At 66.1% G+C, this 55,685-nt stretch carries 53 protein-coding genes (2 of these 53 cut by a window edge); 32 read left to right on the top strand and 21 right to left on the bottom strand.

Going from position 1 to position 55,685, the window contains the following annotated elements; genetic code table 11:
* The 3 genes in view from coaBC to RXV90_RS09940 are tightly spaced (at most 53 nt apart) and all read right to left on the bottom strand, a layout consistent with a single transcriptional unit that may run on beyond the window.
* Nucleotides 1-1,146 carry the 5' portion of a bifunctional phosphopantothenoylcysteine decarboxylase/phosphopantothenate--cysteine ligase CoaBC gene (gene coaBC, locus RXV90_RS09950; protein ID WP_316648474.1) on the bottom strand. Its footprint begins 54 nt before the window's first position, so the window shows 1,146 of its 1,200 coding nt (coding positions 1-1,146); its start codon is at nt 1,144-1,146; its stop codon lies off the left edge, out of view.
* Nucleotides 1,147-1,194: 48 nt separating this feature from the next.
* On the bottom strand, nt 1,195-1,959 hold the full coding sequence (locus tag RXV90_RS09945; protein ID WP_316648488.1) for a ChaN family lipoprotein: 765 nt from the start codon (nt 1,957-1,959) through the stop codon (nt 1,195-1,197).
* Nucleotides 1,960-2,012: 53 nt separating this feature from the next.
* On the bottom strand, nt 2,013-2,891 hold the full coding sequence (locus RXV90_RS09940; RefSeq protein ID WP_316648473.1) for an RNA polymerase factor sigma-32: 879 nt from the start codon (nt 2,889-2,891) through the stop codon (nt 2,013-2,015).
* A gap of 161 nt (nt 2,892-3,052) precedes the next feature.
* Between RXV90_RS09940 and RXV90_RS09935 the strand changes: the two genes are divergently transcribed.
* Genes RXV90_RS09935 through RXV90_RS09925 form a run of 3 tightly spaced genes read left to right on the top strand, consistent with a single transcriptional unit; the run spans nt 3,053 to nt 6,131 of the window.
* Nucleotides 3,053-3,694, top strand: a complete 642-nt coding sequence (locus RXV90_RS09935) for a histidine phosphatase family protein (protein WP_410482355.1) — start codon at nt 3,053-3,055, stop codon at nt 3,692-3,694.
* Nucleotides 3,691-4,572: a glutathione S-transferase gene (locus RXV90_RS09930; RefSeq protein ID WP_316648470.1), complete on the top strand. Its 882-nt coding sequence runs from the start codon at nt 3,691-3,693 to the stop codon at nt 4,570-4,572. Before RXV90_RS09935 ends, RXV90_RS09930 begins: the two co-directional genes overlap by 4 nt.
* 50 nt (nt 4,573-4,622) lie before the next feature.
* Entirely contained in the window at nt 4,623-6,131 is a 1,509-nt protein-coding gene (locus tag RXV90_RS09925; RefSeq protein WP_316648468.1) for a YifB family Mg chelatase-like AAA ATPase, read from the top strand.
* 17 nt (nt 6,132-6,148) lie between these two features.
* On the opposite strand, the gene RXV90_RS09920 is transcribed toward RXV90_RS09925, so the two are convergent.
* The 4 genes from RXV90_RS09920 to rsmI form a co-directional block, all read right to left on the bottom strand.
* Nucleotides 6,149-7,033 carry an alpha/beta hydrolase gene (locus RXV90_RS09920; protein ID WP_316648466.1) on the bottom strand — a complete coding sequence of 295 codons (885 nt, stop codon included), beginning with the start codon at nt 7,031-7,033 and terminating at the stop codon, nt 6,149-6,151.
* Between the two features lie 4 nt (nt 7,034-7,037).
* Nucleotides 7,038-7,976, bottom strand: coding sequence for a glutathione synthase (gene gshB, locus RXV90_RS09915; protein ID WP_316648487.1), 939 nt, complete (start codon nt 7,974-7,976; stop codon nt 7,038-7,040).
* A 71-nt stretch (nt 7,977-8,047) separates the two neighbouring features.
* Nucleotides 8,048-8,401, bottom strand: a complete 354-nt coding sequence (locus RXV90_RS09910) for a YraN family protein (protein WP_316648465.1) — start codon at nt 8,399-8,401, stop codon at nt 8,048-8,050.
* Nucleotides 8,398-9,255, bottom strand: coding sequence for a 16S rRNA (cytidine(1402)-2'-O)-methyltransferase (gene rsmI, locus RXV90_RS09905; RefSeq protein ID WP_316648464.1), 858 nt, complete (start codon nt 9,253-9,255; stop codon nt 8,398-8,400). Before rsmI ends, RXV90_RS09910 begins: the two co-directional genes overlap by 4 nt.
* A gap of 87 nt (nt 9,256-9,342) precedes the next feature.
* Here rsmI and RXV90_RS09900 point away from each other — a divergent pair, with 87 nt between their 5' ends.
* The 3 genes from RXV90_RS09900 to murJ are packed head-to-tail and all read left to right on the top strand — an operon-like array spanning nt 9,343 to nt 14,912.
* Entirely contained in the window at nt 9,343-10,512 is a 1,170-nt protein-coding gene (locus RXV90_RS09900) for a penicillin-binding protein activator (protein WP_316648463.1), read from the top strand.
* Nucleotides 10,472-13,288 (top strand): [protein-PII] uridylyltransferase, encoded by a 2,817-nt coding sequence (locus RXV90_RS09895; RefSeq protein ID WP_316648461.1) that lies wholly within the window; start codon nt 10,472-10,474, stop codon nt 13,286-13,288. The genes RXV90_RS09900 and RXV90_RS09895 overlap by 41 nt, the downstream gene beginning before the upstream one ends.
* Nucleotides 13,289-13,316: 28 nt before the next feature.
* Nucleotides 13,317-14,912, top strand: coding sequence for a murein biosynthesis integral membrane protein MurJ (gene murJ / locus RXV90_RS09890; protein ID WP_316648460.1), 1,596 nt, complete (start codon nt 13,317-13,319; stop codon nt 14,910-14,912).
* On the opposite strand, the gene RXV90_RS09885 is transcribed toward murJ, so the two are convergent.
* Nucleotides 14,913-15,608: a rhomboid family intramembrane serine protease gene (locus RXV90_RS09885; protein WP_316648459.1), complete on the bottom strand. Its 696-nt coding sequence runs from the start codon at nt 15,606-15,608 to the stop codon at nt 14,913-14,915. It lies immediately after the preceding gene.
* An 85-nt stretch (nt 15,609-15,693) separates the two neighbouring features.
* On the opposite strand from RXV90_RS09885, the gene trpS reads away from it, so the two are divergent.
* Nucleotides 15,694-16,719 (top strand): tryptophan--tRNA ligase, encoded by a 1,026-nt coding sequence (gene trpS / locus RXV90_RS09880; RefSeq protein ID WP_316648457.1) that lies wholly within the window; start codon nt 15,694-15,696, stop codon nt 16,717-16,719.
* Between the two features lie 65 nt (nt 16,720-16,784).
* Nucleotides 16,785-17,201, top strand: coding sequence for a hypothetical protein (locus tag RXV90_RS09875; protein ID WP_316648456.1), 417 nt, complete (start codon nt 16,785-16,787; stop codon nt 17,199-17,201).
* Here RXV90_RS09875 and RXV90_RS09870 read toward each other — a convergent pair.
* Nucleotides 17,198-17,695, bottom strand: a complete 498-nt coding sequence (locus tag RXV90_RS09870; protein ID WP_316648454.1) for a GNAT family N-acetyltransferase — start codon at nt 17,693-17,695, stop codon at nt 17,198-17,200. The two genes, RXV90_RS09875 and RXV90_RS09870, sit on opposite strands and share 4 nt — an antisense overlap.
* Nucleotides 17,696-17,778: 83 nt before the next feature.
* Here RXV90_RS09870 and RXV90_RS09865 point away from each other — a divergent pair, with 83 nt between their 5' ends.
* Both RXV90_RS09865 and RXV90_RS09860 read left to right on the top strand, forming a co-directional pair.
* Entirely contained in the window at nt 17,779-18,384 is a 606-nt protein-coding gene (locus tag RXV90_RS09865; protein WP_316648452.1) for a flavin reductase family protein, read from the top strand.
* Between the two features lie 48 nt (nt 18,385-18,432).
* Nucleotides 18,433-19,410, top strand: coding sequence for a hypothetical protein (locus RXV90_RS09860; protein ID WP_316648451.1), 978 nt, complete (start codon nt 18,433-18,435; stop codon nt 19,408-19,410).
* A 321-nt stretch (nt 19,411-19,731) separates the two neighbouring features.
* Here RXV90_RS09860 and RXV90_RS09855 read toward each other — a convergent pair whose 3' ends face one another.
* The gene (locus RXV90_RS09855) at nt 19,732-19,941 is read right to left on the bottom strand and encodes a hypothetical protein (protein ID WP_316648449.1); all 210 of its coding nucleotides are present in this window, start codon (nt 19,939-19,941) and stop codon (nt 19,732-19,734) included.
* Between the two features lie 355 nt (nt 19,942-20,296).
* On the opposite strand from RXV90_RS09855, the gene RXV90_RS09850 reads away from it, so the two are divergent.
* The gene (locus RXV90_RS09850; protein ID WP_316648448.1) at nt 20,297-21,181 is read left to right on the top strand and encodes an S-methyl-5'-thioadenosine phosphorylase; all 885 of its coding nucleotides are present in this window, start codon (nt 20,297-20,299) and stop codon (nt 21,179-21,181) included.
* Here the strand turns inward: RXV90_RS09850 and RXV90_RS09845 are convergent.
* Both RXV90_RS09845 and RXV90_RS09840 read right to left on the bottom strand, forming a co-directional pair.
* Nucleotides 21,140-21,424 carry a DUF2798 domain-containing protein gene (locus tag RXV90_RS09845; protein WP_316648447.1) on the bottom strand — a complete coding sequence of 95 codons (285 nt, stop codon included), beginning with the start codon at nt 21,422-21,424 and terminating at the stop codon, nt 21,140-21,142. The two genes, RXV90_RS09850 and RXV90_RS09845, sit on opposite strands and share 42 nt — an antisense overlap.
* 77 nt (nt 21,425-21,501) lie before the next feature.
* Nucleotides 21,502-22,092 (bottom strand): DUF1285 domain-containing protein, encoded by a 591-nt coding sequence (locus RXV90_RS09840; protein ID WP_316648446.1) that lies wholly within the window; start codon nt 22,090-22,092, stop codon nt 21,502-21,504.
* Nucleotides 22,093-22,175: 83 nt separating this feature from the next.
* On the opposite strand from RXV90_RS09840, the gene RXV90_RS09835 reads away from it, so the two are divergent.
* From RXV90_RS09835 to RXV90_RS09815, 5 genes are all read left to right on the top strand, one after another.
* Nucleotides 22,176-23,183 carry an AAA family ATPase gene (locus tag RXV90_RS09835; RefSeq protein ID WP_316648445.1) on the top strand — a complete coding sequence of 336 codons (1,008 nt, stop codon included), beginning with the start codon at nt 22,176-22,178 and terminating at the stop codon, nt 23,181-23,183.
* Entirely contained in the window at nt 23,180-24,055 is an 876-nt protein-coding gene (locus RXV90_RS09830; protein ID WP_316648444.1) for a DUF58 domain-containing protein, read from the top strand. Before RXV90_RS09835 ends, RXV90_RS09830 begins: the two co-directional genes overlap by 4 nt.
* Entirely contained in the window at nt 24,055-26,859 is a 2,805-nt protein-coding gene (locus RXV90_RS09825) for a DUF4159 domain-containing protein (RefSeq protein WP_316648443.1), read from the top strand. Before RXV90_RS09830 ends, RXV90_RS09825 begins: the two co-directional genes overlap by 1 nt.
* Nucleotides 26,860-28,956, top strand: coding sequence for a hypothetical protein (locus tag RXV90_RS09820; protein ID WP_316648442.1), 2,097 nt, complete (start codon nt 26,860-26,862; stop codon nt 28,954-28,956).
* 68 nt (nt 28,957-29,024) lie between these two features.
* Nucleotides 29,025-29,633: a hypothetical protein gene (locus tag RXV90_RS09815; protein ID WP_316648440.1), complete on the top strand. Its 609-nt coding sequence runs from the start codon at nt 29,025-29,027 to the stop codon at nt 29,631-29,633.
* Between the two features lie 13 nt (nt 29,634-29,646).
* On the opposite strand, the gene RXV90_RS09810 is transcribed toward RXV90_RS09815, so the two are convergent.
* The gene (locus tag RXV90_RS09810; protein ID WP_316648439.1) at nt 29,647-30,009 is read right to left on the bottom strand and encodes a hypothetical protein; all 363 of its coding nucleotides are present in this window, start codon (nt 30,007-30,009) and stop codon (nt 29,647-29,649) included.
* A gap of 195 nt (nt 30,010-30,204) precedes the next feature.
* Here RXV90_RS09810 and RXV90_RS09805 point away from each other — a divergent pair, with 195 nt between their 5' ends.
* The 7 genes from RXV90_RS09805 to RXV90_RS09775 all read left to right on the top strand — a co-directional run bounded on the left by RXV90_RS09805 (nt 30,205) and on the right by RXV90_RS09775 (nt 37,262).
* On the top strand, nt 30,205-31,653 hold the full coding sequence (locus RXV90_RS09805; protein ID WP_316648438.1) for an FAD-linked oxidase C-terminal domain-containing protein: 1,449 nt from the start codon (nt 30,205-30,207) through the stop codon (nt 31,651-31,653).
* Nucleotides 31,654-31,679: 26 nt separating this feature from the next.
* Nucleotides 31,680-32,813: an FAD-binding protein gene (locus RXV90_RS09800; RefSeq protein WP_316648437.1), complete on the top strand. Its 1,134-nt coding sequence runs from the start codon at nt 31,680-31,682 to the stop codon at nt 32,811-32,813.
* A gap of 4 nt (nt 32,814-32,817) precedes the next feature.
* Nucleotides 32,818-34,209, top strand: coding sequence for a glycolate oxidase subunit GlcF (glcF, locus tag RXV90_RS09795; protein WP_316648435.1), 1,392 nt, complete (start codon nt 32,818-32,820; stop codon nt 34,207-34,209).
* Between the two features lie 92 nt (nt 34,210-34,301).
* Complete coding sequence (locus tag RXV90_RS09790; protein ID WP_316648434.1) at nt 34,302-35,108, top strand: trypsin-like serine peptidase; 807 nt, start codon at nt 34,302-34,304, stop codon at nt 35,106-35,108.
* Nucleotides 35,108-35,914 (top strand): trypsin-like serine peptidase, encoded by an 807-nt coding sequence (locus tag RXV90_RS09785; protein ID WP_316648433.1) that lies wholly within the window; start codon nt 35,108-35,110, stop codon nt 35,912-35,914. Before RXV90_RS09790 ends, RXV90_RS09785 begins: the two co-directional genes overlap by 1 nt.
* Before the next feature lie 47 nt (nt 35,915-35,961).
* On the top strand, nt 35,962-36,654 hold the full coding sequence (locus RXV90_RS09780; protein WP_316648432.1) for a trypsin-like serine peptidase: 693 nt from the start codon (nt 35,962-35,964) through the stop codon (nt 36,652-36,654).
* Nucleotides 36,655-36,794: 140 nt separating this feature from the next.
* Entirely contained in the window at nt 36,795-37,262 is a 468-nt protein-coding gene (locus RXV90_RS09775; protein WP_316648431.1) for an Hsp20 family protein, read from the top strand.
* Nucleotides 37,263-37,335: 73 nt separating this feature from the next.
* Here RXV90_RS09775 and RXV90_RS09770 read toward each other — a convergent pair whose 3' ends face one another.
* From RXV90_RS09770 to RXV90_RS09760, 3 genes are all read right to left on the bottom strand, one after another.
* Complete coding sequence (locus tag RXV90_RS09770; protein ID WP_316648430.1) at nt 37,336-39,345, bottom strand: vWA domain-containing protein; 2,010 nt, start codon at nt 39,343-39,345, stop codon at nt 37,336-37,338.
* The gene (locus tag RXV90_RS09765) at nt 39,342-39,878 is read right to left on the bottom strand and encodes an RNA polymerase sigma factor (RefSeq protein WP_316648486.1); all 537 of its coding nucleotides are present in this window, start codon (nt 39,876-39,878) and stop codon (nt 39,342-39,344) included. The genes RXV90_RS09770 and RXV90_RS09765 overlap by 4 nt, the downstream gene beginning before the upstream one ends.
* Nucleotides 39,879-39,987: 109 nt before the next feature.
* Nucleotides 39,988-41,457, bottom strand: coding sequence for an NAD-dependent succinate-semialdehyde dehydrogenase (locus RXV90_RS09760; RefSeq protein WP_316648429.1), 1,470 nt, complete (start codon nt 41,455-41,457; stop codon nt 39,988-39,990).
* A 78-nt stretch (nt 41,458-41,535) separates the two neighbouring features.
* Here RXV90_RS09760 and RXV90_RS09755 point away from each other — a divergent pair, with 78 nt between their 5' ends.
* Nucleotides 41,536-42,333 (top strand): alpha/beta hydrolase, encoded by a 798-nt coding sequence (locus RXV90_RS09755; RefSeq protein WP_316648428.1) that lies wholly within the window; start codon nt 41,536-41,538, stop codon nt 42,331-42,333.
* A gap of 21 nt (nt 42,334-42,354) precedes the next feature.
* On the opposite strand, the gene RXV90_RS09750 is transcribed toward RXV90_RS09755, so the two are convergent.
* On the bottom strand, nt 42,355-43,389 hold the full coding sequence (locus RXV90_RS09750; protein WP_316648427.1) for a hypothetical protein: 1,035 nt from the start codon (nt 43,387-43,389) through the stop codon (nt 42,355-42,357).
* A gap of 27 nt (nt 43,390-43,416) precedes the next feature.
* Nucleotides 43,417-43,887: a transcription elongation factor GreA gene (gene greA / locus RXV90_RS09745; RefSeq protein ID WP_316648426.1), complete on the bottom strand. Its 471-nt coding sequence runs from the start codon at nt 43,885-43,887 to the stop codon at nt 43,417-43,419.
* Nucleotides 43,888-44,199: 312 nt separating this feature from the next.
* On the opposite strand from greA, the gene RXV90_RS09740 reads away from it, so the two are divergent.
* The 3 genes from RXV90_RS09740 to RXV90_RS09730 all read left to right on the top strand — a co-directional run bounded on the left by RXV90_RS09740 (nt 44,200) and on the right by RXV90_RS09730 (nt 48,562).
* Nucleotides 44,200-45,849 (top strand): electron transfer flavoprotein-ubiquinone oxidoreductase, encoded by a 1,650-nt coding sequence (locus tag RXV90_RS09740; RefSeq protein WP_316648425.1) that lies wholly within the window; start codon nt 44,200-44,202, stop codon nt 45,847-45,849.
* A 120-nt stretch (nt 45,850-45,969) separates the two neighbouring features.
* On the top strand, nt 45,970-47,667 hold the full coding sequence (locus RXV90_RS09735) for a tetratricopeptide repeat protein (protein WP_316648424.1): 1,698 nt from the start codon (nt 45,970-45,972) through the stop codon (nt 47,665-47,667).
* Nucleotides 47,654-48,562 carry a 4-(cytidine 5'-diphospho)-2-C-methyl-D-erythritol kinase gene (locus RXV90_RS09730; protein ID WP_316648423.1) on the top strand — a complete coding sequence of 303 codons (909 nt, stop codon included), beginning with the start codon at nt 47,654-47,656 and terminating at the stop codon, nt 48,560-48,562. The genes RXV90_RS09735 and RXV90_RS09730 overlap by 14 nt, the downstream gene beginning before the upstream one ends.
* A gap of 78 nt (nt 48,563-48,640) precedes the next feature.
* Here RXV90_RS09730 and RXV90_RS09725 read toward each other — a convergent pair whose 3' ends face one another.
* A complete protein-coding gene (locus tag RXV90_RS09725; RefSeq protein WP_316648422.1) occupies nt 48,641-49,645 on the bottom strand; it encodes a polyprenyl synthetase family protein in 1,005 nt (334 codons plus the stop codon).
* Between the two features lie 58 nt (nt 49,646-49,703).
* Here RXV90_RS09725 and RXV90_RS09720 point away from each other — a divergent pair, with 58 nt between their 5' ends.
* Both RXV90_RS09720 and RXV90_RS09715 read left to right on the top strand, forming a co-directional pair.
* A complete protein-coding gene (locus RXV90_RS09720; protein WP_316648421.1) occupies nt 49,704-49,919 on the top strand; it encodes a putative signal transducing protein in 216 nt (71 codons plus the stop codon).
* Entirely contained in the window at nt 49,897-50,694 is a 798-nt protein-coding gene (locus RXV90_RS09715; protein WP_316648420.1) for a tRNA1(Val) (adenine(37)-N6)-methyltransferase, read from the top strand. Before RXV90_RS09720 ends, RXV90_RS09715 begins: the two co-directional genes overlap by 23 nt.
* A gap of 32 nt (nt 50,695-50,726) precedes the next feature.
* Here the strand turns inward: RXV90_RS09715 and RXV90_RS09710 are convergent, their stop codons facing one another.
* The gene (locus RXV90_RS09710; protein ID WP_316648419.1) at nt 50,727-52,124 is read right to left on the bottom strand and encodes an aspartate aminotransferase family protein; all 1,398 of its coding nucleotides are present in this window, start codon (nt 52,122-52,124) and stop codon (nt 50,727-50,729) included.
* The gene (locus RXV90_RS09705; RefSeq protein WP_316648418.1) at nt 52,121-52,819 is read right to left on the bottom strand and encodes a GntR family transcriptional regulator; all 699 of its coding nucleotides are present in this window, start codon (nt 52,817-52,819) and stop codon (nt 52,121-52,123) included. Before RXV90_RS09705 ends, RXV90_RS09710 begins: the two co-directional genes overlap by 4 nt.
* A 180-nt stretch (nt 52,820-52,999) precedes the next feature.
* On the opposite strand from RXV90_RS09705, the gene RXV90_RS09700 reads away from it, so the two are divergent.
* The 3 genes from RXV90_RS09700 to RXV90_RS09690 form a co-directional block, all read left to right on the top strand.
* The gene (locus tag RXV90_RS09700) at nt 53,000-54,070 is read left to right on the top strand and encodes an ABC transporter substrate-binding protein (RefSeq protein ID WP_316648417.1); all 1,071 of its coding nucleotides are present in this window, start codon (nt 53,000-53,002) and stop codon (nt 54,068-54,070) included.
* Between the two features lie 75 nt (nt 54,071-54,145).
* Nucleotides 54,146-55,036, top strand: coding sequence for an ABC transporter permease (locus tag RXV90_RS09695; protein WP_316648416.1), 891 nt, complete (start codon nt 54,146-54,148; stop codon nt 55,034-55,036).
* Nucleotides 55,029-55,685, top strand: the 5' portion of a protein-coding gene (locus RXV90_RS09690; protein ID WP_316648414.1) for an ABC transporter permease. The gene runs 192 nt beyond the window's last position; only the first 657 of its 849 coding nucleotides appear in the window; the start codon lies at nt 55,029-55,031; the stop codon falls past the right edge of the window. Before RXV90_RS09695 ends, RXV90_RS09690 begins: the two co-directional genes overlap by 8 nt.

The raw sequence follows: 55,685 nt of genomic DNA, 5'->3' as shown, positions 1-55,685 counted from the left end.
CTTCGCCATGCGGGGCCAGTCTTCAGCCCCGTCGGCGGTGATCAGCGTCACCGCGTTTTCGCCGCCGCCCATGATCCCGGTTTCCGGGCGCACATCGTTGGCGAGGATCCAGTCGCAGCCCTTGCGCGCGCGCTTTGCCGTGGCATGGGCCACCACATCGTCGGTTTCGGCGGCGAAGCCCACGACGAGGGCGGGGCGGTTTCCCCCAAGGCCCGAGACATGGGCAAGGATATCGGGGTTCTCGGCGAAGGCGAGGGACGGGGGCCGCCCGCTTCCGTCCTTCTTCATCTTCGAGGTGGCGGCCTCGGCCATCCGCCAGTCGGCCACTGCGGCGGCGAAGATGCCTGCATCGGCAGGCAGGGCCGCGGTCACGGCATTGAGCATCTCCTGCGCTGTTTCCACCCGAACCACACGCACGCCACCCGGCGGCGGCACGCTCGCCGGGCCGGTGACGAAGGTGACATCGGCGCCAAGTGCGGCAAGCGCCCGCGCGATCGCGGTGCCCTGTGCGCCGGAGGAGCGGTTGGCGATATATCGCACCGGGTCGATTGGCTCATGGGTGGGGCCGGATGTGACGATCACGTGCCTGCCCCGAAGCGGCCCACCCGCCAGCGCGCGTTCGATATCCCCGAGGATCTCATGGGGTTCCGACATCCGGCCGGGGCCGAATTCGCCGCAGGCCATCGCACCTTCGACCGGCCCGGCGAAGAGAACACCATCGTCCTTCAGCGTCGCCGCATTGCGCTGCGTTGCCGGATGTTCCCACATCCGGACGTTCATCGCAGGCGCGATCAGAACGCGCTTGTCGGTGGCCATCAGAAGGGTCGAGGCCAGATCGTCGGCATGCCCACCCGCCATCTTGGCCATCAGGTCGGCGGTGGCGGGGGCCACGACCACCAGATCGGCCGCGCGGCTGAGTTCGATATGCCCCATCTCGGCCTCGTCGGTCAGGTCGAAGAGATCGAGGTAGACCTTGCTTGCCGCGAGTGCCGAAACCGAAAGAGGCGTCACGAATTCCTGCCCGGCCTTGGTCAGAACCGGCGTCACCTCTGCCCCCTGTTCGCGCAGCCGGCGGATCAGGTCTAGCGCCTTGAAGGCGGCGATTCCGCCGCCGATGATCAGGAGTATGCGCTTACCGTTCAGCATCCGCGCGAGCCTAGGATCAAGTGGCCGGGGCGGCAAGGGCGCGGCGCGCTATTGCTGGCCGAAGGCCGCACAGGGATCGGGTCGTTCGACGGGGTCGGTCACGATCCAGAGGTCGTAGGGTGCCGGGCCATTGGGCGCGCTTTCAAGCTGGCCGAGGGACAGAACGCTCGCGTCGGGCAAGGCGCCCGCCAGCATCGGCGGGATGCCCCAGTCGGTGCGGGCGTGCCCGTTCCCGGTGATCACCGCGACCGGCCCGCCGGTTTCCAGCATCGCGGCGACGATGGCGCGTGACAGGGCGGCGTCGCGCAAACGCTGGGCCTCGACCATTCCGGGCAGTACGTGCTCGGGCAGCGCGTCGCAATGGGCGGCCATCTGGAGCGCCTCGCGCCGGGTCTGCTGATCCTCGGGCAGGGCCGCGTCGAGGCCGAAAAGCGGGCTCGCGGCCCCGAAGACGGCCGCCGCGCCCTCTTCCACGGCGCGTCGCACCTCGCCCCTGGGCAGTGCGCCGCCGTAAAGCGCAGCGTCGGGGGCAGCGAGGAAGATCGGATGGTAGAGTGCGAAATCCGGCCATCCCGACTCCGTCCAGCCGAGCGCGGCGGCGAGCGCTCCCGCGTCATGGCGCGGAAGGCTCATGGCCGCATTCGCCTCGTCCGGCCCGAACATCTCGAACACAATCGCCCCGGGTCGCAGCGCTGCGATCGCCGTGGCCTGGTTGATGTGGTGCGCGGGATTGTCGTGCACCTCGCCCAGGATCACCACATCGGCCTCGATCCGCGCCAGATCGGGCAGGTCGATTTCCTCCGCCAGTGCCAGGGTGGAGAAAAAAAGGCCCGCCAGAAGCGGGCCCAAGCTCAGAGGGAAATGGTTCACGCGAAGAATTCGTGTACTTCTTTCGATTGCGCTTCGAGGTTCTTGCGCATCTTGCCGAAAGCGGCCGCTTCAAGCTGGCGCACGCGTTCTTTCGAGAGCCCCAGTTCGTTGCCGAGGCTTTCAAGCGTGCGGGGTTCGTCGCGCAGCTTGCGCTCGCGGACGATGAACCGTTCGCGTTCGTTCAATGCGCCCATGGCCGTCACCAGCCAGTCCCGCAGCGTATCGATATCCTTGTCATGCTCGACCTGCTCCGAGGCCACCGCATTTTCGTCTTCAAGCGCGTCAATCCACTCGCGCCCGTCTTCGTCGGCCGATTGTGTGGCATTCAGCGAGTAATCCGATCCCGCCAGTCTCCCTTCCATCATTTCCACGTCATGCAGCGGCACGCCCACTTCCGACGCGATCATATGGCGCATCTGATGGGCGTCGAGCCGCTCGCCGCGCGACGCCGCCTCACGCTCAAGCCGGGCCTGCACGCGGCGCATGTTGAAGAACAGCGATTTCTGGCTGGAGGTGGAGCCTGTGCGAACCATCGACCAGTTACGCATCACGTAATCCTGGATCGACGCCTTGATCCACCACACCGCGTAGGTCGAGAAGCGCACGCCGCGATCGGGGTCGAACTTGTCGGCGGCCTTCATCAAGCCAAGCGAGGCTTCCTGGATCAGGTCGTTCATCGGTGCGCCGTAGCGGCGGAACTTGGCCGCCATCGAGATCGCGAGACGCATATAGGCTGTGATCAGTCGGTGGAGGGCTTCCTCGTCCCGCTCATCGCGCCAGGCATAGGCAAGTTTCAGCTCTGTCTCAGCGTCCAGAAGCTCCGCCTGCATCGCGCGGCGCGACAGGGTTTGATCGGAAAAACCGTCCAGTGCCATTTGTAACCCCCGATGTTTAAACTCTGTTTGTTTGAACGGTGTACGGAGCCCGGATCTGAATGGATCAAATTTTTCTTCCGAATTTCTTGCCGGTTGCGGATTTCTTGCTATGTCGCAGCTGTCAATCTTCGGGGCATTTCGATTAAATCTTTGGAATCATGGTGAAGGATCGGACAATCTGGTGGGTACGGCATGGCCCGACCCATGCGAAAACCATGGTGGGCTGGTCGGATCTTCCCGCCGACCTTTCCGACCGCGACGGCCTCGCCCGGCTTTCCGATGCGCTGCCGGTTAATGTGCCGGTGATGTCCTCCGATCTCATCCGCACGCGGGCGACGGCAGAGGCGGTGCGGGGCGCACGCGCCCTTCTGCCGCCTGACCCGGCGCTTCGCGAAATGCATTTCGGGGCGTGGGAGTTGAAGGCCCATGCCGAAATCGAGGCTGAGGATCCCGAGCGCATTCGCGCCTTCTGGGAAACACCGGGTGAGGTGCGCCCGCCAGGGGGCGAAAGCTGGAACGATCTCGGGGCCCGGGTGTCCGAGGCGGTGGAGGCGCTTTTGGAAACTCACGGGCGGCTGATCGTCGTGGCCCATTTCGGCGTGATCCTGTCAGAGCTTCAGCGCATCCTCGGCTGGTCCGGCGACCAGACGTTTGCCCAGCGGATCGACCCGCTGTCACTGACCCAAATCGACTATGCGCCCCGGCCCCCCCGCGGCCCCGCTGATCAATCACCGTCCGTGATGGCCGAGGCCACGAAACGTCGTTTTGGGCTTTCCCAGTTCCGGCCTAGGCTGTGGCCATGATCTATGACCTTTTCATCGGCGACGAAAGCTTTTCAAGCTGGTCCCTGCGCGGCTGGCTGATGTTCGAACAATTCGGGCTGCCCGTCCGCGTGCATCTCGTGGGCCTCTATTCCGGCACTCTGGCGGAAGATCTTGCGCCGCTGGCGCCCGCCCGGCTCGTTCCCGTGATGTGCACACCCGATGGTATCGTGATCGGCGATACGCTGGCGATGGCCGAAACGCTGGCCGAGCGGCATCCCGCTGCGGACCTTTGGCCGGCGGATGCGGCAGCGTGCGGGCTGGCTCGCTGGATCGTGGCGGAGATGCATTCGGGCTTCGGCGCGCTCAGAAGCGCCTGCCCGATGACCCTGCGAAATGCCTGGGTGGGGTTCGAGCCATCGGATGCCGTGCGTGCAGATGTCGCGCGGATCGAAGAGCTTTGGTTGCTGGCCCGCGCGCGTCATGGCACCGAAGACAGCCCTTGGCTTTTCGGCCGCTACTGCCTGGCGGATGTCTTCTATGCCCCCGTGGCCGCACGGATCGCGGCCTATGATCTGCCGGTGGGCCCGGCGGCCCGCGCCTATGTCGATGCGCATCTTTCCGATCCCGCGTTCCGCCGCTGGCGGGCGCGCGGACAGGCCAGACAGTACGATCCGCTGCCATACGCGATGGATTTGCCGAAGGCGCCCTGGCCCGGTCCCGCTCCCCGCCAAGCGCATGCCGTGGAAGCCGGGCCGTCCGAGAATGCCGCCTGCCCCTATTCGGGCAAGCCGGTGACCCATTTTCTCGGGATCGAAGGCCGGATCTTCGGCTTCTGCAACCCGGTCTGCCGCGATAAGACCGTGGCGGATCCCGAGGTCTGGCCCGCCTTCCGCGATCTTCTGGAAAGATCCTGTTAACCAAGTTGTAACGCTGTCCCGACTAGCCTTCGGCGTGAAAGGGGGCCGGGATGGTAGTGCGGGCCTATTCAGTGGCGTTCGAGGGCGTTGAAGCGCGACTGGTCGAGGTGCAATGCGCGATTTCGCCCGGGCTTCCCTCCTTCTCGATCGTGGGGCTGCCCGACAAGGCGGTGTCGGAGGCGCGCGACCGCGTGCGCGCGGCGCTGACAGCGATGTCGATCGCCCTGCCGTCCAAGCGGATCACCATCAACCTTTCTCCGGCTGATCTGCCCAAGGAGGGGTCGCATTTCGATCTGCCGATCGCCGTGGCGATCCTCGCAGGGCTATCGGTCATCCCTGCCGAAGAGGTGGAGGGGATCGTGGCGCTGGGCGAGTTGTCGCTCGACGGATCGCTCGTGCCCGTCTCGGGCGCCCTTCCCGCGGCGGCGGCGGAGGCCGGCCGCACGCTTCTCTGCCCAGACGGCAGCGGGCCCGAGGCCGCCTGGGTCTCGACCGTCAGGGTGATCGCGCCACCCACACTCGCCGCGGTCGTGCGGCACTATTCCGGGCAAGCGCCGCTTGCCCCGGCAGAGCCGGGTGCGGTGACGGGTGCGCCCGACACCCGCGATCTCCTCGACGTGAAGGGGCAGGAACGCGCCAAGCGCGCCCTCGAAATCGCGGCTGCCGGGCGGCATCACCTTCTGTTCGTCGGCCCGCCGGGATCAGGCAAGTCGATGCTGGCCGCCCGGCTTCCGGGCCTCCTGCCGCCGTTGTCACCCGAGGAGGCACTTGAAACCTCGATGATCCATTCGTTGGCCGGGCTTCTCGACGAAGGCGGGATCTCGCGGCTGCGCCCGTTTCGCGAGCCGCATCACACCGCCTCGATGGCCGCGATCGTGGGCGGCGGAAAGGGGGCGAAACCCGGGGAGATCTCGCTGGCTCACAATGGCGTGCTGTTCATGGACGAGTTCCCCGAGTTTGCCCGGCCCGTGCTCGAAACCCTGCGCCAGCCCGTCGAGACGGGCGATGTCGTGGTGGCCCGCGCCAATGCCCATGTGCGCTATCCCTGCCGGTTCATGCTGGTTGCGGCCGCAAACCCGTGCCGCTGTGGGCACATGACCGACCCGTCGCGCGCCTGCGCACGGGTGCCGCAATGCGGCGAGGATTACCTCGGCCGGATCTCGGGGCCGCTGATGGACAGGTTCGATCTGCGGGTCGATGTGCCGCCGGTTGCCTTCACCGATCTCGATCTGCCCGTCTCCGGGGATGGGTCGGCCACCGTGCGCGGCCGGGTTGAAGCGGCGCGGGCACGGCAGGCGGCGCGCTATGCAAACGTGCCTCACGCACGGCTCAATGCCGATGCCGAAGGGCCGGTGCTGACGGAGGTCGCCACGCCCGATGCGGCGGGCCGCGCGCTCCTCACCCGGGTGGCGGAGCGGTTCGGCCTGTCGGCGCGCGGCTATCACAGGGTTCTGCGCGTCTCGCGGACGATCGCCGATCTCGATCAATCCGACGACGTGCGCGAAACGCATGTGGCGGAAGCCGTGAGTTACCGGCTGGCGGGCGCGGGCATGGGCTGATCCCTACCGGGGGCCGGTCAGGCCGGCAGCGTATCGAGGAAGGCCGCCACATCCTCGAAACTCCGCCGTCCTTCCGGAAGCCGGTTTCCCAGAAGCGGCCAGACATGGATGGCATCCTCGACTTCCGTAACAGTCACGTCGCCGCCTGCTGCCCGAAGCTTTTCGGCCATGCGCCGCGTGTCGTCGTAAAGAATCTCGGTGCGTGCGACCTGCATCATGACCGGTGGCGGCGCGTCGAAGCTGGCGAAATGCGGCGAAACGCGCGGGTCGTCACGCGGCCCGTCGCCGGTGACGAAAGACACCAGATCCTCCAGCCGGTCAGCGGGCAGGATGCGGTCGCGCGCGGCATTCGCAGTGATGCTGTCGCCCGAGGCCGTCAGATCCGTCCAGGGGGAGAAGGCGAAAAGGGCGCGGGGGCGGCGCCCGTCCGCGCAAAGCCGCGCGAGCAGGGCCAGCGCCAGCCCGCCGCCCGCGCTGTCGCCGCCGAGGATGATCTCGGTCGGATCGGTCCCCATCTCCTCCATTGCGTCGAAGGCGCAGAGCGCATCGTCGAAGGCCGCCGGTGCGGGGTGTTCGGGGGCAAGACGGTAGCGCGCCGTGATCACTTGCCGCCCCGTGGCGCGCGCAAGGCAGCCCGCGAGCGCGCGATGCGTTTGTGGCGCTCCGCAGATATAACCGCCGCCGTGGAAATAGAGGATCGTCCCTGATGCGCGGGGCTCCGGGGGTGCGAAGGAGAGGCCGAGGGGATGGGGCCGCATCTCGACGCCTGAGGGGCAGGGCAGAAGCCGGGTGAAGAGGTTGAAGTCGCGCCGCGCTTCGGCGGGCCCGGGCGTTCGGGCCAACTGCGCGCGCAGCACGTGACGCGCAACGAGGTTGACGACCGTACAGCGCAGGCTCGGCACCGCGCTAGCCCGCCACCCGGGCTTCGATTGCATCCCAGATCCGGCCCGCGACGTTCATGCCCTCGAAGCGTTCGAGTTCCTGGATGCCCGTGGGCGAGGTCACGTTGATCTCTGTCAGCCAGTCGCCGATCACGTCGATCCCCACGAAGACTTGGCCCTTCTCGCGCAGAAGCGGGCCGATCGCGGCGCAGATCTCGCGATCGCGGTCGGTCAGCCCGATCTGCTCGGGTCGCCCGCCCACATGCATGTTGGAACGGGTTTCACCTTCCGCCGGAACACGGTTGATAGCGCCTGCCGGTTCGCCGTCGACCAGGATTATGCGCTTGTCGCCCTTTGATACGGCGGGGAGGAACTTCTGCACGATCAGCGGCTCGCGGTTGATGCCGGTGAACATCTCGTGAAGGCTCGCGAGGTTGCCGTCGCCTGGGGCAAGGCGGAAAACGCCTGCGCCGCCGTTGCCGTAAAGCGGTTTGACGATGATATCGCCGTGGTCGCGGCGGAAGTCGCGGATCGTGTCGAGGTCGCGTGCGATCAGGGTGGGGGGCGTAAGCTCGGGGAAGGTGAGGACAAGAAGCTTTTCGGGAAAGTTCCGAACCCAGAACGGATCGTTCACCACAAGCGTCTGGCCGGCCAGGAAATCAAGCAGGTGTGTCGTTGTGATATAGCTCATGTCGAAGGGCGGATCCTGGCGCAGCCAGACCACGTCCAATTCTGCGAGGTCGACCTCGCGTTCCCCGCCCAGCGCCACGTGATCGCCCCGCACCCGGCGCAACGTCATGTCGTGCCCGCGGGCCAGAACGCGGCCGCTTCTGTAGGCCAGCTTTTCCGGCGTGTAGAAGAAAAGGCTGTGCCCCCGGGCCTGCGCCTCTTCAGCAAGCCGGAACGAGCTGTCCGCGTCGATGTTGACCCCGGTGATCGGGTCCATCTGGAAGGCCACTTTCAGCACGTTTTCGCTCCGCCTCTGCGTCGTTCTGCGCTCTAAATGGCAGTGCGGTGCGTAAGAAACAATGCCGCTCAGGCGGCAAGCGCGTTCTCGATGATCTCGAACCGCCCCATGGCATCGACAAGCGCGACGTCGAAACAGGCCGGCGTGTCGGTGCCCCGGGGCTCGTCGCCAAGAAAGGTTTCCGCGGCACGCAACAGGCGCTTCACCTGCCCGGGCCGCAGCCGTTCCGCCGCTGCGGCGGTATCCTTGGCGCGCTTCACCTCGATGAAGATCACCATGTCCTTGTCACGGGCGATCAGGTCGATTTCGCCCGCCGCGCAGCGCCAGCGTTCTGCGGCGATGGCGTGGCCCGCCATCCGATAGGCGGCGCAAATGCTTTCTTCGGCGGCCAGCCCGGCCCGGTAGGAGACGTATCCGCTCATGACTTTCCCTTCCGCTCCAGCGCCATCTGGTAAACATCGCGCCGGGGCAATCCCGTTTCTTCGGCCACCTGGCGCGCGGCGTCCTTCACCGTCATTTCCTTCAGCGCCTCGTCCAGCATTTCGCCCACATCTTCCGACGCGGGGCCGCCGCGCCTGCGGTCGACAAGCAGCACGATTTCGCCCCGGGCCTCCCGTTCGCCGAATGCCTCAACCAGATCATCGAGCGTGCCCCGCACGGTTTCCTCGAACTTCTTGGTTAGCTCCCGGCAGACCGCCGCCTCTCTCTCGCCCCCGAGTTCTGACACAAGACATCTAAGGCTAGGTAAAAGCCTCCGCCCCGTTTCAAAGAAAACCAGAGTCGCCGGAACCTCGCCGAGTTCGCGCAGGACCTTCCGGCGCGCACTGTCCGTCGGCGGCAGAAATCCGGCAAACAGAAACCGGTCACTCGGCAGGCCCGCCACCGCAAGCGCCGCCAGAACCGCCGAAGCGCCCGGGGCACTGTAGACCGGGTGGCCCGCATCGATCGCGGCACGCACCAGGGCATATCCCGGATCGGCCACAAGCGGCGTGCCCGCATCGGAAACCTGCGCCACGCGCTTCCCTTCGCCCAGGGCCGTCAGGATGCGGGGCCTTTGCTGCGCGCCGTTGTGGTCGTGATAGGGCAAAAGCGGGCGCCCGCCCAGGGGAATGCCGTGAATTTCAAGGAGTTTCCGCGCCCGCCGCGTATCTTCGGCCAGAAGCATATCCGCGTCTCGCAGGATATCGAGGGCCCGGAGCGTGATGTCGCGGGCTGCGCCGATCGGCGTTGCAACCACGTAAAGGCCGGGCGCCAGATCAGCCGGATCCCGCGACATGAACATAACTCCCCCTGCGGCATGATTTACACGGGTTTCTCCAGCGCATAGGGTGCCGCCAACCCAGGAAGCCGCGCGAGGTTCATCATGGTCGCCCTTTTCCGTTCCCGCCGCAAGTTCATGCGTGCGGTTCTAGCCGGTGCCGCCGCTCTCGGGCTCGCGGCCTGCGAGCCGATGTCCGTCGGCGGTTTCGATGGCGGCCGGATGGGCGCGTCCGATCCGGTCGAGGTGGCGCTTCTTGTGCCGCAGACGGGTTCGGCGGCGGGACTGGCGGGCAGTCTCGAAAATGCCGCGCGCCTTGCGATCTCGGATCTGAGCGGCGTCGAGATCCAGCTTGCGGTCTACGACACGGGCGGCACCGCCGACGGTGCAGCGGCCGCTGCACGCGCCGCTGCCTCGGATGGGGCAAAGGTGATTCTCGGCCCCGTCTTCGCCGATGCCGCCGCGGCTGCGGGCGCGGCCGTGCGCGGGCGCGGGCTGAACGTGCTGTCATTCTCGAACAACCCCGCCGTGGCGGGCGGAAACGTCTATATCCTCGGCTCCACCTTCCAGAATACGGCCGACCGGCTTGCCTCCTACGCCGCACGCCAGGGGATCACGAGCGTTGCGATCGTGCAGGGCGAAAGCACGGCGGAATCGATCGGGGCCGCCGCGATCTCTCGCGCGCTGGCGACGAACGGGGTGCGGCTTGCCACCACCGCGAGCTTCCCGCTCAGCCAGAACGGGATCGTCAGCGCGGTTCCGGGCATTGCCGACCAGATCAACGCCTCGGGTGCCACGGGCGTCTTCCTGACCTCGGGCAATGACGGCGCGCTGCCGTTTCTGGTGGAGCTTCTGCCGAACGAGGGCGTGTCGAACGCCACCCATCAGCTGATCGGGCTTCAGCGGCTCGATATCCCGTCGACGGCGGTGGATCTGTCGGGGCTTCAGGGCGCCTGGTTTGCAACGCCAGATCCGGGGCTCCAGGCGCAATTCTCGTCGCGCTACCAGGGCGCGTTTGGCTTCGCGCCGCACCCGCTTGCGGGCCTGGCCTATGACGGGATCGCCGCGATCGGGGCGCTCGCCACCACCGGAAGCAGCACACCCTTCGATACGGCGTCGCTCACCCGGCCTACGGGCTTTGCCGGCGTGAACGGAGTGTTCCGGCTCAACCAGAACGGCACCAATACGCGCGGCCTTGCGGTTGCGCAGATCCAGAATCGACAGGTCGTGATCCTTGACCCCGCCCAAAGAAGCTTTGGCGGCGCCGGTTTCTGAACCGCGGCTGCCCGACAGCGCCGCGCCGGTCGACGACGGCCTGATCTGCCCCGCGGATCAGGTCTTCGATCCGGTCGTTGTGGCCGCCGCGCTGAAGGACGCGACGCAGAACCTCTCCCAGCAGGCCGAGATCCGGAATGCCGCGGTCAAGGTGCTGAAGCCGGTGATCGCGGCGGGCCGGGAGAAGATCGCGGAGGCCTTCACAGCCAACCCGCAGGATGCCCGCGGTGCCTCGCAGGCCTACCGCTTCCTGACCGACAGCGTTGTCGGCACCGTCTATGATCTGGCGATCCGGCGGCTCTACCCCCGCGCCAACCCAAGCGAGGGCGAACGGATCGCCCTCGTCGCAGTTGGGGGTTACGGGCGGGGCGAGATGGCCCCCTTCTCGGATGTCGATCTTCTGTTCCTCGTGCCGCACAAGGCGACAGGCTGGGTCGAGAGCGTGATCGAAAGCATGCTCTATATATTCTGGGATCTGCACCTCAAGGTCGGCCATGCGACCCGGTCGATCCGCGATTGCGTGCGGCTGGGGCGCGAGGATTACACGATCCGCACGGCGCTTCTCGAACATCGGCACCTGTTTGGAAATGCCGACCTGACCCGCGAACTCGAAGCGCGGCTGTGGAAAGAGCTTTTTCGGAATTCGAGCGCCGATTACATCGAGGCGAAGCTGGCCGAACGCAGCGAGCGGCACCAGAAACAGGGCGGCCAGCGCTACATGGTCGAGCCCAACGTCAAGGAAGGGAAGGGCGGGCTTCGGGATCTTCAGACGCTCTACTGGATCGCGAAATACGTCACCCGCGCGCAAAGCGCGGCCGATCTGGTGGCGGAAGATGCGTTCAGCGCCGAGGAATACGAAAACTTCCGCGCGGCCGAGACGTTCCTGATGGCGGTCCGCTGCCATCTTCACCTGATCGCGGGCCGTGCGATGGATCAGCTGACCTTCGACATGCAGGTCGAAGTGGCCGAGCGCATGGGATACAAAGACCACGGCGGGCGCCGCGCGGTGGAACACTTCATGCAGGATTACTTCCGCCAGGCGACGATGGTGGGGGAAGTCACCCGCATCCTTCTGACGAACCTGGAAGCGCGGCACGCAAAGCCCGCGCCGGCGCTGGTGCGTCTCCTGACCCGGCGGAAGAAGGTGAAGGACGGCTACAGGATCGTCCACAACCGGATCACCTATGAAAAGGAAGCGGTCTTCCTGAAGAGCAAGCTGAACCTGCTCAGGATCTTCGAAGAGGCGCTGCGGACGGGCTATCTCCTGCATCCCGACGCGATGCGCACGATTTCCTCGAACCTCCACATGATCGATGACGAGGTGCGCGGCGACGCGGAAGCCCAGCGCATCTTCATCGATCTGCTTCTGAAGCATGGCAATCCGGAACGCGCGCTCAGGCGTATGAACGAGCTTGGCGTGCTGTCTGCCTTCATCCCCGAATTCGCACCGATCGTGGCGATGATGCAGTTCAACATGTACCATCACTTCACGGTGGACGAGCACACGATCCAGTGCATCGCGACGCTTGCGAAGATCGAGCGCGAGGAATTGGTGGAAGAGCTTCCCGTGGCAAGCCGGATCCTGAAGGAGGGCGTGAACCGCCGGGTCCTCTACATCGCGCTTCTTCTGCACGATATCGGGAAGGGGCGGGACGAGGATCATTCGGTTCTGGGCGCGAAGATCGCGCGCAAGGTGGCGCCGCGGCTCGGCTTCAAGAAGGACGATGCGGAAACGGTGGAATGGCTCGTCCGCTACCACCTCCTGATGTCCGATATCGCCCAGAAGCGCGACCTGGCCGATCCGCGCACGATCCGGGATTTCGCGAAGGCGGTGAAAACGAAGAAGCGGCTTGATCTTCTGACGGTTCTCACGGTCTGCGACATCCGGGGCGTTGGCCCGGGGACATGGAACAACTGGAAGGCGCAGCTTCTTCGCACGCTCTATCGCGAAACGGCAGTGGCGCTGGAAACCGGGCTCGAGGATCTCAACCGCGAGGCGCTGGAGGCCGAGGGAAAGCGCGCGCTGCGCGAGGCGCTGTCCGACTGGGACACCAAGGATCTCAGGGCCGAGACGGCGCGGCATTACGGGCCGTACTGGCAGGGCCTGCCCACATCCGCCCACGTGGTCTTCGCCAATCTGTTGCGCGAGATCGGCGACGACGAAGTGCGGATCGATCTCTACCCCGATACCGACCGCGACGCGACGCGCGCCTGTTTTGCGCTGCACGATCATCCCGGCATCTTTTCGCGTCTCGCCGGGGCGCTGGCGCTGGTCGGTGCCAACGTCGTCGACGCGCGCACCTATACTTCGAAAGACGGCTTCGCCACGGCGGTGTTCTGGGTGCAGGATATCGATGGGCGGCCCTTCGACGAACACCGCCTGCCGCGGCTTCGCGCGATGATCGAAAAGACGCTGAAGGGCGAGGTCGTGGTGCGCGATGCGGTGAAGGACCGCGACAAGATCAAGAAGCGCGAGCGCGCGTTCCGGGTTCCGACTTCGATCACCTTCGACAACGAAGGGTCGGAGATCTACACGATCATCGAGGTCGATACGCGCGACAGGCCTGGCCTTCTCTACGACCTGACCCGCAGCCTTGCGGCGGCGCATGTCTACATCGCGAGCGCAGTGATTGCGACCTATGGCGAACAGGTGGTGGATACCTTCTATGTGAAGGACATGTTTGGGCTGAAATACCATTCCGAAAACAAGCAGCGCTCGCTCGAGAAACGCCTGCGCGAGGCGATCGAACGCGGCGCCGAGCGGGCGCGGCAATGATCCGCCCCTTCGCCGGCGGGGGGCGCTGATGCCGGCGATCCGCATGGCGCGAAGCTTCTTCACGGTTGGCGTCTGGACGCTGGCAAGCCGCATCCTGGGCTTCGTGCGCGATATCCTGATCGCGGCGACCATGGGGGCGGGGCCGGTGGCCGAAGCCTTCCTCATCGCCTTCAGCCTGCCCAACATGTTCCGCCGCTTCTTCGCCGAGGGCGCGTTCAACATGGCCTTCGTGCCGATGTTTTCGAAGAAGGTGGAAAGCGGCGAGGATCCCGGCGGTTTTGCACAGGATGCGTTTTCCGGGCTCGGGTTCCTGCTTTTGGTCTTCAGCGTCCTGGCCATCGTCTTCATGCCCGTTCTCGTGCTGGCGATGGCCTCGGGCTTTGCAGACGATGCGCGGTTCGACCTTGCCGTGCTCTACGGTCGGGTCGTCTTCGGGTATATCTTTTTCATCTCGCTCGCGGCGCTTCTGTCGGGCGTATTGAACGCCACGGGGCGGTTTGCGGCGGCGGCGGCAGCGCCGGTTCTTCTGAACGTCATCCTGATCGTGGCGCTTCTTCTGGCGGATACCGGGTGGTTTGCAGAGGCCATAAGCTTCGGGCCCGAAGTTATGGGTGACGTTCCGGGCGTTCATCATGGCGATCTTGTCACCATCGGTGTCGTGGTCGCCGGGATCGGGCAGCTTGCTCTGCTTCTCTGGGCCGCGAAGCGGGCGGGCTACGGCTTCCGCATCACGCGCCCGCGGCTGACGCCGGAACTGAAGCGGCTCGCGATCATCGCCGCGCCTGCGGCCCTTGCGGGCGGGGTTGTGCAGGTCAACCTTCTGGTCGGGCGCCAGGTCGCGTCGTTCTTCGACGGGGCGGTCGCGTGGCTCAGCTATGCCGACCGGCTTTACCAGTTGCCGCTGGGTGTGGTGGGAATCGCCATCGGCATCGTTCTTCTGCCCGAACTCTCGCGGCGGCTTCAGGCCGAAGATACGGTCGGGGGGCGCGAGGCGTTCAACCGGGCGGGCGAGATCGCGCTTGCGCTGACGGTGCCCGCGGCAGTGGCGCTGATCGTGATGCCGGGGCCGCTCGTCTCGGTTCTGTTCCAGCGCGGCGCCTTCGATGCCGAAGACACCACGGCCACCGCGCTTGCCGTCGCGGTCTATGGCGCGGGGCTTCCCGCCTTCGTCCTTCAGAAGGTCCTTCAACCCCTTTACTTCGCCCGCGAGGATACGAAGCGGCCCTTCTACTTCGCCCTTGTCGCACTGATCGTGAATGCCGCGATTGCGATCGGGCTCGCCCCTGTCATCGGCTATATCGCGGCGGCGGTCGGAACGACCGTGGCGGGCTGGGCGATGACCTGGCTACTCTGGCGCGGCGCGCGCGGCATGGGGCCGGCCTCGGAATTCGACGATCGCTTCTGCAATCGTGCCCCGCGTATCCTGATCGCTGCCGTCGGGATGGGGGCCGCGCTCTACGTCGTCCTCATGCTTGCCGGCCCGGTCTTCGCCGTACCGACGCTGCGTTACGGGGCGCTGGCGCTTCTCGTGCTGTTCGGGATCTTCGCTTACGCGCTCTTCGGCCGGATCGCCCGGGCCTTCACGGTGTCGGAAATGACGCGATCCCTGCGCCGGCGCGGATGATCAGCGCTGTCGAAGCCGGTTGATCAGCCGCGCCCAGCCTCCCGGCACCACGACGAAGGACAGAACGAAGCCTGCGACGAAACCCGCCACATCGGCGATCCAGTCGGGCCCCTTGCCGAACAGAAGCCCGAAGACAAGCTGGATGAACAAGAGCGCCGCGATCAGTGTGAACGCCCGCGCCTGCGGCCCACCGGTGACGCTGTAATGCGTCCAGAGGATGAAGGAATAGGCCCCGATCAGCCCGTAAACGCCGGGGTAACCGCCGATCAGCGGGTTCTGCGCTTCCGTCAGAAGCGCATAGATCCCGGCCCCGAAAACGGCCGATCCGAAAAAGACGATGAAGACGGCGAGCGACCCCATCACCTCGCCCACCATCTTGCCAAGGGCGAGAAGGAAGACGAGCACCATCAGCATATGGGTAAAGCCCCAGTGCAGGAACGGATAGGTCACGAAGCGCGCGAGATCGGGGGCATTCCAGCGTCCGGTCGAGGCCATCCATTCAACCACGGGCGAAAAGAAACCGAAGCGCTCGATCGCGGCAAGCCGCCAGCCCACGGCCTCGGGCCCGCCCGCAAGCCCGGTGGTGCCCGCGATGAAGGCGATTTCCGCAAGGATCATCGGCAAGGCCAGCAACACGACGGCGACCGGCAGCGGATTGACCGGCGAGGCGTCGGGGTCGCTCGGCTGATATGACATGGCTCTGCTCGTGGCCTTTCTTGACGGGCTCTCCGCCCATCGTTAAGCGACAGCGGTCCAAAAATCCAGAAACTGGAGCATCGACATGGGCGACACCGCCTTCACACCGCGCGTCTTTTCCGGGATCCAGCCTTCGGGCGGCCTGACGCTTGGCAACTATCTCGGCGCTATGCGGCGCTTCGTCGAGATGCAGGATGCCGGCACCTACGAGACGATCTATTGCATGGTTGACCTGCACGCGATCACGGTGTGGCAGGAGCCGGACGCGTTGCGAAAGAACACGCGCGAGCTTGCCGCCTTCTTCATCGCCGCCGGTATCGACCCGGAACGCTCCATCCTCTTCAACCAGAGCCAGGTGCCCGAGCACGCGCAGCTTGCGTGGATCTTCAACTGCGTTGCGCGCATGGGCTGGATGGGCCGGATGACCCAATGGAAGGACAAGGCCGGGAAGAACTCGGAAAACGCCTCGCTGGGGCTGTTCGCCTATCCGGCGCTGATGGCCGCCGACATCCTGATCTACCACGCGACGCACGTGCCAGTGGGCGAGGATCAGAAGCAGCACCTGGAACTGACACGCGACATTGCGCAGAAGTTCAACAACGACTTCAAGGTGGATTTCTTTCCCATCACCGAACCGGTGATCGAAGGCGCCGCGACGCGGGTGATGAGCCTGCGCGACGGGTCGAAGAAGATGTCGAAATCCGACCCTTCGGATATGAGCCGGATCAACATGTCCGACGATGCCGATACGATCGCGAAGAAGATCCGCAAGGCGAAGACGGATCCCGAGCCTTTGCCGGATACGCTCGACGGCCTGAAGGACCGGCCCGAGGCGCGCAATCTCGTCGATATCTACGCGGCTCTTTCAGGGATGACCGCCGAACAGGTGATCGCCGATGCCGCCGGTCAGCAGTTCGGGCAATTCAAGCCCGCGCTTGCCGAACTCGCGGTGGAGAAGATCGCCCCGATCTCGGCCGAGATGCGGCGGCTCATGGCTGACGAGGCGGAAATCGACCGCATCCTGGCCCGGGGCGCGGAACGGGCGCGCGAGATCGCAATCCCGATCCTTGCGAAGACCTACGACATCGTCGGCCTGCTGGGCGCGCGCTGACGGCAGGCTGGTTCTGACGCCCGGACGCTGCTAGGTGTTCGGGCGTCGGTTACGGGGCGAATGGCATGGCGGGCGAGCTTCCGGAGTATTACTTCAGGGTGCGCGAGCAGGGCGCGGCGGTCTATCGCGTCGAGACCGACAATCCCGAACGCCGGCTCGAACTGAACCAGATCGCTGTCGTGAACACCAAGCGTGGCGACTGGAAACCGCAAGGCGCGACCGAACTGACAGCGGCCGACGAGGCGGCCATCGCCGATTGGCTGGCCCACCGCCAGGCGGTTCTGGCGGAACGGCGGCTCGACGATATCCACCGCGCGGTCGATCACCTCAATCTCACCGCGGCCTGGGCGCAGTCGCAGGCCACGGATGCAGAGCTCGAGGGGGTGACCGACACCCTTCTCCTCGCGATGCACGATCTCAGAACAGTTCTGATCCGGCGGAAGGCCGACCGTATCGACCGGGCCGATGGCGCAGACGGTTAGGCGGGATCGCCGGTTTCGGCGACGCTCCTGACGGTTCCTTCGATGCCGTCCCATGCCGCTGGCTTAAGCGCGCGGCCCAGCACCCGATCCGGGTTCGTCGGCGGCGGCATGACGACTCCGCTGAGCTTCCGGAACCCGAAGCGCCCGTAATAGGGGGCATCTCCCACCAGCATCACGCGCGTCCAGTCGGCCGCCCGCGACAGGCTTTCCTCGATCAGAACCGCCCCCAGCCCCTCGCCCTGATGCGTCGGGTGCACCGCAATGGGGCCCAGAAGAAGGCACGGCGCCCCGCCCACCGAAACCGGCCAGTACCGGATCGCGCCCACGAGAATGCCAAGTTCGTCCCGCGCGGTCAGGCAAAGATGGCCAACCGGCTCCACGCCGTCACGCAGCCGGTAGGACGACAGCGCCTCGCGCCCCGGCGCAAAGCAGAGGTCGTAAAGGGCCTCGACCTCCCACCAGTCTTCCGGCGTTTCCTGCGCGAGGGTGATCACCCGCCGCCTCCGTCACAGTTTTCGGCTGGAATCGCCCGTAGCACGCCGGTAGGTGAGGGACAAACCGACAGGGAAGACCGCGCATGTTTTATCGCCCCGAGGACGGCCACGGCCTGCCGCACAACCCGTTCAACGCGATTGTCACGCCCCGGCCGATCGGCTGGATCTCGACGCGCGGCGCGGACGGCTCGGAAAACCTGGCGCCGTATTCCTTCTTCAACGCGGTCGCCTATGTGCCGCCGCAGGTGATGTTCGCCTCGACCAGCGCGAAGCCCGACCGCGACGGCACGAAAGACACGATGGCGAACATCCGCGAAACGGGCGTCTTCTGCGTCAACATCGTCGAATACGCGATGAAAGACGTGATGAACCGCACATCCGGCCCCTGGCCGAAGGAGGTGGACGAGTTCGAGGATGCGGGGATCGCGCGGGTGGAGTGTGAAACCATTCCCTGTTCCCGCGTCGCCGCCGCGCCCGCGAACCTCGAATGCCGCCTGTCCCAGATCGTGAAGCTCGAAGGCGAGGCGAACTTCCTTGCCGTGGGCGAGGTCACGGGGGTGCACATGCGAGACGATTGCCTGAAGGACGGAATCTTCGACGTGCTCGCTTTCAACCCGCTGACGCGGATGGGCTATCGCGATTACAGCGTGATCCGCGAAAAGTTCAGCCTCTCGCGTCCGGGCGAGTAGCACGCCGATCCACGCACAAAAGCGTGATGCGCCCGATCCGTCACTCTCATGCCAGATTCGTTGCCGACACTGGTTGCAATCTTCGGGATGGGCGAGGCGATGTCTTCAAACCTCAAACAGATCAGGCGCGCTTTCGATTGGTTACCCTCCTGGGTGCCAACCGCCTTCGGTGTCGCGGTCTTTTATGCCCTCATCACCTATGACAATCTGGCGGCCGACTGGGTCCATGCCCATCCGTCCGCCTTCGTCGCGCTGATCGGCGTCGCATCCTACCTCCTGTTTTTCGGTACGTTCGCCTGGGATCTGCGCTACGGTCAGGATGCTTTTGCGGAGGTGCGCGCAAGGATCCGATCCAACATCTCCGAACCGAACGAACCGACGGTGGGCCTCTGGATCATTCTGGGCCTGCTGATTCTTACCATCGTGGCGGTAATCGTGGCGGCCCTGTTCTATGCCCAACCTCGGGGCGAGACCCGGCCCATGCTGATCATCATCCTGGGCGGGCTGACCGCCGGTGCCGGCGCACCGTTCCTGATCCCGCCGACCGTGTTCGTTGCCGGGCTTCTCAGCCCTGCCTCCTGCTTTACCGTGACCTTCACCACCCGCCTCGCCACGCCCTGCCCAGACGCGCTGACACGGCGTGCGGCGCTTGAGAAGCGGCCGCAGCCGCAGGGGCTCACCGCGCTCCGGCCCATGGGCGATGGCCGCTTCCGGGCGGATGCGGTCTATCTGGGCGCGATGCTGATGCGGCACGGAACGGACTATACCCTGACACGCGGGAGCGACGGGTCGCTCGCGATCGCAAGCCAGACGGACGCCGGGGATCGGGAAGTCGCTCAGCTCACGCAAACCGGACCGCAGGAGATCGAAACCGAGGTCGAGGTGTCCTGCAACGGCGCCTGGACACGGGGCTTCCTTCGCCTCGCAGGCATATCCGGTTACGCCCGCCTCGTCGCCGAGGTCGAGGAGGCCGTGCTGGCCACGATGCTTGGAACCGATGCGGTGCGTGGCAATCTTCACGTCTGAGAGCCCGGCCAACCAGACGCCTGACGTCCCCTCATGTGATTGGAAAAAAGCGCGGGCCTTCGCGCACCTGCCTGCCCGGGACTTCACGCTTTCCGATGCCGTGGGTTTTCGTGGTTTCTGCCACTCCTGCAGTGGGGCGTTACGGTTCTGATCGGGGCGGGGGTCGTTCTCATTCTTGTTTCCAGGCAGCGCGCGGTGGCATCAGCATCGCATTTCCGGTGCATCTTCACCGACATTGGCACGGAAACAACGAAAGCCGCGCTTCACAAGCGCGGCTTTTTCGCAGAAAGCGGGCAAACACACACCCGCTTGTACAGGGCTTTACGCGGCGGCGGGAACTTCGGCGCCGGCGTTCAGCAGGTCTTCAAGCGCGGTCGGAACCAGGCCGGTGCGCGAGAAGGTGCCAAGCTCTTCCTCGATCTGGGCAAGCTGCTCGTCCGTGAAGGACGCCAGAAGGCCGCGGTAGATGGCCTGGGCGGGATCGGTGGCCCGGAAGGTGGCGGCTTGGATCATGTTCGTTGCGTCCAGCATTTTGGTTACTCCGTTACTCGTTGTCGTTTCGTTAAGGATGTTTTCGCCTTTGAAACGGTCCGCATTGGGGCGGATGAGAGGAGTTGTAAGGACTTTTTGTGTCACTGAATGTGAGCGAGATTACTTAAGCGGATCTTATTTGGCCCGTTCTGTGTGCTGCATCACCCACGCATGCCCAATTGTGGCGGGATCGCCACAATTCAGGGGGTTAACCTTAAAGATGAAGGGCTCAGGGCGCGGGGCCGCCAGAATCACCCGGCCCCGCGTTGCCGGATTCTCTCTCTGACGTTCTTTCGATTTGCATTCGGCTCAGCGCCCGACAGTATGCCCGCTGACAGGCACAGCGGAGGTCGGGATGACGGAAACCATGATCGCGATTGTTGGCGGATCGGGCCTTTACGAAATCGACGGGCTGGAAGACGCCCGGTGGCAGATGGTCGAAACGCCCTGGGGCGCGCCGTCGGACCAGATCCTGACGGGGGTGCTTCAGGGCGTGCGGATGGCCTTTCTGCCGCGCCACGGACGCGGCCATGTGCATTCCCCCACCACCGTGCCCTACCGCGCCAATATCGACGCGCTGAAGCGGCTTGGCGTGACGGATGTGTTCAGCGTCTCTGCCTGCGGCAGTTTCCGCGAAGAGATGGCGCCGGGCGATTTCGTGATCGTCGATCAGTTCATCGACCGCACCTTCGCGCGCGAGAAATCCTTTTTCGGCACCGGCTGCGTCGCCCATGTCAGCGTGGCGCACCCGACCTGCGCGCGTCTCGGCACGGCGGCGAAGACAGCGGCGGAATCCGAGGGGATCACCGTCCACGATGGCGGCACCTATCTCGCGATGGAGGGGCCGCAATTCTCCAGCCTCGCCGAATCGAAGCTCTACCGCGAGGTGTGGGGTTGCGACGTGATCGGCATGACGAACATGCCTGAGGCCAAGCTCGCACGCGAGGCAGAGCTTTGCTACGCCTCCGTCGCCATGATCACCGATTACGACAGCTGGCATCCCGATCACGGCGAGGTCGACGTGAACGAGATCATCCGCACCCTTCTGGGCAATGCCGACAAGGCCAAGGGCATGGTCGCGCGGCTTCCGGGGCTGTTGGGGGCCGAACGCGCCCCATGCCCGCACGGCTGCGACCGGGCGCTCGACTACGCGATTCTGACGGCACCCGACAGGCGCGATCCAGAGGTTGTGGCGAAGCTAGACGCGGTTGCCGGTCGGGTTCTCGCGTCCGCCGGTTAGGTCGCGCGCATCGGTGATGTCTTCGCGCGTCAGCCGATCCACGATGCGCCGCACCACAGGGGCGAAGAAATAGGCGGCCGGGAAGGCGACGCACCAGCTCGTCAGCCAGGCCGACAACCAAAGCCGGACGAATTCCGCCGGCATCCCGATCGATTTCACCGTCGCGACGAAGCACACCATGCAGGACATGCCTCCTGACAGAAGCAGTGCAAACAGGATCGGTGCATATTTCTTCGGCAGCATGGATATTCCCTGTGCGATCTCCGCTGGATACCGCCATTCCCAGGCAGAGTCATCCCGCAGATTTGCACAGACCGGTCTCAGCCGGCGCCATCCCCGGCCGGGGCGATCGGGAAGAACCGGCCCGAAGACCAGACGCCGAACCAAGTTTCGCCCGCGTGCACACGGGGCTCTGCGATGTCGACTAGACGGTAAAAGCTTTTTCGGTCGATCAGCGCCTCAAGCCTGTCCCGCACAAGCACATAGGGCGATGGCTCCTCGGTTTCGGGATCGCGTGTGATGCGGATCGGCGTGGCGTCTCCGGCGGTAACAAGATCGCCCACATTCGTCTCGAAGATGATCTTCTGATCCGTTCCGCTGCCCGAAACCTCGAAATCCACTGCAACGAAGGGCGCGTCGTCGACGCGGATACCCACCTTCTCGACGGGGGTGACCAGAACGTAACGATCCCCTTCCTTGCGCAGGATCGTCGAAAACAGCCGCACAAGGCCGGGGCGCCGGATCTCAGATCCTTCGTGATACCACGTGCCATCGCGGGCAATGTGGATATCGATCTCCCCGCAATCCGGCGGATTCCACAGGTGAATCGGTGGCAAACCGCCCTTTGATGCGGCACGCGCGCTCGTCTCGAGGCTTTTTGCGTCGGGGGGCGGAGGGGATTCGGCGCTCATCTGGTCACTACACGACTTTGCCATTTGTCCTTGGAAAGATAGTTCCAGATAATACGTCCTACATGAGAGGCAGGAGCGACACCATGGACGACAGTCAGGATCTTGTGGCCGAGATCGAGGCGCTTGGCGGCAAACTGGCCGAGGCGAAGGCCAGCATCGAGAAACGCTTCATCGGTCAGCCGCGGGTGGTCGACCTTGTTCTGTCGGCGATTCTCTGCGGCGGCCACGGTCTTCTGATCGGGCTTCCGGGGCTCGGCAAGACCAGACTCGTCGATACGCTGTCGACGGTTCTTGGCCTCGACGGCGCGCGCGTGCAGTTCACACCCGATCTGATGCCCGCCGATATCCTCGGCTCCGAAGTGCTCGAAACCGGGGCCGACGGCTCTCGCGCGTTCAAGTTCATCGAAGGCCCTGTGTTCTGCCAGCTTCTGATGGCCGACGAAATCAACCGCGCCTCGCCGCGCACGCAATCGGCGCTTCTGCAGGCGATGCAGGAGAAATCGGTGACGATCGCGGGCCAGCCCCATGCGCTTCCCGTGCCCTTCCACGTGCTCGCCACCCAGAATCCGATCGAGCAGGAAGGCACCTATCCCCTGCCCGAAGCGCAGCTTGACCGATTCCTCGTGCAGATCGACGTTCCCTATCCCAGCCGGGAAACCGAGCGCGATATCCTGATCGCGACAACCGGCGTCAGCGAGGAAGAATCGACCAACGTCTTCTCCCCCGAGGAACTGATCGCCGCGCAGGCCCTCATCCGCCGGATGCCCGTGGGCGAAACGGTCATGGAAACGATCCTCGATCTGGTGCGCGCCTGCCGCCCCGATGACGAAAGCGCGCCCGAAACCGTGCGCGATAACGTGGGCTGGGGCCCGGGCCCCCGCGCGGCGCAATCGCTCATGCTGACGGTGCGGGCGCGGGCACTTCTCGACGGGCGCCTCGCGCCCTCGGCCGAGGATGTCGCGGCAATGGCGGCCCCGGTCCTGTCGCACCGCATGGCGCTAACCTTCGCGTCCCGCGCTCGTGGACTGCACCTCGCTGACATCATCGAAGAGGTTGCCGCACGGATCACGCAGGTCGAGGCGGCCGCGTGATAACACCCGCCGATCTCCGCGCGCGGGCCGAGGCGCTTGCCGGGCCGCTGCCGCCGCTTCTCGCAGCGGCGGAACATCTGGCGACGACCGTTCTTCTGGGCGAACACGGCCGCCGCCGCCCGGGGATGGGCGACGAGTTCTGGCAATATCGCCCGGCCCAGGCCGGGGACGAGATGCGCATGGTCGACTGGCGCCGTTCGGCCCGGTCCGACATCCATTTCGTGCGCGAAAAGGAATGGCAGGCGGCGCAAAGCGTCGTGATCTGGGTGGATCGGGGGCAATCGATGCAATTCGCCTCCTCCGATACCCTTCAGACGAAATCGCTGGTGGCGCGCACGATCGCCCTTGCCACCGCCGTCCTTCTGACGCGCGGTGGGGAACGCGTGGGCCTCGCCGACAACTCGCTGCCGCCCCGTTCGGGCGAATTGCAACTGCTGAGGCTTGCCGAGGCCCTGTCGCAGGATGACGAGACGACGGAATACGGCGCGCCCGAGACGCGCGGCATGATCGCCCATTCCCGCGCCGTTTTCCTGTCGGACTTCCTGGGCGATATCTCGCCCGCCCGCGCCGCGCTGACCAAGGCCGCGGACAAGGGCGTGAAAGGTGCGCTTGTCCAGGTTCTCGACCCGGCGGAAGAGGCGTTTCCCTACGACGGACGTACGATCTTCGAAAGCGTTGGTGGAACGATCAGATTCGAAACCCAGAAGGCGCGCGACCTGCGCGACCGCTACCTGGATCGTCTGGCGGAGCGGAAAGAAGAACTCCGGTCGCTCGCCCGCCTCACAGGCTGGCAATACGAGGTGCACCACACCGATCACTCCGCCACGGCGGCGCTTCTGTGGCTCTACCAGGCGATGGATAGGGTGCACTGATGCTGGTTCTCGGGCCCATAGGCTTCACAGCCCCCTGGCTTCTCCTCGGGCTCGTGCTGCTGCCGATCCTGTGGTTCCTCCTGCGCGCCGTGCCGCCTGCGCCGATCCGGCGGCGGTTTCCGGGCGTTGCGCTGCTGCTTGGCCTCGAGGACGAGGATAACGAAACCGACAAGACGCCCTGGTGGCTGCTCCTGCTGCGGGTTCTGGCGATCGCGGCGGTGATCACCGGCTTCGCCGGGCCGGTTCTGAACCCCGATGTCGAGGAAGAGGCCGGGTCAGGCCCGCTTCTCGTTCTCGTCGACGGCACCTGGGCCGACGCGCGCGACTGGACGCGGCGGATGGAGCGGCTTGACGGCCTTCTGTCCGAAGCCTCGCGCTCCGGGCGGCCTGTCGCGATGGTGGTGCTGACGGATCTGCCGCAGGGCACGCTGCAATTCCAGCCCGCCGAGGCCGCTCTCGCACGGCTGCCAAGCCTCGCCCCCGCGCCATGGGTGCCGGAGGCAGAGACGATCCTGTCCTGGTGGGACGAGCTCGACCTCAGCGGGGTGGAAACGTTCTGGATGTCCGACGGCCTCGCCCATGACTGGCGCGCGCCCCTGCTTGAGCGTGTGGAAGACGCGGGCGCGCTGACCGTCTTCGAAAGCCCCCGCCAGATCCTTGCCCTGCGCCCCGCGCGCTTCGAGGACGGCACGCTGATCGTCAGTGGCACCCGCGCCGCCGCCGGGGACGCGACAGAGGCGGCTGTGATCGGCCACGGGCTCGACCCCGCGGGCACGCCGCGCGCGCTCGTCCGCGGCACGCTGTCGTTTGCAGAGGGCGAACGCGAAGCCGAAATCGCGCTTTCCCTGCCGCCCGAACTCAGAAACCGGATCACCCGGTTCGAGATCGACGGCGTGCGTTCGGCAGGCGCGGTGTCGCTTGCCGACGATACGCTCCGGCGGCGCGAGGTCGCGCTGGTCGCCGGTCGCGAGGATCGCGAGGGGCTGGAGCTTCTGTCACCCACCCACTACCTCGAACAGGCGCTTGAGCCGACCGCCGACCTCATCGAAGGCGCAATCGACGAAATCGTTTTGGCGAACCCCGATGCGATCATCCTGGCCGACGTGGCGCGGCTGTCCTCCAACGAATCCGAAGCGCTGCTGACCTGGGTCAAGGAAGGCGGGCTTCTGGTGCGCTTCGCGGGCCCGCGCCTCGCCGCCAGCGATATCTCTCGGGATGTGGAAGACGCGCTGATGCCCGTCCGTTTGCGCGCAGGCGGCCGGTCCATCGGCGGGCGGATGAGCTGGGGGGAACCCAAGGCCCTTCGGGTCTTCCCCGAAGAGTCGCCCTTCTTCGGCCTTCCGGTGAATGACGAGGTGCGAATCACCGCCCAGGTCATGGCGCAACCCGATCCTTCGCTGGCCGACCGCACCATCGCCTCGCTGGCCGACGGCACGCCGCTTGTCACCAGGAAGCGCGTCGTCTCCGGGCAGGTCGTCCTGTTCCACACCACGGCCAACGCGGAATGGTCCAGCCTGCCGCTCTCGGGCCTCTTCGTTCAGATGCTCGAACGCCTCGCGGTGTCGACCCGCCCGGCGACACCGACCGAAGAAGAGATGGCGGGCACGACCTGGGTGCCCTCCGAGGTGCTGACAGGCTTCGGTGAAGTCGTGGATGCGGGCACCCTGCCTGGCGTTCCGGGCGAGCGTCTCGTTTCCGCACGGCCCGGGCCCGATCTTCAGCCGGGGCTTTACGCGGGCGAGGATCGGCGCCTTGCCCTCAACGTCATTGATCAGGAGGCACAGATCGAGGCAGCGACCTGGCCCGCCGATACCCGGATCGAGGGGCTCGATGGCCCGCGCGAGACGCCGCTCAAGGGGCTCTTCCTGTCCGCCGCGCTTCTCGCCCTCATGGCCGATATCCTGGCAACCCTCTGGCTCGGCGGGCGGCTGGGCCGCATCAGCCAGGGCGCGGCCCGGAATGCCGCGGCCGCCGTCACTCTGATCCTTGCCGTTCCGCTCGCCGCCCCACCGCTCGCGGCACAGGAGGCGCCGCCGGGCGATGGCGATGGTTTCGCGATCACTGCCACGACCGAGGTGGTGCTGGCCCATGTCATCACCGGCGATCCAAGCCTCGATCAGATGGCCGCCGCCGGTCTGCGCGGGCTGGGCGAGGTGCTCTATGCGCGCACCTCCATCGAACCGGCGGTGCCCATCGCGGTGAACCTCGAAACCGACGAGCTCAGCTTCTTCCCGATCCTCTACTGGCCTGTATCCGCCACCCAGCCGATCCCCTCGGACGAAGCATATGCAAAGCTCAACACCTATCTCAGGTCGGGCGGCATGATCGTGTTCGACACCCGTGATGCCGATGTCGCCCGCTTCGGCGGCACGACCAGCCCGGCCAGCCGGCGGCTCCAGCAGATCGCGCGGCCCCTCGACATCCCGCCGCTCGAACCGGTGCCGGACGACCACGTGCTGACGCGCACCTTCTATCTTCTTCAGGATTTCCCGGGGCGGCACATCAGCCGCGACGTCTGGGTCGAGGCCGCGCCCGCCGATGCCGAACGGGTCGAAGGCATGCCCTTCCGCAACCTCAACGACAATGTGACGCCGATCGTGATCGGCGGCAACGACTGGGCCGCCGCCTGGGCCACCGATCAGAACGGCCGCCCGATGTATCCCGTGGGCCGCGGCTTCACCGGCGAACGGCAGCGTGAGATCGCCTATCGCTTCGGCGTCAACCTCGTGATGCACGTGCTGACCGGCAACTACAAATCCGATCAGGTGCATGTGCCCGCGCTTCTCGACAGGCTGGGGCAATAGATGGACGGATCCGTCATCTTCGATCCGCTCGTGCCGCTGCCGATCCTCTGGGTGGCGACGGCGCTGGGCTTTCTCTTCATCGCGCTCGCCCTCTGGCGGCGGCTCTCTGGCTGGTGGCTTCGTGGCCCCGCGATCGCGGCACTGCTTCTTGGGATCGCGAACCCCTCGCTCCAGACCGAGGATCGCGACCGGCTGACCGATATCGTCATCGCCATCGTCGACGAAAGCGCCTCGCAGCAGATCGCCGACCGGGCCGATCAGTCGGCGGAGGCGCTCGCGGCGCTGGAAGCCGAGATCGCCCAGCTTGAAAACACCGAACTCCGCATCGCGACGCTTGGCGACGGCGAAGGCGACCAGGGCACGCTTCTGATGAGCGCACTGGCCGAAGTGATGGCCGAGGAACCGCGCGCCCGGATCGCGGGTACGGTTCTGATCACCGACGGGCAGGTGCACGATATCGAACGCGCGCCGGATCTTCCCGCGCCCCTTCACGTCCTCCTGACCGGGCGGCCGGATGACTGGGACAGGCGGCTGGTGATCGAAAACGCCCCCGCCTTCGCCATTCTGGGCGAGCCGGTGACGCTGACGCTCAGGATCGAGGATCAGGGCGCGGTGCCCGCCGACATGGGCGACATGGCCTCGATCGAGATCTCGATCGACGGGGGCGAGCCGCAGCGCTTTGACGTGCCCGTTGGCCGCGACCTCGACCTGCCGGTAACGCTGCCCCATGGCGGAATGAACGTCCTGCAGTTCACCGTCCCGCCGGAAGAGAGCGAACTGACCGACCGCAACAACGCAGCCGTCGTGCAGATCAACGGCGTGCGCGACCGGCTGCGCGTTCTGCTTGTCTCCGGTGCACCGCATCCCGGGGAACGCACCTGGCGCAATCTCCTGAAATCCGACAGTTCCGTCGATCTCGTGCACTTCACCATCCTGCGCCCGCCGGAAAAGCAGGATGGCGTGCCGGTCAACGAACTCTCCCTCATCGCCTTTCCCACCCGCGAGCTGTTCCTCGAAAAGATCGACGAGTTCGACCTGATCATCTTCGATCGCTACCAGCGCCGCGGCATCCTGCCGTCGATCTACCTCGACAATGCGCGGGGCTACGTCGAAACGGGCGGGGCCGTGCTGATCGCCGCCGGCCCCGATTACGCCACCGCCAACTCGATCTTTCGTTCTCCGTTGGGAGAGATCATTCCCGGTGCCCCCACGGGCCGGGTGATCGAACAGGGCTTCACCCCCGAAGTGACCGAGATCGGAGAGCGGCATCCGGTGACCGAAGGGCTCGCGGCGCACTCGCCCCGCGCGATGCTCGCGGACGAGGCGGATGACCTGCCCTGGGGCCGCTGGATGCGGCACGTGGATGTCGAGGCAACCTCGGGCGACGCGGTGATGACCGGGGCCGAGGGCCGCCCGCTTCTGGTCCTCGACCGGGTGGGCGAGGGGCGCGTTGCGCTCCTGGCCTCCGATCACGCTTGGCTCTGGTCGCGCGGTTACGAAGGCGGCGGGCCGCAGCTTGAATTGCTGCGGCGGCTCGCCCACTGGATGATGAAGGAACCCGAGCTCGAGGAGGAGGCGATGAGCGTTTCTGCCGTGGGCCAGACCATGACGATCACCCGCCGCACCCTGTCGGAAACGGCGAACGACGTCGATGTCACCGGGCCGGACGGCGAAACTGTCACTGTGCCGCTCGAAGAAAGCCGGCCCGGGCTCTTCACCACCACCTATGAGGGCCCTGAAATCGGGCTCTACCGCCTTTCGGACGGCGAGAAGGAGGCGGTGATCGCCCTCGGCCCCGCCGCCCCGCGCGAATTCGAGGCCACGATCGCCACCTCGGCGGTGCTCGACCCGCTTGTCGATGCGCGCCGGGGCGGGGTGATGCCGATCTCTGAAGGCGCGGTCGATATCCGCCGCGTGCGCGAGGGCCGCCCGGCGGCGGGCCGCGGCTGGATCGGGATCACACCGCGCGAGGCCTTCCTGACGGCGGATATCACGGTACGGCCGATCCTGCCCGCTTGGCTCTTCCTGCTCGTCGCCACGCTCCTGGCGATCGGGGCCTGGCTCTGGGAAGGGCGGCGCGGCACGCCGGTGCGCTGAAGGCCCGCGACGGCCGGCGGTCAATCGCCGTGGCCTCGGCGAACGGAGGGCACAGAGGGATGCACGCCATGACACCCGACACGCGATCTTCCGGCCCCTGTCGGAGCGCGGCCCTGCACGTCGTGCTATTGCTCTTGATCGGCGCCCCGTCCGCGATGGCGCAGGGCACCGGGGCCAACAGGCTTGATGCTCTCGAATCGCGGGTCGCCGCACTGGAAACCGCCTTCCGGCAAAGCGTCGTCCTCACCGGTGGCGCCTGTGCCGATCTCGGGCGGGGATGGGCGCCGCTCGCGCCCGCATCGGGCCGGTTTCTCCTGGTCGCGAACCCGCAGGATGCCGGCGGCACTCCCGACCTCGGCCTGCGCCTGCCAGGCGATACCGGCGGGGCCGAGACGATGACGCTCGACGCCGCGCACACCCCGCCCCACAGCCACGATGTACCGATCGACCGGCACAGCCACGACCTGAACGTCCGATCGCGCAATCACCTCATGGAACGCGCGGGAACCGGGGGCAGGATGGTGTCGCTGCAGACGCTGGAACCGGGCGGGCGCGAGGCGACCGGGATGAATCCGCCCGCGATCATGACGACGAAGGCGATGCCGTCAGCCCAGAGCTTCGATCTGATGCCGCCCTACTTCGTGGTGAACGCCTGCGCCTATACAGAACCCGAGTAGGACCTGCCCGCTCTCAACGCCCCGGCAGATCGACCGGCAGGCGCGCTTCACCCCAGCCATCGACGTTCGTGCGCGCCTCGATATAGACGGTGGACAGCCCCCGCGGGATCTCGACGCCGCCCAGTGACCGGGTGAAGGGCTGCTCGTTCACATGCGGATGGAACAGCACGCGTTCACCCAGAACCGCCCCGTCTGCATCGACGACGCGCCAGCCATCGGCATAGTCGTCCCATCCGGTGTCGCCATGCAGCAGCGTGACCGAGAAGGTCCATGCCCCGCCGCCGCCCGTGGCCTCCGCCCCCACGATTTCGGCAGGGTCGGCGCTGGCCGGAAGGGCAGCGAGGGCAAGGCAGGCGGGCAGGGCGAGGCGTTTCATGCCCCCGGTCTAGCGCCGGCGCGTGCGATCTGCACGCCCCGCGGCTCATGTCTCGCGCTATTGTGAGGGGCGGGGCGAATCGCAATGGCCGGAACCGGCAGTCCGGCGGAAGGGCGGCGCACCGATGCGACAGGCCTGATATCTTGCCAATGGCCAAAATTGGTTATATTAATTTACCAATTGGAGGAGATTGCCATGGACATGCCCGCCCCCAACCCAGACATCCTTGCCCGCAAAGCGCGCATCGTTGCGCGGCTGCAATCGGTTCTTCCGGCGGATGCTGTGATCCATGACGAGGCGGAAACCCGCGCCTACGAATGCGACGCGCTGACCGCCTACAAATGCCCGCCGCTCTGCGCCGTGCTTCCCGGCTCCACCGAAGAGGTCGCGGCCGTCCTGAAGATCTGCCACGAGGAAGGCGTGCCTGTGGTCCCCCGCGGCTCCGGCACTTCGCTCGCTGGCGGCGCGCTGCCGACGGCCGACAGCGTGATCCTTGGCGTCGCCCGGCTCAACGACGTGCTGGAAGCGGATTACGAGAACCGCGTGATCCGGGTTCAGACGGGGCGCACGAACCTCTCCGTCACCGGCGCGGTCGAGCATGACGATTTCTTCTATGCGCCCGATCCGTCCTCGCAACTCGCCTGCGCCATCGCGGGCAACATCGCGATGAACTCGGGCGGCGCGCATTGTCTCAAGTACGGCGTCACGACGAACAACCTCCTCGGCGTCACGATGGTGCTTATGGACGGCACGGTGGTGGAGATCGGCGGCGCGCATCTCGATGCGCCGGGCTACGATCTTCTGGGCGTGATCTGCGGCTCGGAAGGCCAGCTTGGCGTGGTCACCGAGGCGACGCTCCGCATCCTCCGCAAACCCGAAGGCGCGCGGCCGGTGCTCATGGGCTTCAACTCCGCCGAGGTGGCGGGCGCCTGCGTGGCCGATATCATCAAGGCGGGCGTCCTGCCGGTCGCGATCGAATACATGGACAGGCTCTGCATCGAGGTGACCGACAAGTTTTCCGGCGCAGGCTACCCCGATTGCGAGGCGCTGCTGATCGTCGAGGTCGAAGGCTCCCCCGCCGAGATCGACGAACAGCTTGGCGTCATCCTCCAGATCGCGCGCAAGCACGACCCCGTCGAACTGCGCGAAAGCAAAAGCCCCGAGGAAAGCGCGAAGATCTGGCTGGGCCGCAAATCCGCCTTCGGCGCGATCGGGCAGATCAACGATTACATGTGCCTTGACGGCACGATCCCGGTGTCCTCGCTCCCCCACGTCCTGCGCCGGATCGGCGAGATGAGCGAGGAATACGGGCTTCAGGTCGGCAACGTCTTCCACGCGGGCGACGGTAACATGCACCCGCTGATCCTCTTTGACGCGAACAAGCCCGGCGATCTCGAAACCTGCGAGGCCTTCGGGGCCGAGATCCTGAAACTTTGCGTCGAGGTGGGTGGCTGCCTGACCGGCGAACACGGGGTGGGGATCGAGAAACGCGATCTGATGACCGCGCAGTTCTCGCCCGAGGACATGGAGGCGCAGATGAAGGTGAAGGACGTGTTCGACCCAGCCTGGCTTCTGAACCCCGCCAAGGTCTTCCCGCTCGACGTGACCGAACCGCGCCGCACCGGCCCGGTCCGCGCCGCCTGACCCCCGATTTACCGAAAGACGAACAGATGCTGAGCCCAAGGGACGAAAGCGACCTTTCCGAGGTCGTCAGGCAAACCAGATCGCCGCTGCGGATCACCGGCGGCGGCACCCGCCCGATCGGCAACCCGGTGGAGGGTGACGCCCTCTCGCTCGCCGGGCTGAGCGGTATCACGCTTTACGAACCCGGCGCGCTTACCGTCGTGGCGAAGGCCGGAACGCCGGTGGCGGAGATCGAGGCGGCACTCGCTGCGGAAAACCAGCGCCTGCCGTTCGAACCGATGGATCACCGAACGCTTCTGGGCACCGAGGGCACGCCGACCATCGGCGGCGTCGTCGCCGCGAACGTCTCGGGCCCCCGCCGCATCCAGGCGGGCGCCTGCCGCGACGGCCTGATCGGCGTGCGCTTTGTTGATGGCATGGGAACGGTGCTGAAGAACGGCGGACGGGTGATGAAGAACGTCACCGGATACGACCTCGTGAAGCTGATGGCAGGAAACTACGGGACGCTCGGGGTGCTGAGCGAGGTCAGTTTCAAGGTTCTCCCGGCGACGGCCTCGATGGCGACCGTTATGATAGCGGGGCTCACGGCGCACAAGGCGGTGGCGGCGATGTCTGCAGCCCTTGCCTCACCCTTCGAAGTCACCGGTGCCGCGCACGTGCCCGAGGCGGCAGACGGCCAACCGGCAACGCTGATCCGCATCGAAGGGTTCGAGGCCTCGGTGGCCTACCGCGCCGGGGAACTCCAGACGCTCCTCGCGCGCTTTGGCGGCGACAGCCGGATCGAGACCGATCCCGACGCGCTCGCCCCGCTCTGGCGCGGGGTTCGCGACGCGGCGGCCTTCGCCGGAACGGAACTGGATGTCTGGCGAATTTCGGTCAAACCGACCGACGGCCCGTCGGTCGCCGGGGCCCTGCCTGACGCCAAGCATTTGTTCGACTGGGGCGGTGGTCTCGTCTGGGCGGGTGTTGCGCCAGGCACGGATGTGCGCGCCGCGCTCACCGGGATCGCAGGCCACGCCACCCTCATCCGCGCGAGCGACGAGACCCGGGCCCGCCTCGGCGCTTTCCACCCCGAACCCGCGCCCGTGGCCGCCCTCTCGGCTGGCCTGCGCAAGAAATTCGACCCCCGGGGTATCCTGAACCCCGGCCTGATGGGATAGGCCGATGCAAACGACCTTCACGCCCGACCAGTTGAAAGACCCTGCGATCGCGCGCTCGAACGAGGTGCTCAGAACCTGCGTGCATTGCGGCTTCTGCACCGCGACCTGCCCGACATACCAGGAGCTGGGTGATGAACTCGACAGCCCGCGGGGCCGGATCTACCTGATCAAGGACATGCTGGAAAACAACCGTCCGGCGGATGCCAAGACGGTCAAGCATATCGACCGCTGCCTGTCCTGCCTCGCCTGCATGACGACCTGCCCCTCGGGCGTGCACTACATGCACCTCGTCGATCATGCCCGGGCCTGGATCGAGAAGACCTATACCCGCCCACCGATTGAGCGGCTCCTGCGCTGGACGCTGGCGCGCATCCTACCCTATCCGGAACGCTTCCGCCTGGCGCTCTTCTTCGCAAAGATCGGGCGGCCCTTCGCCAGCCTAATGCCCGATCCGCGCCTGAAGGCGATGCTGGAGATGGCGCCGAAACACGTCCCGCCCGTCAGCGTAAACGACGATCCGCAAACCTTCGCGCCGAAGGGCGACCGCAAGTTCCGGGTGGCGCTCATGACGGGCTGCGCCCAGAAGGCGCTCAACACCGATATCAACGACGCGACAATCCGGCTTCTAAGGCGGCTCGGGTGCGAGGTCGTGATCGCCGAAGGCATGGGCTGCTGCGGCGCGCTCGTCCACCACATGGGCAAGGAGGATGAAAGCCACGCGGCAGCGGCGGCCAACATCCGCGCCTGGATGGCCGAGGATCGGAACGGCGGGCTCGACGCCATTGTCATCAACACCTCGGGCTGCGGCACAACCGTGAAGGATTACGGGCACATGTTCCGCAACGATCCGCTGGCGGAGGATGCCGCGCGGGTCTCGGACCTTGCCGTCGATATCTCCGAACTTCTCGTCCGGATCGCCGGGGCCGAGCCCGATGGCCCGCTTGCACCGGAAAAAAGCCGCATCAGGGGCGCCAGCGCCGCAGACCTTGGCATCAATGGGGCGTCGCCCGACGGCTCGATCCGCGTGGTCTATCATGCGGCCTGTTCTCTCCAGCACGGGCAGCAGATCAAGACCTACCCCAAGGATCTTCTGAAAGCCGCCGGGTTCGAGGTGGTGGAACCCCGCGACAGCCACCTCTGCTGCGGCTCCGCAGGCACCTACAACCTGATGCAGCCCGAGATCTCGAAGCAGCTGAAAGCCCGCAAGATCAAGACGCTGGAGGAAAAATCCCCCGACATCATCGCCGCCGGCAACATCGGCTGCATGATGCAGATCGGCAGTGGCACGGGCGTGCCCGTAGTGCACACCGTGGAACTGATCGACTGGGCCACTGGGGGCCCCAAGCCACGGTCGCTCGACGATCCGTACGATCCGGCTATCCCGATGCTCCGATAGGGGCCATAATCCTGCCCAACCCGCCGTGTATGCTTCGGGCGGGGCTTGGGAAGGGATTGGGAATGCGTGTGTTACGATGCGCCGGATTGGCTTTGGCCGGTCTGGTTCTGGGGGTGATGAGTTCGGCCGCCGAAGAGGCCACGGAACTCAGAACGCTGATCACGGCCGATGACACCAAGGGGTGGGAGGCAGTGGGACGGCTCGAAATCGGCCGCTCGGGCTTCTGCACCGGGGCGCTGATCGCCCCCGATATCGTGCTGACCGCGGCCCATTGCCTGTTCAACGCCCACACGCTTGAACGGGTCGACGATTCCGAGATCGAGTTCCTGGCGGGCTGGCGCAACGGCCGCGCCACGGCCTATCGCGGGGTACGCCGCTCGGCGATCCATCCCGATTACGAATATCATGGGCCCACGGGCGCCGACCACGTGGCCGTCGACGTGGCGCTGCTGGAACTGGCGCGCCCGATCAAGAACGGCTCGGTCGTGCCATTCGCCACCGATGAACGTCCCCGCAAGGGCGACGAGGTCGGTGTCGTCAGCTATGCGCGCAACCGCGCGTCACGGCCTTCGTTGCAGGAGGTCTGCCATGTACTCGGGCGGCCCGCGGGCACGCTGGTGATGTCCTGCGATGTCGATTTCGGCTCGTCGGGCGCGCCCGTCTTCCGCATCGTCGATGGCGAACCGCGGATCGTTTCGGTGATCTCGGCCAAGGCCGATGTGCGCGGGCGGCCCGTGTCGCTCGGCGCGCGGCTGGGACAGAACCTGCTTGAACTCCAGGTCGCGCTCGAAAAGGGCGAAGTCGCGCCCTCCGAACCATCCAAACCGGTGCTGCGCCTCGCGCCAGAAGGCGTCAGCACCTCGTCGTCTTCGGGAGGTGCGAAATTCCTGCGGCCCTGATGCGGCTACTCGCGGGCCTTGCGCTCGCGCTCGGCCTCTCTCCCGCCGAAGCGCGGGGGCCCGAGGCGCTGACCGACCGGTCCGACATCCTCGGATGGGAAGCCGTCGGGCGCCTCCAGATCGGCGAGCGCGGCGCCTGCAGCGGGGCCCTGATCGCGCCGCTTCGTGTGCTCACGGCCGCCCATTGCGTGTTCGATCCGGAAACCGGCGACCGCCTCGATCCGACCGAAATCGTGTTTCACGCAGGCTACCGCGATGGTGAAACGATCGCCTCGGCCTTCGTGGCCCGCGCGGCGGTGCTGCCGGAGTTCAAGCCGGACGACGAGGATATCGTCCGCTACCTCACCTCCGACATCGCGCTTCTCGAACTGGCAGAGCCGATCCCAGCCACCACGGCCAGCCCCTACAGGGTGTCCGCCGCGCCGGGGCAGGGGGCGCAGGTCACGGCCATCTCCTACGGTCATGGTCGCGAGAACACGGCCTCGCGCGAGGCCGGATGCCGCATCGTCGCGAAAGGCAGCGGGGTTCTGGTCTTCGACTGCACGGGCATCGCGGGCTCCTCGGGCGGCCCGATCTTCGACACGTCGGGGCGGTCTCCCCGCATCATCTCGCTGATCTCCGGTGGCGGTCCATACCAGGGGCAGCAAGCGGTGTTCGGGGCAGAGCTTCCGGGCGCAATCGCCCGGCTCGAACGCGCCTTCCGGACAGGCGAGGGCGTCTGGCCCGACAAGGCGTTGCCGGAAGCCCGCCGGATCGGGGGGGCAGAGGCGCGGAACGCGGGCTCTGCCCGGTTCGTGCGGCCCTGAACCCCTGCGGCTTGACGCAGGCCGCGCCCAGCCCGCAAGCTTCCTTGATGCAGCGATTGTTTGTCTCGGCTCTTGCCGTACTTCTCTCCGCGGGGCTTCTGGCCGCTCAAGGGGCCCCGCCACCGCCTATGGCCGGTGTGGGCGTCCTGGTGCGGGGCGGAAAGGCCGATTGCAGCGGCGTCCTGGTCGCCCCGGATCTGGTGCTGACCGCGGCCCATTGTGTGGCCGGGCGAACACTGCCCGCCGAAGGCGGAACCCACGAAATCCTGTTCCGGACGGGCGCCTATCCCGGGCACCCGGCGACCGAGCTGCCGGCCGCGGAGAAAAGCGTGCACCCGCTTTACCTCGGGGCGTCCGATCAGGGCGGTGCGCTCAACGGCACCGATATTGCCTTCCTCCGCCTCGCCGCGCCGATCCCGGCCGATGTGGCGCGCCCGCTCCCCATCGGCGGGCCGTCGGAAAACGGCGAACCGCTGATCGTCGCCACCTATCCCGGTGGGCGGGGCGAACGCGCACGCGAACGCCGCTGCGCGACCGAAACCGCCCGGCGGGCCGCCATGCGGCTTCTCTGCCGGGCCGTGCCGGGGGAATCCGGCGGGGCGGCGGTGCGAAAGACACCCGACGGGCTCGAACTCGTGGGGATCATGGTCGCCGCGACGTCAGAAGGGCGCCAACCCTATGCTTTCGCGATACAAGTCTCTGCCCGTGTCGGCCAGCTGCGCGCCATTTCGGGGTTCTGATCCCCCCTTGAACGCCCCGGAAGCGCTTCCTACCTAATCCCTGTCGGGCGCCGGATTCGGGCCCGATCCTGTTGAAATCGCGGTTGTCCGGCGTTTCGGAGGCCGCGTCACATGTTGTCGCTCAATGGAGGATAACCCATATGCGAACCTTTGATCTTGCACCGCTTTACCGTGCAACCGTCGGCTTCGATCAGATCGCCGACCTGATGGACCGGGTGCTTGCCGATACCGGCACAACCCAATCCTACCCGCCCTACAATATCGAAAAGACCGCTGACGACGCCTGGCGTATCACCATCGCCGTGGCCGGTTTCACCGACGAGGATCTGTCGGTCGAACTCCGCGAAAACGCGCTTATCGTCTCAGCGCGGAAATCGGCAGAGGAAGAGGGCAAGACCTATCTTCACCGCGGCATCGCCAACCGCGCGTTCGAACGCCGCTTCACGCTGGCCGATCACGTGCGCGTCACCGGCGCGAGCCATGTGAACGGCATGCTGAACATCGATCTGGTGCGCGAAGTGCCCGAGGCGCTGAAACCCCGCCGGATCGAAATCGCTTCCGGCGATACGGTCGACGCGACGGCAATCGAGACCGAAAAGTCCTCGTAAGCCAGACTGATCCCAATGGAACGCCCGGGCGGTGCCTGCGCCCGGGCGTTTTTATTACCTGCCTGCCTATAGGTCAGCGCCGGTCCATCGTCTCCGCCAGCCGCATCAGCGAAATCGCCTCGGTGCGGTAGCCGAACGGGTCGGCCCCCCGCGCGCCCGTCGCCAGTGCGATCGCGTCGTCATAGCCCCAGTCGCCCAGATAGGCGCTTCCCCTCAGAAGCTGGGCGAAGCCCGCGATGGCGGCCGAGAATGCGATCTCGGGGTTCACCTCGCTGTTCGTGCGGGTCGGGATCGGCGTTTCGATCAGCGTGCTCGCATCCTCCCCGGGTGCCTTGAAGCGCATCTTCAGATAACCAAGCTCCGCCGCGCGCCCCGTCAGGTCGGGTGCCGCCCCGTAGCGCAGGGGATCGGTGCGCACACCGTCCGAACCCACGCGCGCGATCTCGTAGATCGCCGTCACCTGGTGGCCCGCCCCGATCTCGCCCGCATCCACCGCGTCGTTGTTGAAATCCTCGCGCCGGAGTGCGCGGGTCTCGTATCCGATCAGCCGGTATTCAGCGACGGCGGCGGGGTTGAATTCGACCTGGATCTTCACGTCATTCGCAATGGGGAACAGCGCGCCGGTCAGCTGGTCGACCAGCACCTTCCGCGCCTCCGACAGCGTGTCGATATAGGCCGCCGTGCCGTTTCCGTTCTGCGCCAGCGCCTGCATCGTTGCATCGTCGAGGTTGCCGCGCCCGAAGCCCAGAACTGACAGGTAGGTGCCGCTGTCGCGATGGTCCGCGATGTAATCCTGCAAAGCCTCCGGGTCCGACAGCCCGACGTTGAAATCCCCGTCGGTCGCGAGGATCACGCGCGTCACCTCGCCGTCATCCGCCATTTCGGCGGCGGTGGCATAGGCCTGCTGCAGGCCGGCCTGCCCGGCGGTCGAGCCTCCCGCTTCCAGCCGGTCAAGCGCGGCTTCGATCACCGCGCGCTCGCCCGCCGGGGTCGGATCCAGCACCCGGCCCGCGCTGCCCGCGTAGGTCACGATCGCCACCTTATCCTCTGGCCGAAGCTCGCCCAGCATCATCCGGAACGATTGCTTCAGAAGCGGCAGCTTCGTGGCATCCTGCATCGACCCTGACGTGTCGATCAGGAAGACAAGGTTCAGGGGCGGGCGATTCTCAACCGCCGGAAGCTCGCCCTGGATCCCGATATGCAAAAGCTCGGTGCCTGCGTTCCAGGGGTTCGGGATCACCGTCACGGTCGGGCGAAAGGGATGTTCGCCGTCCGGGGCAGGGTAGGTGTAGGGGAAGTAATTGATCATCTCCTCCACCCGCACGGCCTCGCGCGGCGGAAGCTGGCCACGGTTCAACGAGGAGCGGACGACACCGTAGGAGGCCGTATCCACGTCGATCGAGAAGGTCGAAACCGGGGTTTCGGTCACGATCTTCAGATCGTTCTCCGGGGCGTTGGCATAGGCTTCGGTGTCGGCCTCGGGCATGATGACGATGCTGTCCGACACCGACGGCGCAATCATCGACTGCGGGGCGGCGAGCCCGGAACTCTGATCGGCGGCGATCGCCCGCCGCTCCGCCGACTGCACCTTTGCCGTCGGCTGCATCGGCGCGGCTTCCTCCATCACCGGCTCGGCCTCGACGACGATATCGTCGTCACTGGCCGTCGGGGCCAGCGTCTGAAGCTCCCCGCGCGCGAAGTTCTCATCCGTCAGCTCCGCCTCATCGCGCGCCCGCGCCCCGGCGCCCTCTACCCGATCGACCTCCACGGCCTCCGTCACCACAATCTCGCCCGGCATCACCAGCGGCGCGTTCTGCGACACCCAAACCGCGGCCACCACGGCCACACCTGTCGAGGCCACCAGCGCCCCCTTCAGTCCGATCCGGTCCAGCATCTCAAGCACTCCCTTGACGATGCGCGCCCCTCCGGCGCGCTCGGAAGTGGGACGCGCCCCGGTGCTGGTTTCTTGGTGACGGTCGAAATTTTCCTGTGCCAGCCGCAGCGCTGCCTTCCGCGCCTCCGCATCCGGCTCGGGCGTCGCGGCGTCCATGGCCCGGGCCAGGCGGTCCAGTTCGTCGCTCATTGCGAATGCTCCTCATTCATCGCGCGCAGCCGCTTCTTCACCTCCGACATGCGCCAGGCCACCGTGCCTTCGGAAATCCCCAGAACCTCCGCCGCCGCCCCTTGCGTCATCTCCGCGTCGAGTATCAGCGCAAGGGTGTCACGCAAATCCTCCGGCAGAGCGCGCATCGCGTCCCTCAGCCAGGCAAGCTCCGCATCCGCCTCGGCATCCGCCGCGCGCCGGTCCATCTCCCAGTCGCCCCAGCCATCGGCGGCGCGGGCATGCGCCGCCCCGCGCCTGCGCCGGTCATGGGCGGCATTCACGACGACGCGGTAAAGCCACGTGGTGAACCGCGCCTGCCCCTGAAACCCCCGAAGCTTCGCGGGCAGCGCGGCGCAGATATCCTGCGTCAGATCCTCCGCCGCATCGCGCCGCCCGGTCAGGCGGAAGGCCAGGCGGAACACCCGGTCATAGTGCCGTTCGACAAGCGACGCGAAGGCCGCCCGGTCGCCCCGGGCCGCCGCCATCGCGAGGTCGAGATCACCACACTCCATACGCATCACAGTCTATGAGACGCAGCCCCACGGGCAATCCTTGGTGCGCGGGCGAAAAAAAAGCGCCGCTCCCATCGGGAACGGCGCTTTCCGTATTCTGGCGGTCTGCTCAGACGCTCATGCAGATGTACTTCATCTCGAGGTAATCCTCGATCCCGTGTTGCGAGCCTTCGCGGCCGAGCCCGGATTGCTTCACGCCGCCGAACGGCGCCACCTCGGTCGAGATGATGCCGGTGTTCACGCCGACGATGCCGTATTCCAGCGCCTCGGCCACCTTGTACACCCGGCTCAGATCCTTGGCATAGAAGTACGAGGCAAGGCCGAAGATCGTGTCATTCGCCATCGCGATCACCTCGTCCTCGTCCTTGAATCGGAACAGCGGCGCAAGCGGGCCGAAGGTTTCGTCGGTCGCCACCGCCATCTCCTGCGTCGCGCCGGTCACGATGGTCGGTTCGAAGAACAGCCCGCCCAGGTCATGCGCATTGCCGCCATAGAACACGGTGCCGCCTTTCGAGGTGGCATCCTCGATATGCTCGCGCACCTTATCGACGGCGTCGGAGTTGATCAGTGGCCCAAGATCGGCGCCATCCAGCCCGTCGCCCACCTTCATCGCCTTCAGCCGTTCGGCCAGCCGCTCGGCAAAGGCGTCATAGATCCCGTCCTGCACATAGATCCGGTTCGCGCAGACGCAGGTCTGCCCGTTATTGCGGAATTTGCAGGCAATCGCCCCTTCCACTGCCGCATCCAGATCGGCGTCGTCGAAGACGATGAAGGGCGCGTTGCCGCCAAGCTCCATCGAGCATTTCATCACCTGGTCCGCCGCCTGCCGCAGCAGAACGCGGCCCACTTCGGTGGAGCCTGTAAAGGTCAGCTTCCGCACCAGCGGGTTCTCGCAGAATTCCTGCCCGATGCCGCGTCTGTCGGTCGACGGTACGATGGACAGCACGCCTTTTGGCAGCCCGGCCCGGTCGGCCAGAACGCCAAGCGCCAGCGCCGAAAGTGGCGTCAGCGAGGCGGGGCGCACGAGCACCGCACAACCGGCGGCCAGCGCGGGGCCGACCTTCCGGGTAATCATCGCGTTCGGGAAGTTCCAGGGCGTGATCGCGGCGCACACCCCGATGGGCTGGCGGATCACCATCAGGCGCTTGTCGGGCTGGTGGCCCGGGATCGTCTCGCCATAGATGCGCTTGGCCTCTTCGGCGAACCACTCGATGAACGACGCTCCGTACATCACCTCGCCCTTCGCCTCGGCAATCGGCTTGCCCTGTTCAGCGGTCAGGATGATGGCCAGGTCGTCGGCATGCTCGACCATTAGCTCGTACCACTTGCGCAGGATGTTCGCCCGGTCCTTCGCCGTCCGCGCGGCCCAGGATTTCTGGGCCGCGTCCGAGGCCTCGATGGCCTTCGCGGTGGCCGCACGGTCCATATCGGCGACACGGGCGATCACGTCGCCGCGGGCAGGGTTGGTTACGTCGAACGTCTTGTCGGAATCGACCCAGTCGCCAGCCATATAGGCGCGGGTCGCCAGAAGTTCGGGGTCTTTCAGCATCGATTGCAGATCGGTCGTTGCGTCGAGCATTGCATCCTCCGGGGGGCTGGCTTGTCTTTGGGGGCTTGATGTACCCACATGCAGGCGATGTCCAGCGGGAGGAGAGAAATGCGGAACGATGCCGCCTACAACAACGTCGATCACATTCCGGACGGGTCGTCCTACCCGGATCGCTGGGAGGAAGAGGCCCGCACGTTTCGCGAGGCGGAGGCCGCGATCGGGCGTGCCCGTCTCAACACGGCGTATGGCGATCACGACCGCGAGCGGTTCGATCTCTTCCATCCCGCCGGGCGGCCCGAGGGGCTTTTGATCTTCGTCCACGGGGGGTACTGGCTCAGGTTCCACCGCACCACGTGGTCGCATTTCGCCCAGGGGGCCACGGCGCGGGGCTGGGCCGTCGCGATGCCCTCCTATCCGCTCGCGCCAGAGGTGCGGATTGCCGATATCACCCGCTCGATCTCGACGGCGATCCGCACCATCGCGGGCTATGTCGCCGGGCCGATCGCTCTGGCGGGCCATTCCGCGGGGGGGCATCTCGTCTCCCGGATGGCGATGGCCGATGCCAGCCTCCCGCCCGAGGTGACGGGCCGCATCCGCACGGTGATGCCGATCTCGCCCGTTTCCGATCTCCGCCCGCTGATCGAAACATCGATGAACGCTGATTTCCGCCTCGACGCGGCCGCTGCGGCGGCCGAAAGCCCCGCTCTCGGCACGCCGGCCCTCGACGTGCCGGTGCATGTCTGGGTGGGGGCTGAGGAGCGCCCGGTCTTTCTCGATCAGGCCCGCTGGCTGAGCGAGGCCTGGCCGGGATCGACCCTGACCATCGCCGAGGGGCGGCATCATTTCGACGTGATCGACGAGCTGCGCACCCCCGACAGCGCCATGCTCGAACGTCTCTTGGGGTAATGCTCAGAACGGCGGGTGACGTCAGTCGAACGTTCCCGCCACACGACCCAGAAGCATGAAGGCCCGCGCCGTGCGCGTCTCGGCCAGCGCCACGATCTCGGCATCGGTCGCGTGCTTCTCGAACACCGTGAAGGTGTGGTCGAACTTCCGCAGGAAGTGATGCGCGGTGTCGCGGAAGACGTGATCCTGCCGCATCCGCGTCGATGTCAGCGTGATCGCGGAACGATCCCGGATCCCGCCGATTCCCGCCACCGTCCGGCCCCGTTCACCCTCCGCGAAGCGCCGCCAAAGCTCGGGCCGCGCGCGGTCGGGCGCCATGTCGTCCATATAGATGCCTTCCTGGCTCAGCAGGGTCAGCATGTCCTGACTCGCCTGCACAAGCTCGGCGATCCGCCGGTCGCGCATCGCGCGCCTGAGGGCGGCGAAACCCTCATCATCCTCGGGCGACTCCGGAAAGTTGAGCGCAGTGATGAAATCCTCGATCGCGATGGCATTCGTCGCCGGCGGCGGCTGATCTGCCAGGTCGAGCCCGGGCTGCGTCTGCAGGATCTGGGGCACGGCGCTCTCCTCGGCGGTGCCCGAGGGCGCCTCGGCGATCCCCCCCGCCCGGATCGAGGCGAAGGCAGCGATGGCGTCATCTGTCCGCCGCTGCGCCGCGGCGATCTCGTCCAGCTTCTTCTCGAAGGACGGCTTGAACGACGTACCAGCCGCCTGCTGCTGCGCCACATAGGCCTTGCGCATCGAGTCGAGCGAGGATTGCAGGCGCGCGGCCTCGTCGCGCATCGTCCGCGCGCTGCCCGCGGCGATGCAGGCCACCCAGATCAGCGCCACCGGCATGAAGACGGCGATCGCAATCGTTAGCCCCCGCACCGGATCGGCGGGCAGATCTGCCTCACGCCCGCCCACGGCGAAGAAGAACACCGTCACGGCCAGAAGCCACAGGGCAGACAGCGCCAGAGCGATGATTTCCGCATTGCTCAGCCCGCCAAGGCTCGCCCGCGCCCCGAAGACGCCCAGCGACACGGTGCTGCGATCGCGGTCGGACCTGTCGTTCATCGTGACCAAAGGTCCCTCCCGGTCGCGTCAGCTGTATTCGATCGAGGCGATCTCATAGCTTTTCTCGCCGCCCGGGGTGCGCACTTCGACGCTGTCGCCCTCTTCCTTGCCAATCAGCGCCCGCGCCAGCGGGGATTTGATGTTCAGAAGGCCCCGTTCGATATCCGCCTCGGGTTCGCCGACGATCTGATAGGTCTTTTCCTCGTCGGTATCCTCGTCGATCACGGTAACCCTCGCGCCGAACTTCACCGCGCCCGACAGCTTCGAGGTATCGACCACCTCGGCCAGCCCCAGGATGCCCTCAAGTTCCTTCACGCGGCCTTCGATGAAGCTCTGACGCTCGCGCGCGGCATGGTATTCGGCATTCTCCGACAGGTCGCCATGCTCGCGGGCCTCGGCGATCGCGCGGATCACCGCGGGCCGTTCCACCGACTTCAGCTTCTTCAATTCATCATTCAGCGCGGCGTGGCCCGCGCGGGTGAGCGGTATTTTTTCCATGTGCCTATCCAGATGGCTTCCCGACGGCGCGGGGGGCAGGGCGTTCCGGGACGCACACACATGACCCAATGGCGGACCCAATTGCAAGGGATTCGGTGGGGCGCCGGCGGTTCCCTGCAAAAGATCGCAAAATCGCCATCCGGCGCTTCGGAAAACCAGGGACTTTCGCTCATTTCGGGCATGATCGCGGAAGACCTCACGTCAAAACGAAGATGTGCTCTGAATTGACGTCCTGACGCGATTGACCCTCACGTCAGTGTCGCGTTAGCCATGCGCAGATTGCGGGAACGCTTATCGCGGAGGGAACCGGGCATGGCCGAGATCGAACGGGAATCGATGGAATACGACGTCGTCATCGTGGGCGCGGGTCCTGCTGGGCTGAGTGCCGCGATCCGTCTGAAACAGCTTGATGCCGATCTGAACGTCGTCGTGCTCGAAAAGGGCTCGGAAGTCGGCGCGCATATCCTCTCGGGCGCGGTGCTCGACCCCTGCGGCCTCGACGCGCTGATCCCCGACTGGAAGGAAAAGGGCGCCCCCCTCAACGTGCCCGTGCGCGACGACAGCTTCTACATGCTGGGCGAGGCCGGGCAGATCCGCCTGCCCAACTTCGCGATGCCGCCCTTCATGTCGAACCACGGCAATTACATCGTCTCGATGGGCAATGTCTGCCGCTGGATGGCCGAACAGGCCGAGGCGCTGGGGGTCGAGATCTTCCCCGGCATGTCCTGCTCCGAAATCGTCTATGGCGAGGATGGCCAGGTCGCGGGCGTCGTGGCGGGCGAGTTCGGCAAGAACGCCGACGGCACGCCGGGCGACGGTTACGAACCGGGGATGGAGCTTCTGGGCAAGTACGTCTTCCTCGGTGAAGGCGTGCGCGGCTCGCTGTCGAAGCAGGTGATCGAGAAGTTCTATCTCGCCAGGGACGCCGAGCCCCAGAAATACGGCCTCGGGATGAAGGAAATCTGGGAAATCGACCCCGCAAAGCACCGCGAGGGCAGCGTCACCCACTCGATGGGCTGGCCGCTTGGCTCAAGTGCCGGCGGCGGGTCGTTCATCTACCACCTCGACAACAACCAGGTTTACGTGGGCTTCGTCGTCCACCTGAACTACGAAAACCCCTATCTCTTCCCGTACATGGAGTTTCAGCGCTTCAAGCATCATCCGATGGTGGCAGAGCTACTGAAGGGCGGCAAACGCGTGGCTTACGGCGCCCGCGCGATCACCGAAGGCGGGTATCAGTCGATGCCGAAGGCCGTCGCCCCGGGCGTGGCCCTGCTGGGCTGTTCGGTCGGCCTCGTGAACGTGCCCCGGATCAAGGGCAACCACAACGCGATGCTTTCGGGCAAGGCGGCGGCGGAAGCGGCCTATGCGGCGATCGGCGCCGGGCGCTCGGGCGACGAACTCGCCGATTACGACACCGGCCTGCGCACCGGCCCGATCGGGCAGGATCTGAAGCGGGTACGCAACGTCAAACCGCTCTGGTCGAACAAGGGGCTTCTCGCCTCGCTCACCCTCGGCGGCTTCGATATGTGGACGAACCACTTCGGGTTCTCGCTTCTCGGCACGCTGAAACACGGCAAGTCCGATGCCGAGGCCACAGGCAAGGCTTCGAAGTTCAGCCCGATCGACTACCCCAAGCCCGACGGCAAGCTCAGCTTCGACAGGCTCACGAATGTCAGCTTCTCGGGTACGAACCACGAGGAAAGCCAGCCCGCGCATCTTCAGCTGAAGGACGAGGATGTGCCGATCTCCGTCAACCTTCCGACCTACGCGGAACCCGCTCAGCGCTATTGCCCCGCCGGGGTCTACGAGGTGGTCGAGGAAGAGGGCAAGGATCCCCGCTTCGTCATCAATTTCCAGAACTGCGTGCACTGCAAGACCTGCGACATCAAGGATCCCTCGCAGAACATCGTCTGGACGGTGCCGCAGGGCGGCGACGGGCCGAATTACCCGAACATGTGACCGGGCGCATTGCCGGGCCTGCAACAGAGCGTGACGATCGCGTGACCGCGGGGCAGGCCCGCATTGCCCCGCCGGGGCTCTGGCGCTAGCTTCTCCTCAACCGAAGGAGAGGCCTCGCATATGCAAAAAGCGCTGACCCGATTGTTCCTGACCGCGGCCCTCGCCGCGAGCCCGGTGCTCGCCGCGGCCGATATCAACGCGGGCGCCTATCTTGCCGCCCGCCAGGCCGGGTTCGGAAGCGATTTCGCGGCGGCGGCAGATTACTACAGCCGCGCCCTCGTCACCGACAGCAGCAACCCCGCGCTCGTCGAGGCGGCGATGACATCCTACCTCTCGCTGGGCGATCTCGACCGGGCGATCCCGCTGGCCAGGCGGCTCGTGGAAACGGAAACCGAAAACCAGATCGCCAACCTCGTCCTGATGGCCGACCGCACCGAGCAGGGCGACTGGCCGGGCATCCTCGACGCGCTCGAAGGCGAGGCATCGGTCGGCCCCCTCTATGACGGGCTGATGCGCGCCTGGGCGCTTCTGGGCGAGGGCCGGATGGGCGATGCGCTCGAAGCCTTCGATGCGGTTTCGGAAGGCCGTGGCACACAGGCCTTCGGGCTCTACCACCGCGCCCTCGCGCTCGCCTCCGTGGGCGATTTCGAAGGGGCCGACGCGGTGTTTTCGGGCGAGAATGGGCCGCGCCTCAGGCTCACCCGCCGGGGCGTCCTCGCCCATGCGCAGGTTCTCAGCCAGCTTGACCGTGCCGAAGACGCGGCCTCGCTGATCGATCAGGTCTTCGGCCCCGATCTCGATCCCTATCTCGCGACCCTGAAGGAAGAAATCCTGGGCGGCAGCCCGGTGGCCTTCGACGTGGTGACAAGCCCGGTGGACGGGGTGGCCGAACTCCACTACTCGATCGCGGGCGCCATCACCGGCGAGGCCTCCGATGCCTATACCCTGATCTACGCCCGCATCGCGGAACGCCTCAAGCCCACCCATATCGATGCGCTGCTGCTGTCGGCCGAACTTCTCGAACGGCTCGGCCGCTACGAACTGGCCACCGCCGTCTACGACAAGGTGCCCCGCGACCACCCCTATTTCCACGCCGCCGAACTCGGCCGCGCCAATGCGCTGCGCGCATCGGGCCGCGAAGACGCGGCGATCGAGGTGCTGACCCAGCTCGGCAAGAGCCACGGGCATCTGCCGGCGGTGCATGTCAGCCTCGGCGATCTCCTCCGCGGGCTCGAACGCTACGACGAGGCCAGCAAGGCCTATGATCGCGCGATCGCGCTGGTCGACGACCCCCAGGCCTCGCACTGGTCGCTTTTCTTCTCGCGCGGGATCACCCATGAACGCGAAGGCCGCTGGGATCAGGCCGAGGCCGATTTCCGCAAGGCGCTCGAACTGCAGCCCGAACAACCCCAGGTGCTGAACTACCTCGGCTATAGCTTCGTCGAGATGCAGACCAACATGGACGAGGCGCTCGACATGATCGAACGCGCCGTCGCGGGCCGCCCCAACTCGGGCTACATCACCGACAGCCTCGGCTGGGCACTCTACCGCCTCGGCCGCTACGACGAGGCGGTGGGGCACATGGAGCGCGCGGTGGAGCTTCTGCCGATCGACCCGATCATCAACGATCACCTGGGCGATGTGTACTGGGCCGTGGGCCGCACCCGCGAAGCGGAATTCCAGTGGCAACGCGCGCTCTCCTTCGATCCCGAACCGGAAGAGGCCGACCGCATCCGCCGCAAGCTCGAGGTCGGGCTCGACATTGTGCTCGAGGAAGAAGGATCGCCGCCGCTGAAGGTCGCCAATGACGAGGGTTGACGTCCTCGCCCCCGCGAAGATCAACCTGACCCTCCACATCACCGGACAACGGGACGACGGCTATCACCTCCTCGACAGCCTCGTCACCTTCGCGCCCGTGGGCGACCGGCTTTCGGTGACCGAGGCGAACACGCTCTCGCTCACCGTCGAAGGGCCCGAGGTGGCGGGCGTGCCCGCGGATATGGAAAACATCGCGCTCAAGGCTGCCCACCTGATGCGCGGCACCCGCGGCGCGGCGCTGACGCTGGTGAAGTTCCTGCCCGTGGCGTCCGGCATCGGCGGCGGCTCGGCGGATGCCGCGGCCGCCGTCCGCGCCTGCCTCATGCTTCAGGACGAGGCCGAGGGTACGCTCATGGCCTTCGGGCCGCAGATCCTGCTCGACACCCGGTTCCGCCCCCTGTTGGGTCTCGGCGCGGATATCCCAATGTGCCTCCTGCCCGCGCCCCTCAGGGCGCAGGGGATCGGCGACAAGATCACCTTCACGCCGCTCCCCGGCCTTCCGGCCGTCCTCGTCAACCCGCGCGTCCCGGTCCCGACCGCGAAGGTCTTCGGCGCGCTCGCCGCGAAAAACAACCCGCCAATGCCCGATGAGATCCCCGCCTTTCCGGACGCCGCCGATCTCATCGCCTGGCTCCGGACCCAGCGCAACGATCTCGAACCCCCGGCCCGCGTCCTCGCCCCGGTGATCGGCGAGGTGCTCGACAGCCTCGCGGCCACCCCGGGCTGCGGCCTCGCCCGCATGTCGGGCTCCGGCGCCACCTGCTTCGGGCTCTACGATACCGTGGATGCGGCCCAGGCCGCGCTCGCGGATCTGAAGGATGCACGCCCCGACTGGTGGATCGCGGCCGGCGTTCTGGGCGACATGACCGACCGGGCGATGCCCCGCACCGCCTGATCCCCCCTTCATGTGGCCTGAAATATCCCGGGGGGGCCGCCCGTCAGGGCGGCGGGGGCAGCGCCCCCTGCACAGCCGTCAGCTGATCCGCGCCACCACGTAATCGGCCAGATCGTTCAGCATCCCGCGGATCGGATGCTCCGGCAGTGCGCCCAGCGCCGCTTTCGCCTCCGAGGCCCATCTGAGCGCATCGGCCCGCGTCGCCTCCATCGCGCCGTGCCGCGCGAGCAGGTCCAGCGCACGCTCCAGATCGCCCTCGCGCTGGTCGCCCTTCTCGATCACCCGTGCCCAGAAGGCGCGCTCCTCCGCATCGGCCTTCGCCACCGCCTTGATCACCGGCAGGGTCAGCTTCCGTTCCCGGAAATCGTCGCCCACATTCTTGCCCGTCGCCGCGGCATCCCCGCCGTAATCCAGAAGATCGTCGACGATCTGAAACGCGACGCCAAGCGCATCGCCGTAGGTGTAGAGCGCCGCTTCCTGCGCCTCGGGCACGCCCGCGATCACCCCGCCCACCTGCGTTGCGGCGGAAAACAGCGCCGCGGTCTTCCCGCGCACCACCTGCAGATAAATTGCCTCGTCGGTGGCCAGGTTCTGCGCCGCGCTCAGTTGCAGAACCTCGCCCTCGGCAATCGTCGCCGCCGCGTTCGCAAGGATATCGAGAACGCGAAGCGAATCCGTCTCGACCATCAGCTGAAACGCCCGCGCGAACAGGTAATCGCCCACAAGAACCGAGGATTTGTTGTCCCACAGCAGGTTCGCCGTCGGCCGTCCGCGCCGCTGGCGGCTTTCATCCACCACGTCGTCATGCAGAAGCGTGGCGGTATGGATGAACTCCACCGTCGCGGCGAGCTTCACGTGGTGATCCCCGCCATAGCCGCACATCCGCGCGGTGCCGAGCGTCAGCATCGGCCTCAGCCGCTTTCCGCCCGCGCCCACCAGATGGGCGGTGACCTCTGGAATCCGGGGCGCGTGTTTCGAGGCCATGCGCTCGGCGATCAGCGCGTTGACCCGGTCCATGTCATCGGCAAGCTCGGCGGCCAGCCGTTCGTGGGGTTTCGCGTTCCCGTCGCCGTCCAGACCCATTCACACCCTCGCCAGATCGCTCGACATTCCCGAAGGCCTGCCCTTTATTGCTGAAGTCATGAGAGAGCTCTTGCGCACCAACGACCCCACGGTCATCGCCTTCGCCACGGCCCTCCTTCGCGGCGAGGATATAGACGTCTTCGAAATGGACGTCCACATGAGCGTCCTCGAGGGCTCGATCGGCGTCCTGCCGCGGCGGATCATGGTCCGGCCAGAGGATTACTTCCGCGCCAGCACGGTTCTCAGGGACAATGACCTCCCCGTCAGTGGCTGAGCCGGGCGATCAGGCCGCCGCCGGTGACGGGCTCACCGACGATGCCTTTCTGGGCGGGCGGCTCCGGATCCTTCAGCCCCGCAAGGGCTACCGCGCCGGGATCGATCCGGTGCTGCTTGCCGCCGCCACGCCCGCGCAGGCCGGGCAGTCGGTGCTCGATCTCGGTACCGGGGCGGGCACGGCGATCCTCTGCCTTGCGGCGCGGGTGCCGGGGCTCGATCTCGCGGCTGTGGAACTTCAGGCCGATTATGCCGATCTCGCGCGCCGGAACGCGGCCCGGAACGGCATCGCCCTGGATCTCCACTGTGCGGATCTCACTCGCCTGCCCGATGCGCTCCGGGCGCGGCAGTTCGATCATGTCATCATGAACCCGCCCTATTTCGCCGGCGCCAGCCGCACGGCGGCCCCCGATGCGGGGCGCGAAACAGCGCTTGCGGGCGCCGACCTTCCGCTCTGGGCCGACACGGCAATCCGCCGCCTCGCTCCCGGCGGCACGCTCGCCGTGATCCACGACGCCGCGGCACTGCCCGATCTTCTGGGCGCGCTCGACAGCCGCGTGGGCGGGGTTGCCGTTCACCCCCTCGCCCCGCGGCAGGGCCGCGCGGCCCACAGGGTCATTGTCTCCTGCCGCAAGGGGTCGCGGGGGGCTTTCCGGCTCCTGCCGCCGCTTGTCCTCCATGCCGGTCCCTCGCACGCCGCCGATGGCGAGGATTACGCCCCCGCGATCTCCGCCGTCCTGCGCGACGCCGCGCCCCTGCCAGGGCCCGAGGTCTGAAGACCGGCGTCTGAAGCCCGGCGCCCGGCGCCTCAGCCGGCGGTGAACATCCCGTCGTCCTTCAGGCCCTTCAGCGTCGCATCCAGCGCCTGCCACGCTCGCTCCACCAGCAGATCGACCTCGCCCTTCGTGATGACCAGCGGCGGTGCGATTACCATTCGGTCGCCGACATGCCGCATCACCAGATTGTTCTGGAAACAGATCTCCCGGCACCTCAGGCCCACCACGCCTTCCTCCGAAGCAAAGCGCGCGCGGCTCGATTTCTCGGGCGTCAGCGCGATGCTTCCCATCATCCCACAGATCGGCGCCTCGCCCACCATCGGGTGATCGGCAAGCGATCCCCAGCGTTCCGCAAGATAGGGGCCGATCTCGGTCTGCACCCGTTCGACAAGCCCTTCCTCGACGATGATCCTCAGGTTTTCCAGCGCCACGGCGGAGGCCACGGGATGCCCCGAATAGGTATAGCCGTGGTTGAAGTCGCCATTGGCGTTCAGCACCTCGGACACGTGATCCGATACGATCGATCCCCCGATCGGCGCATAGCCCGAGGACAGGCCCTTCGCGATCGTCATGATATCCGGCGTGATGTCGAACGTTTCGGCGGCGAACATATTGCCGGTGCGCCCGAAGCCCGTGATCACCTCATCGGCAATCAGCAGGATCTCGTGGTCCCGGCAGATCCGCCCGATCTCGGGCCAGTAGGTTTCCGGCGGGATGATCACGCCACCCGCGCCCTGGATGGGCTCCGCGATGAAGGCCGCCACCCGGTCTTCCCCAAGTTCGGCGATCTTCTCCTCGAGCTTGCGCGCGCGCATGCGGCCGAATTCTGCGGGGTCCATGTCCCCGCCTTCGGCCCACCAGTGCGGCTGGTCGATATGCACGATATCGGGGATCGGCAGCCCGCCCTGCGCGTGCATCCCGCTCATGCCCCCAAGGCTCGCCCCGCCCATTGTCGACCCGTGATAGGCGTTCTTGCGCGAGATGATCACCTTCTTGTCGGGCTTTCCCTGCGCGGCCCAGTAATGGCGGACAAGGCGGATGTTGGTGTCGTTCGCCTCCGATCCGCCCGAGGCGAAGAAGACGTGGTTCATATGCGCAGGCGCCAGTTCCGCGATCTTCTCGGCCAGCGACACGACGGGCGGATGGGTCGTCATGAAGAAGGTGTTGTAATAGCTCAGCTGCAGCATCTGCGCATGGGCCGCATCCGCCAGTTCGCGCCGCCCGTGCCCGATATTGCAGCACCACAGGCCCGACATCCCGTCGAGGATCTCGTTGCCTTCCGAATCGCGGATCATCACGCCCTGCGCACTGGTGATCACCCGCGCCCCGCGCTTGTTGATCAGATCGCCATCGGTGAAGGGATGCAGGTGATGCGCGGCATCGAGCGCCTGGATCTCGGCAGTGGGCAGATGGTTTGCACGGATGTTCATGGGTCACCTCTTTCCTGGGCGTTGGGCGCGGTTGTCCGCACGTGTTCAAGCAATGTGTCCATGCCTTGCGCGATGTCCGCCTCGACGGCGGCGCGAAACGCGGCGCGGTCACCGGCGCGCAGGGCGGCGATGGCTTCGACATGGTGGTCGGAACCGGGAAGCTGGCCGTCGAAGGCCTCGCACACGATCCGCATCCCCGGCGCGTAGAGCAGCCAGAGTCGTTCGGCGAGGGCAAAAAGGATGGGCGCCTTGGCCCGCTCGTAGATCGCGAAATGCAGGGCGCGGTTCGTGCGCATATACGCCGCCACATCCCGATCAAGCAGTGCCCGGGTGACGCCGGCGTCGATCTCCTCAAGCTCAGCGGTCCGCTTCACGAGGCACGGCCAGGCGCGGTGGGCCAGTTCCCCCTCGACGGAAAGGCGGGCATAGCGCAACTGCCCCAGCGTCGCGGGATCTGGGGCGGGAACGGCGATCGTCCGGGCGTCGCGAAATTCAAGCGCGCCCTCGGCCACAAGGCCGCGCAGCGCATCGCGCGCGGGTATCACGCTCACGCCCTCGGCCTCTGCGACCCGGCGAATCGATATCGTTTCCCCCGGCGTGAACCCGCCTTCCAGAAGCCGTGTGCGCAGCCGCGCGCCCAGTTCGTCCGCCGCGGTGTGCGGACGATAGACAGGCTGTGGGTCTGCGCGCGTCATTCTTCGTCTTTCGGTGCTGCCGAACTGGTCAATTCGGCGTCATGCGGGTCGGCCGCGCATCCGTCCACTTGTCGATTCCTGCGAATCTCTATTCACTCTGGGACGGAACACGGTTAAGAACACGTGTTATAACACTGCGGGCAACCCGTAAACCAATAAGAATTGTCAGGGAGATGACAAATGAAACGACCGAACCTCTCGCTAAGCCGCCGTGCTGCGCTTCAGGGCATAGGCGCCGTGGGCCTGAGCTTCTCGTTGCCCAAGTCGCTTAAGGCACAAAGCGGCACGGTGAACTTCTACAACTGGGATACCTATATCGGCGAAACGACCCTGGCGGATTTCACCGCTGCCACCGGGATCAACGTCCAGTACGATCTCTTCGCCGATAACGAAGAGCTTTTCGCCAAGTTCCGCGGCGGCAACCCGGGCTACGACCTGATCGTGCCGACCAATGATTTCGTCGAGCGCTTCATCGTCGCCGATCTGCTTCAGCCGCTCGATCACTCGCGCATCCCGAACATCGCGAATGTCGAACCGGGCTTCATGAACCCTGCCCACGATCCGGGCCGGCAGTACTCGATGCCCTACATGTGGGGCACGATCGGCATCGGCTATCGCAAGTCCGAGGTCAGCGGAACGCCCGACAGCTGGGCGCATCTCTACACATCCGACGAATACGCCAACAAGATCGCGCTTCTGGGTGAACCGACGACGGTTCTTCAGATGGCGTTCAAGCTCATGGGCAAGTCGCTGAACGACTGGTCGGACGAGAACCTTGCCGCCGCGGAAGAGATGATCATCGCCCAGAAGTCGAAGATCACCGCCTTCGCCCCCGACAACGGGCAGGATCTGCTGCTCGCCGGCGAAGTCGACCTTGCCCAGGAATGGAACGGCGACATCCTTCAGGCGATGGATGAGGACGACGATATCGGTTACGTCGTGCCGCAGGAAGGCGGGCTTCTCTGGGAAGACGATCTCTGCATCCCGGTCGGCGCGCCGAACCCCGAAGGGGCGCACGAACTCATCAACTACATCCTCGATGCGGAAGCGGGTGCGGCGATTGCCGATTACATCTACTACGCAACCCCCAACAAGGCGGCGCGCGAACTCCTGAGCGCGGATTACAACGAGAACCCGGCGATTTTCCCCTCCCAGGCGACGATCGATAAGTCGGAAGTCTCACTCTTCCCTGGCCAGGAAGTTCTGGCCAAGATCGATGCGGCCTGGACCCGCATTCGGGCCGCCGGCTAAGGCACAGGGCCCGGCCGCCCCGGCGGCCGGGCCTTTTCAAAGATGGAAAGCGCCCGAAAGAATCTCCGCGTCTTCTTGGCCTTCTTCACGCCCAGCTTCGGCTGGCTCGTGCTGTTCTTCGTCGCGCCGCTTCTCATCATCTTCCTCTACAGCGTTGGCGAAACCGTCTCTCTCACCGAGGTGAAGACGACCTGGACGCTGCAGAACTACATCCGCATTCTCGAGCCCGAGATCCTGACGCTTCTCTGGCGCTCCCTCTGGCTTGCGCTGATTTCTACAGCGGTCTGCCTCGTCGTGGGCTACCCCGTGGCCCTCGTGATCGCGACGGCGCCCGGGCGCTGGAAGCCCTGGCTTCTTCTGATCGTGATCCTGCCGTTCTGGACGAACCTGCTGATCCGCACCTACGCGCTTCTGAATATCCTCGGCACCCGGGGGCGGGTGAACGAGCTTCTCGAATGGCTCTGGATCCAGGCCGATGGATTCCTGACGCTCATTGGCCTCGGCGCCTACAACCTGATCGGCGAAGAATTCGAACCCATCGTCTTTCTCGGGCGGTGGAGCGGGGTGATCATCGGCCTCGTCTATGTTCACCTGCCATTCACCGTCCTGCCGATCTATGCCGCGCTCGAACGGCTCGACCGGTCCTATCTCGAGGCCAGCCTCGATCTGGGTGCAAGCCAGTGGCGCACGTTCCGCTCCGTCCTCCTGCCGCTCACGATGGCCGGCGTCGCGACGGCGGCGATCATCACCTTCATTCCGATGCTCGGCTCCTACCTCACGCCCGCGCTGCTGGGGCGCGGCCAGGTCGACATGATCGCCAACGTGATCGAGCGTCAGTTCAAGGGCGCGAACGACTGGCCCTTCGGCGCGGCCATGTCGCTGCTTCTGCTCTACGTTACCTTCATCATTCTCGCGATCCAGGCCTTCGCGGCGATGCGCAAGACCCGGGGGGCCGCCGATGGCTAAGGTCAGGAAAAGCCGCCCGGGGCCGTTCGACTATGCCCGCAAGCGCTCGCTCCAGATCGTCTTTCTGCTGACGACGATCTTCCTCTACGCCCCGATCCTCGTTCTCATCATCTTCTCGTTCAACAACAGCCGCCGGGGCGGCAACGTGATCTGGCGGGGCTTCACCACCGACTATTACGTGAAGGCCGCGAACAACGCCTCTCTGATGGAGGCGTTCGCGAATTCGATCACCATCGCGGTCATCTCCACGATATTCTCGGTCATTCTGGGCGCGATCACCGCCGTCACGCTCTGGCGGTTCCGCTTCCCGCTGAAGCCCGGTTACGAAGGCCTCGTCGCACTGCCCATCGTGGTGCCTGAGATCTGCCTCGGCGTCGCAATCGCGATCTTCTTTTCCTATTTCAACCTCTACATGCCGCCCGGCACGCCCTGGCCGTTCAACCTGACGAACATCATCGTCGCCCATATCACCTTCTCCTTCCCCTTCGCGGCGATGGTGATCCGCACCCGCCTCACCACCTTCAACCGCGAGATGGAAGAAGCGGCAAAGGATCTGGGCGCCACTGAATTCCAGGTGTTCCGCGATATCCTTCTGCCGCATATGAAGCCGGGGCTGATCGCGGGGGGGCTTCTGGCCTTCACCCTGTCG

The organism is Ovoidimarina sediminis (genome assembly GCF_032586175.1).
Taxonomy (GTDB): domain Bacteria; phylum Pseudomonadota; class Alphaproteobacteria; order Rhodobacterales; family Rhodobacteraceae; genus Ovoidimarina; species Ovoidimarina sediminis.
This window is presented reverse-complemented; position numbering and strand designations above follow the sequence as displayed.

What these genes read in the sequence shown, in the direction of transcription:
- RXV90_RS09775 (WP_316648431.1), top strand. Translation starts at nt 36,795, where the DNA reads ATGCGAACCTTTGATCTTGCACCGCTTTACCGTGCAACCGTCGGCTTC.
- RXV90_RS09900 (WP_316648463.1), top strand. Translation starts at nt 9,343, where the DNA reads ATGGTCGCCCTTTTCCGTTCCCGCCGCAAGTTCATGCGTGCGGTTCTA.
- RXV90_RS09755 (WP_316648428.1), top strand. Translation starts at nt 41,536, where the DNA reads ATGCGGAACGATGCCGCCTACAACAACGTCGATCACATTCCGGACGGG.
- RXV90_RS09700 (WP_316648417.1), top strand. Translation starts at nt 53,000, where the DNA reads ATGAAACGACCGAACCTCTCGCTAAGCCGCCGTGCTGCGCTTCAGGGC.
- RXV90_RS09925 (WP_316648468.1), top strand. Translation starts at nt 4,623, where the DNA reads ATGGTAGTGCGGGCCTATTCAGTGGCGTTCGAGGGCGTTGAAGCGCGA.
- RXV90_RS09930 (WP_316648470.1), top strand. Translation starts at nt 3,691, where the DNA reads ATGATCTATGACCTTTTCATCGGCGACGAAAGCTTTTCAAGCTGGTCC.
- RXV90_RS09910 (WP_316648465.1), bottom strand. Translation starts at nt 8,401, where the DNA reads ATGAGCGGATACGTCTCCTACCGGGCCGGGCTGGCCGCCGAAGAAAGC.
- RXV90_RS09725 (WP_316648422.1), bottom strand. Translation starts at nt 49,645, where the DNA reads ATGGGTCTGGACGGCGACGGGAACGCGAAACCCCACGAACGGCTGGCC.
- RXV90_RS09815 (WP_316648440.1), top strand. Translation starts at nt 29,025, where the DNA reads ATGACACCCGACACGCGATCTTCCGGCCCCTGTCGGAGCGCGGCCCTG.
- RXV90_RS09840 (WP_316648446.1), bottom strand. Translation starts at nt 22,092, where the DNA reads ATGAGCGCCGAATCCCCTCCGCCCCCCGACGCAAAAAGCCTCGAGACG.
- trpS (WP_316648457.1), top strand. Translation starts at nt 15,694, where the DNA reads ATGGGCGACACCGCCTTCACACCGCGCGTCTTTTCCGGGATCCAGCCT.
- RXV90_RS09765 (WP_316648486.1), bottom strand. Translation starts at nt 39,878, where the DNA reads ATGGAGTGTGGTGATCTCGACCTCGCGATGGCGGCGGCCCGGGGCGAC.
- RXV90_RS09850 (WP_316648448.1), top strand. Translation starts at nt 20,297, where the DNA reads ATGACGGAAACCATGATCGCGATTGTTGGCGGATCGGGCCTTTACGAA.
- RXV90_RS09715 (WP_316648420.1), top strand. Translation starts at nt 49,897, where the DNA reads ATGACCTCCCCGTCAGTGGCTGAGCCGGGCGATCAGGCCGCCGCCGGT.
- RXV90_RS09740 (WP_316648425.1), top strand. Translation starts at nt 44,200, where the DNA reads ATGGCCGAGATCGAACGGGAATCGATGGAATACGACGTCGTCATCGTG.
- RXV90_RS09825 (WP_316648443.1), top strand. Translation starts at nt 24,055, where the DNA reads ATGCTGGTTCTCGGGCCCATAGGCTTCACAGCCCCCTGGCTTCTCCTC.
- RXV90_RS09865 (WP_316648452.1), top strand. Translation starts at nt 17,779, where the DNA reads ATGTTTTATCGCCCCGAGGACGGCCACGGCCTGCCGCACAACCCGTTC.
- RXV90_RS09940 (WP_316648473.1), bottom strand. Translation starts at nt 2,891, where the DNA reads ATGGCACTGGACGGTTTTTCCGATCAAACCCTGTCGCGCCGCGCGATG.
- glcF (WP_316648435.1), top strand. Translation starts at nt 32,818, where the DNA reads ATGCAAACGACCTTCACGCCCGACCAGTTGAAAGACCCTGCGATCGCG.
- RXV90_RS09780 (WP_316648432.1), top strand. Translation starts at nt 35,962, where the DNA reads ATGCAGCGATTGTTTGTCTCGGCTCTTGCCGTACTTCTCTCCGCGGGG.
- RXV90_RS09750 (WP_316648427.1), bottom strand. Translation starts at nt 43,389, where the DNA reads ATGAACGACAGGTCCGACCGCGATCGCAGCACCGTGTCGCTGGGCGTC.
- RXV90_RS09820 (WP_316648442.1), top strand. Translation starts at nt 26,860, where the DNA reads ATGGACGGATCCGTCATCTTCGATCCGCTCGTGCCGCTGCCGATCCTC.
- RXV90_RS09785 (WP_316648433.1), top strand. Translation starts at nt 35,108, where the DNA reads ATGCGGCTACTCGCGGGCCTTGCGCTCGCGCTCGGCCTCTCTCCCGCC.
- RXV90_RS09855 (WP_316648449.1), bottom strand. Translation starts at nt 19,941, where the DNA reads ATGCTGGACGCAACGAACATGATCCAAGCCGCCACCTTCCGGGCCACC.
- RXV90_RS09845 (WP_316648447.1), bottom strand. Translation starts at nt 21,424, where the DNA reads ATGCTGCCGAAGAAATATGCACCGATCCTGTTTGCACTGCTTCTGTCA.
- RXV90_RS09760 (WP_316648429.1), bottom strand. Translation starts at nt 41,457, where the DNA reads ATGCTCGACGCAACGACCGATCTGCAATCGATGCTGAAAGACCCCGAA.
- murJ (WP_316648460.1), top strand. Translation starts at nt 13,317, where the DNA reads ATGCCGGCGATCCGCATGGCGCGAAGCTTCTTCACGGTTGGCGTCTGG.
- RXV90_RS09860 (WP_316648451.1), top strand. Translation starts at nt 18,433, where the DNA reads ATGCCAGATTCGTTGCCGACACTGGTTGCAATCTTCGGGATGGGCGAG.
- RXV90_RS09835 (WP_316648445.1), top strand. Translation starts at nt 22,176, where the DNA reads ATGGACGACAGTCAGGATCTTGTGGCCGAGATCGAGGCGCTTGGCGGC.
- RXV90_RS09875 (WP_316648456.1), top strand. Translation starts at nt 16,785, where the DNA reads ATGGCGGGCGAGCTTCCGGAGTATTACTTCAGGGTGCGCGAGCAGGGC.
- RXV90_RS09735 (WP_316648424.1), top strand. Translation starts at nt 45,970, where the DNA reads ATGCAAAAAGCGCTGACCCGATTGTTCCTGACCGCGGCCCTCGCCGCG.
- RXV90_RS09810 (WP_316648439.1), bottom strand. Translation starts at nt 30,009, where the DNA reads ATGAAACGCCTCGCCCTGCCCGCCTGCCTTGCCCTCGCTGCCCTTCCG.
- RXV90_RS09705 (WP_316648418.1), bottom strand. Translation starts at nt 52,819, where the DNA reads ATGACGCGCGCAGACCCACAGCCTGTCTATCGTCCGCACACCGCGGCG.
- RXV90_RS09730 (WP_316648423.1), top strand. Translation starts at nt 47,654, where the DNA reads ATGACGAGGGTTGACGTCCTCGCCCCCGCGAAGATCAACCTGACCCTC.
- RXV90_RS09770 (WP_316648430.1), bottom strand. Translation starts at nt 39,345, where the DNA reads ATGAGCGACGAACTGGACCGCCTGGCCCGGGCCATGGACGCCGCGACG.
- rsmI (WP_316648464.1), bottom strand. Translation starts at nt 9,255, where the DNA reads ATGTCGCGGGATCCGGCTGATCTGGCGCCCGGCCTTTACGTGGTTGCA.
- RXV90_RS09720 (WP_316648421.1), top strand. Translation starts at nt 49,704, where the DNA reads ATGAGAGAGCTCTTGCGCACCAACGACCCCACGGTCATCGCCTTCGCC.
- RXV90_RS09805 (WP_316648438.1), top strand. Translation starts at nt 30,205, where the DNA reads ATGGACATGCCCGCCCCCAACCCAGACATCCTTGCCCGCAAAGCGCGC.
- greA (WP_316648426.1), bottom strand. Translation starts at nt 43,887, where the DNA reads ATGGAAAAAATACCGCTCACCCGCGCGGGCCACGCCGCGCTGAATGAT.
- RXV90_RS09885 (WP_316648459.1), bottom strand. Translation starts at nt 15,608, where the DNA reads ATGTCATATCAGCCGAGCGACCCCGACGCCTCGCCGGTCAATCCGCTG.
- RXV90_RS09800 (WP_316648437.1), top strand. Translation starts at nt 31,680, where the DNA reads ATGCTGAGCCCAAGGGACGAAAGCGACCTTTCCGAGGTCGTCAGGCAA.
- RXV90_RS09710 (WP_316648419.1), bottom strand. Translation starts at nt 52,124, where the DNA reads ATGAACATCCGTGCAAACCATCTGCCCACTGCCGAGATCCAGGCGCTC.